The 56320-nt window shown below is 69.5% G+C and carries 49 protein-coding genes and 8 pseudogenes; 31 read left to right on the forward strand and 26 right to left on the reverse strand.

The annotated features are described in order from the left end of the window. Window positions 1–185: 185 nt before the first annotated feature. From ACIRQ9_RS31390 to ACIRQ9_RS31400, 3 genes are all read left to right on the forward strand, one after another. Window positions 186–977, forward strand: a complete 792-nt coding sequence (locus ACIRQ9_RS31390) for a class I SAM-dependent methyltransferase (RefSeq protein WP_404181016.1) — start codon at window positions 186–188, stop codon at window positions 975–977. A gap of 496 nt (window positions 978–1473) precedes the next feature. Further along, window positions 1474–2715 (forward strand): tyrosine-type recombinase/integrase, encoded by a 1242-nt coding sequence (locus ACIRQ9_RS31395; protein ID WP_404181336.1) that lies wholly within the window; start codon window positions 1474–1476, stop codon window positions 2713–2715. 129 nt (window positions 2716–2844) lie between these two features. Next, window positions 2845–3036 carry a hypothetical protein gene (locus tag ACIRQ9_RS31400; protein WP_404181019.1) on the forward strand — a complete coding sequence of 64 codons (192 nt, stop codon included), beginning with the start codon at window positions 2845–2847 and terminating at the stop codon, window positions 3034–3036. A gap of 347 nt (window positions 3037–3383) precedes the next feature. Here the strand turns inward: ACIRQ9_RS31400 and ACIRQ9_RS31405 are convergent, their stop codons facing one another. The 5 genes and pseudogenes from ACIRQ9_RS31405 to ACIRQ9_RS31425 all read right to left on the reverse strand — a co-directional run. Then, window positions 3384–5480, reverse strand: a complete 2097-nt coding sequence (locus ACIRQ9_RS31405) for a tyrosine-type recombinase/integrase (protein ID WP_404181022.1) — start codon at window positions 5478–5480, stop codon at window positions 3384–3386. Window positions 5481–5640: 160 nt separating this feature from the next. Next, window positions 5641–6993, reverse strand: coding sequence for a tyrosine-type recombinase/integrase (locus tag ACIRQ9_RS31410; RefSeq protein WP_404181025.1), 1353 nt, complete (start codon window positions 6991–6993; stop codon window positions 5641–5643). A gap of 481 nt (window positions 6994–7474) precedes the next feature. Then, a pseudogene (locus tag ACIRQ9_RS31415) lies at window positions 7475–8133 on the reverse strand (IS982 family transposase); the annotation flags it as partial. Between the two features lie 103 nt (window positions 8134–8236). Beyond that, window positions 8237–8785, reverse strand: coding sequence for a GNAT family N-acetyltransferase (locus tag ACIRQ9_RS31420; protein WP_404181028.1), 549 nt, complete (start codon window positions 8783–8785; stop codon window positions 8237–8239). Window positions 8786–8813: 28 nt separating this feature from the next. After that, a pseudogene (locus tag ACIRQ9_RS31425) lies at window positions 8814–9338 on the reverse strand (IS630 family transposase); the annotation flags it as partial. Between the two features lie 99 nt (window positions 9339–9437). On the opposite strand from ACIRQ9_RS31425, the gene ACIRQ9_RS31430 reads away from it, so the two are divergent. Further along, window positions 9438–11129, forward strand: a complete 1692-nt coding sequence (locus ACIRQ9_RS31430) for a DUF4157 domain-containing protein (RefSeq protein WP_404181031.1) — start codon at window positions 9438–9440, stop codon at window positions 11127–11129. Between the two features lie 239 nt (window positions 11130–11368). Here ACIRQ9_RS31430 and secF read toward each other — a convergent pair. Continuing rightward, a pseudogene (secF, locus tag ACIRQ9_RS31435) lies at window positions 11369–11913 on the reverse strand (protein translocase subunit SecF); the annotation flags it as partial. A 142-nt stretch (window positions 11914–12055) separates the two neighbouring features. Between secF and ACIRQ9_RS31440 the strand changes: the two are divergent. Then, on the forward strand, window positions 12056–12268 hold the full coding sequence (locus ACIRQ9_RS31440) for a hypothetical protein (protein ID WP_404181034.1): 213 nt from the start codon (window positions 12056–12058) through the stop codon (window positions 12266–12268). A 203-nt stretch (window positions 12269–12471) separates the two neighbouring features. On the opposite strand, the gene ACIRQ9_RS31445 is transcribed toward ACIRQ9_RS31440, so the two are convergent. Next, window positions 12472–13389 (reverse strand): endo-beta-N-acetylglucosaminidase H, encoded by a 918-nt coding sequence (locus ACIRQ9_RS31445; protein ID WP_404181037.1) that lies wholly within the window; start codon window positions 13387–13389, stop codon window positions 12472–12474. A gap of 251 nt (window positions 13390–13640) precedes the next feature. On the opposite strand from ACIRQ9_RS31445, the gene ACIRQ9_RS31450 reads away from it, so the two are divergent. Beyond that, window positions 13641–14117 carry an NUDIX hydrolase gene (locus tag ACIRQ9_RS31450; RefSeq protein WP_404181040.1) on the forward strand — a complete coding sequence of 159 codons (477 nt, stop codon included), beginning with the start codon at window positions 13641–13643 and terminating at the stop codon, window positions 14115–14117. A gap of 128 nt (window positions 14118–14245) precedes the next feature. On the opposite strand, the pseudogene ACIRQ9_RS31455 reads toward ACIRQ9_RS31450, so the two are convergent. Further along, a pseudogene (locus ACIRQ9_RS31455) lies at window positions 14246–14644 on the reverse strand (DUF6924 domain-containing protein); the annotation flags it as partial. Window positions 14645–14684: 40 nt separating this feature from the next. Next, complete coding sequence (locus ACIRQ9_RS31460) at window positions 14685–14999, reverse strand: DUF6980 family protein (protein WP_404181043.1); 315 nt, start codon at window positions 14997–14999, stop codon at window positions 14685–14687. 101 nt (window positions 15000–15100) lie between these two features. Between ACIRQ9_RS31460 and ACIRQ9_RS31465 the strand changes: the two genes are divergently transcribed. Continuing rightward, complete coding sequence (locus ACIRQ9_RS31465) at window positions 15101–15487, forward strand: hypothetical protein (RefSeq protein ID WP_404181045.1); 387 nt, start codon at window positions 15101–15103, stop codon at window positions 15485–15487. A gap of 264 nt (window positions 15488–15751) precedes the next feature. Further along, window positions 15752–16291: an AAA family ATPase gene (locus ACIRQ9_RS31470; RefSeq protein WP_404181048.1), complete on the forward strand. Its 540-nt coding sequence runs from the start codon at window positions 15752–15754 to the stop codon at window positions 16289–16291. On the opposite strand, the pseudogene ACIRQ9_RS31475 reads toward ACIRQ9_RS31470, so the two are convergent. Then, a pseudogene (locus tag ACIRQ9_RS31475) lies at window positions 16269–16743 on the reverse strand (IS5 family transposase); the annotation flags it as partial. The gene ACIRQ9_RS31470 and the pseudogene ACIRQ9_RS31475 overlap by 23 nt on opposite strands. 5 nt (window positions 16744–16748) lie before the next feature. Next, window positions 16749–17363 carry a TetR/AcrR family transcriptional regulator gene (locus tag ACIRQ9_RS31480; RefSeq protein ID WP_404181051.1) on the reverse strand — a complete coding sequence of 205 codons (615 nt, stop codon included), beginning with the start codon at window positions 17361–17363 and terminating at the stop codon, window positions 16749–16751. Window positions 17364–17516: 153 nt separating this feature from the next. Between ACIRQ9_RS31480 and ACIRQ9_RS31485 the strand changes: the two genes are divergently transcribed. Continuing rightward, a complete protein-coding gene (locus ACIRQ9_RS31485) occupies window positions 17517–18713 on the forward strand; it encodes an FAD-dependent monooxygenase (protein WP_404181054.1) in 1197 nt (398 codons plus the stop codon). Window positions 18714–19034: 321 nt separating this feature from the next. Here ACIRQ9_RS31485 and ACIRQ9_RS31490 read toward each other — a convergent pair whose 3' ends face one another. The 4 genes from ACIRQ9_RS31490 to ACIRQ9_RS31505 form a co-directional block, all read right to left on the reverse strand. Beyond that, a complete protein-coding gene (locus tag ACIRQ9_RS31490) occupies window positions 19035–19682 on the reverse strand; it encodes a class I SAM-dependent methyltransferase (RefSeq protein WP_404181057.1) in 648 nt (215 codons plus the stop codon). A gap of 117 nt (window positions 19683–19799) precedes the next feature. After that, the gene (locus tag ACIRQ9_RS31495) at window positions 19800–20543 is read right to left on the reverse strand and encodes a DUF2071 domain-containing protein (RefSeq protein ID WP_404181060.1); all 744 of its coding nucleotides are present in this window, start codon (window positions 20541–20543) and stop codon (window positions 19800–19802) included. Then, entirely contained in the window at window positions 20540–20875 is a 336-nt protein-coding gene (locus ACIRQ9_RS31500; RefSeq protein WP_404181063.1) for a metalloregulator ArsR/SmtB family transcription factor, read from the reverse strand. Before ACIRQ9_RS31500 ends, ACIRQ9_RS31495 begins: the two co-directional genes overlap by 4 nt. 354 nt (window positions 20876–21229) lie before the next feature. After that, window positions 21230–21799: a GNAT family N-acetyltransferase gene (locus tag ACIRQ9_RS31505; RefSeq protein ID WP_404181066.1), complete on the reverse strand. Its 570-nt coding sequence runs from the start codon at window positions 21797–21799 to the stop codon at window positions 21230–21232. A 339-nt stretch (window positions 21800–22138) separates the two neighbouring features. Between ACIRQ9_RS31505 and ACIRQ9_RS31510 the strand changes: the two genes are divergently transcribed. After that, entirely contained in the window at window positions 22139–22693 is a 555-nt protein-coding gene (locus ACIRQ9_RS31510; protein WP_404181069.1) for a CAP domain-containing protein, read from the forward strand. A 124-nt stretch (window positions 22694–22817) separates the two neighbouring features. Here the strand turns inward: ACIRQ9_RS31510 and ACIRQ9_RS31515 are convergent, their stop codons facing one another. Next, complete coding sequence (locus ACIRQ9_RS31515) at window positions 22818–23276, reverse strand: hypothetical protein (RefSeq protein ID WP_404181072.1); 459 nt, start codon at window positions 23274–23276, stop codon at window positions 22818–22820. A gap of 275 nt (window positions 23277–23551) precedes the next feature. On the opposite strand from ACIRQ9_RS31515, the gene ACIRQ9_RS31520 reads away from it, so the two are divergent. Further along, window positions 23552–23941 (forward strand): VOC family protein, encoded by a 390-nt coding sequence (locus ACIRQ9_RS31520; protein ID WP_404181075.1) that lies wholly within the window; start codon window positions 23552–23554, stop codon window positions 23939–23941. Between the two features lie 223 nt (window positions 23942–24164). Further along, entirely contained in the window at window positions 24165–25277 is a 1113-nt protein-coding gene (locus ACIRQ9_RS31525) for a PucR family transcriptional regulator (protein WP_404181078.1), read from the forward strand. A 152-nt stretch (window positions 25278–25429) separates the two neighbouring features. On the opposite strand, the gene ACIRQ9_RS31530 is transcribed toward ACIRQ9_RS31525, so the two are convergent. Then, window positions 25430–25981 carry an HdeD family acid-resistance protein gene (locus ACIRQ9_RS31530; protein WP_404181081.1) on the reverse strand — a complete coding sequence of 184 codons (552 nt, stop codon included), beginning with the start codon at window positions 25979–25981 and terminating at the stop codon, window positions 25430–25432. A gap of 301 nt (window positions 25982–26282) precedes the next feature. On the opposite strand from ACIRQ9_RS31530, the gene ACIRQ9_RS31535 reads away from it, so the two are divergent. The 5 genes from ACIRQ9_RS31535 to ACIRQ9_RS31555 all read left to right on the forward strand — a co-directional run bounded on the left by ACIRQ9_RS31535 (window position 26283) and on the right by ACIRQ9_RS31555 (window position 32218). Further along, a complete protein-coding gene (locus tag ACIRQ9_RS31535) occupies window positions 26283–26783 on the forward strand; it encodes a hypothetical protein (protein ID WP_404181084.1) in 501 nt (166 codons plus the stop codon). Between the two features lie 229 nt (window positions 26784–27012). Continuing rightward, window positions 27013–28206, forward strand: a complete 1194-nt coding sequence (locus tag ACIRQ9_RS31540) for a PucR family transcriptional regulator (protein WP_404181087.1) — start codon at window positions 27013–27015, stop codon at window positions 28204–28206. Window positions 28207–28537: 331 nt separating this feature from the next. Next, a complete protein-coding gene (locus ACIRQ9_RS31545; RefSeq protein ID WP_404181090.1) occupies window positions 28538–29380 on the forward strand; it encodes an alpha/beta hydrolase in 843 nt (280 codons plus the stop codon). A gap of 40 nt (window positions 29381–29420) precedes the next feature. Next, the gene (locus ACIRQ9_RS31550) at window positions 29421–31154 is read left to right on the forward strand and encodes a thiamine pyrophosphate-dependent enzyme (RefSeq protein ID WP_404181094.1); all 1734 of its coding nucleotides are present in this window, start codon (window positions 29421–29423) and stop codon (window positions 31152–31154) included. A gap of 32 nt (window positions 31155–31186) precedes the next feature. Next, window positions 31187–32218, forward strand: coding sequence for a hypothetical protein (locus ACIRQ9_RS31555; protein WP_404181097.1), 1032 nt, complete (start codon window positions 31187–31189; stop codon window positions 32216–32218). A 76-nt stretch (window positions 32219–32294) separates the two neighbouring features. Here the strand turns inward: ACIRQ9_RS31555 and ACIRQ9_RS31560 are convergent, their stop codons facing one another. Beyond that, window positions 32295–32987, reverse strand: coding sequence for an STAS domain-containing protein (locus tag ACIRQ9_RS31560; RefSeq protein WP_404181100.1), 693 nt, complete (start codon window positions 32985–32987; stop codon window positions 32295–32297). Window positions 32988–33203: 216 nt separating this feature from the next. On the opposite strand from ACIRQ9_RS31560, the gene ACIRQ9_RS31565 reads away from it, so the two are divergent. Next, entirely contained in the window at window positions 33204–33566 is a 363-nt protein-coding gene (locus tag ACIRQ9_RS31565) for a helix-turn-helix transcriptional regulator (RefSeq protein ID WP_404181103.1), read from the forward strand. A 200-nt stretch (window positions 33567–33766) separates the two neighbouring features. Here the strand turns inward: ACIRQ9_RS31565 and ACIRQ9_RS31570 are convergent, their stop codons facing one another. Both ACIRQ9_RS31570 and ACIRQ9_RS31575 read right to left on the reverse strand, forming a co-directional pair. After that, window positions 33767–35635, reverse strand: coding sequence for a hypothetical protein (locus ACIRQ9_RS31570; RefSeq protein WP_404181106.1), 1869 nt, complete (start codon window positions 35633–35635; stop codon window positions 33767–33769). A 153-nt stretch (window positions 35636–35788) separates the two neighbouring features. Beyond that, on the reverse strand, window positions 35789–37480 hold the full coding sequence (locus ACIRQ9_RS31575; RefSeq protein WP_404181109.1) for an acetolactate synthase large subunit: 1692 nt from the start codon (window positions 37478–37480) through the stop codon (window positions 35789–35791). Window positions 37481–37654: 174 nt separating this feature from the next. Between ACIRQ9_RS31575 and ACIRQ9_RS31580 the strand changes: the two genes are divergently transcribed. Beyond that, complete coding sequence (locus ACIRQ9_RS31580) at window positions 37655–38392, forward strand: flavodoxin family protein (RefSeq protein ID WP_404181112.1); 738 nt, start codon at window positions 37655–37657, stop codon at window positions 38390–38392. A gap of 83 nt (window positions 38393–38475) precedes the next feature. On the opposite strand, the gene ACIRQ9_RS31585 is transcribed toward ACIRQ9_RS31580, so the two are convergent. From ACIRQ9_RS31585 to ACIRQ9_RS31600, 4 genes are all read right to left on the reverse strand, one after another. Next, the gene (locus ACIRQ9_RS31585) at window positions 38476–39108 is read right to left on the reverse strand and encodes a DUF2461 family protein (protein ID WP_404181115.1); all 633 of its coding nucleotides are present in this window, start codon (window positions 39106–39108) and stop codon (window positions 38476–38478) included. A 39-nt stretch (window positions 39109–39147) separates the two neighbouring features. Continuing rightward, on the reverse strand, window positions 39148–39597 hold the full coding sequence (locus tag ACIRQ9_RS31590) for an SRPBCC family protein (RefSeq protein ID WP_404181118.1): 450 nt from the start codon (window positions 39595–39597) through the stop codon (window positions 39148–39150). A gap of 122 nt (window positions 39598–39719) precedes the next feature. Further along, window positions 39720–40271, reverse strand: coding sequence for a hypothetical protein (locus ACIRQ9_RS31595; RefSeq protein WP_404181339.1), 552 nt, complete (start codon window positions 40269–40271; stop codon window positions 39720–39722). A gap of 319 nt (window positions 40272–40590) precedes the next feature. Continuing rightward, a complete protein-coding gene (locus ACIRQ9_RS31600; RefSeq protein WP_404181121.1) occupies window positions 40591–40779 on the reverse strand; it encodes a DUF6381 family protein in 189 nt (62 codons plus the stop codon). Between the two features lie 456 nt (window positions 40780–41235). On the opposite strand from ACIRQ9_RS31600, the gene ACIRQ9_RS31605 reads away from it, so the two are divergent. The 8 genes and pseudogenes from ACIRQ9_RS31605 to ACIRQ9_RS31640 all read left to right on the forward strand — a co-directional run bounded on the left by ACIRQ9_RS31605 (window position 41236) and on the right by ACIRQ9_RS31640 (window position 48984). Further along, window positions 41236–42456 carry a PP2C family protein-serine/threonine phosphatase gene (locus ACIRQ9_RS31605; RefSeq protein WP_404181124.1) on the forward strand — a complete coding sequence of 407 codons (1221 nt, stop codon included), beginning with the start codon at window positions 41236–41238 and terminating at the stop codon, window positions 42454–42456. A gap of 690 nt (window positions 42457–43146) precedes the next feature. Continuing rightward, complete coding sequence (locus ACIRQ9_RS31610; RefSeq protein ID WP_404181127.1) at window positions 43147–43506, forward strand: hypothetical protein; 360 nt, start codon at window positions 43147–43149, stop codon at window positions 43504–43506. A 214-nt stretch (window positions 43507–43720) separates the two neighbouring features. Beyond that, window positions 43721–44104 (forward strand): ANTAR domain-containing protein, encoded by a 384-nt coding sequence (locus ACIRQ9_RS31615; RefSeq protein ID WP_404181129.1) that lies wholly within the window; start codon window positions 43721–43723, stop codon window positions 44102–44104. A gap of 194 nt (window positions 44105–44298) precedes the next feature. Next, entirely contained in the window at window positions 44299–45072 is a 774-nt protein-coding gene (locus ACIRQ9_RS31620; RefSeq protein ID WP_404181132.1) for an SDR family oxidoreductase, read from the forward strand. Window positions 45073–45263: 191 nt separating this feature from the next. After that, a pseudogene (locus ACIRQ9_RS31625) lies at window positions 45264–46654 on the forward strand (transposase). Between the two features lie 49 nt (window positions 46655–46703). Beyond that, window positions 46704–47072 carry a hypothetical protein gene (locus tag ACIRQ9_RS31630; RefSeq protein ID WP_404181134.1) on the forward strand — a complete coding sequence of 123 codons (369 nt, stop codon included), beginning with the start codon at window positions 46704–46706 and terminating at the stop codon, window positions 47070–47072. 266 nt (window positions 47073–47338) lie between these two features. Beyond that, the gene (locus ACIRQ9_RS31635; protein ID WP_404181137.1) at window positions 47339–47857 is read left to right on the forward strand and encodes a 2'-5' RNA ligase family protein; all 519 of its coding nucleotides are present in this window, start codon (window positions 47339–47341) and stop codon (window positions 47855–47857) included. Between the two features lie 98 nt (window positions 47858–47955). After that, window positions 47956–48984, forward strand: a complete 1029-nt coding sequence (locus ACIRQ9_RS31640) for a S66 peptidase family protein (RefSeq protein ID WP_404181140.1) — start codon at window positions 47956–47958, stop codon at window positions 48982–48984. Window positions 48985–49085: 101 nt separating this feature from the next. On the opposite strand, the gene ACIRQ9_RS31645 is transcribed toward ACIRQ9_RS31640, so the two are convergent. Further along, window positions 49086–49454 (reverse strand): transposase, encoded by a 369-nt coding sequence (locus ACIRQ9_RS31645; RefSeq protein WP_404181142.1) that lies wholly within the window; start codon window positions 49452–49454, stop codon window positions 49086–49088. Here ACIRQ9_RS31645 and ACIRQ9_RS31650 point away from each other — a divergent pair. From ACIRQ9_RS31650 to ACIRQ9_RS31665, 4 genes and pseudogenes are all read left to right on the forward strand, one after another. Next, the gene (locus tag ACIRQ9_RS31650; RefSeq protein WP_404181145.1) at window positions 49407–49604 is read left to right on the forward strand and encodes a hypothetical protein; all 198 of its coding nucleotides are present in this window, start codon (window positions 49407–49409) and stop codon (window positions 49602–49604) included. The two genes, ACIRQ9_RS31645 and ACIRQ9_RS31650, sit on opposite strands and share 48 nt — an antisense overlap. Window positions 49605–49608: 4 nt before the next feature. Continuing rightward, a pseudogene (locus tag ACIRQ9_RS31655) lies at window positions 49609–50518 on the forward strand (IS5 family transposase). A 122-nt stretch (window positions 50519–50640) separates the two neighbouring features. Further along, window positions 50641–51598: pseudogene (locus ACIRQ9_RS31660) on the forward strand (IS481 family transposase). A gap of 403 nt (window positions 51599–52001) precedes the next feature. Continuing rightward, window positions 52002–53621, forward strand: coding sequence for a hypothetical protein (locus ACIRQ9_RS31665; RefSeq protein WP_404181148.1), 1620 nt, complete (start codon window positions 52002–52004; stop codon window positions 53619–53621). A gap of 224 nt (window positions 53622–53845) precedes the next feature. Here the strand turns inward: ACIRQ9_RS31665 and tkt are convergent, their stop codons facing one another. Next, the gene (gene tkt, locus ACIRQ9_RS31670; RefSeq protein WP_404181151.1) at window positions 53846–56062 is read right to left on the reverse strand and encodes a transketolase; all 2217 of its coding nucleotides are present in this window, start codon (window positions 56060–56062) and stop codon (window positions 53846–53848) included. Window positions 56063–56320 lie beyond the last annotated feature (258 nt).

Below are 56320 nucleotides of genomic sequence, written 5' to 3' on the forward strand. Positions count from 1 at the left end.
ATTCGGGACCCTGGAAGAGCGACATCTATGGAAGAACGCGAGCACCTGACGGGGCGCGGCTGTCCGCAACCGCAGTTACGGGACAGCCCTTAGCCGGGACGAAAGTGCTGCTGACGCGCCGACGGAACGGGCCGCATCAGCAGCCGTGATCCAACTCTCCCCAGGGCACCGACTATTGTCGCCGGATGGCTGAGACTGCTGAGAAATTCAACACCGCCATGTCCACGTGGCAGGAATGGCAGGACGCGCCCTGGGGCCGTCTGCGCTACGCGATCGCCGAGGCGAACCTCGCCCGCCATCTCGACGATCTACTCGGTGGTCCCCTGCGGGTCCTCGATGTCGCCGGCGGCAATGGCGGAGACGCCATCCGTCTGGCCGCTCACGGGCACCACGTCACGATCGTTGACTACGCCGATGCCATGCTTGCCGCGGCTGCCGAACAGGCAGAGGCGCAGGGGCTGGCGGGCATGATCACCTGTGTTCAGGCCGGAGTGAACGCCCTGCCCGCCGAGCTCGTCTCCGGAGAGTTCGACGTAGTCCTCTGCTACAACCTTATTCAGTACATGGACGACGTCCGCCAGACGCTCGCTGCCACCCTGGCCCCGCTGCGTTCCGGCGGGCTGCTCTCCGTGATGTCGAGCAACCGGCACGCGGCACCCCTGACTGCCGCAGTCCGTGAGATGGACCTTGCCGCTGCGCTGGCCGCGCTGAACACCGACCAGGGACACACGCAGATGTTCGACTCGCAGCTGACGCTCAGTACGGCGGAGGAGATCATCCCGATGCTGGAGGACCTGGGCTGCCAGAATGTGCACCATTATGGCGTCCGCTGCGTCGGTGACTACATCGTCGATGACGCACGCAAGCACGACCCGGCGTTCTATGCAGATCTTGAGCGTCTAGAACTCGCCATGGCTGCCAGGCATCCATACAAGCACACCGCCCGCTTCTTTCATCTGATCACTCATAAGAGCTAAGCGACTTCAGTGAAGTCCTCTGCTGATTGTCGGATGCCAGCCTGTTGACGGGTCAGTGCCCGGCCGGGACCGACCTAGGGACCTGCCGGGCCAGCTGTCCAAAGCGCACATCGCTCAAACGGGCTGATCCTTCTGTTGTCACCCCGGTACGGAAGATGCTGAGGTCGTACCGATGCGGCCCGCGATCTGTGGGAAGGCCGGCAACCCGAGATGGATCGTCGTGCTGCGGCGAGCGGCCTCGGCGTCGATCTGGGCGAGCTTGTCGCGGGCGCCGGCCAGGCTGACCTGGAGGCCCTCGATCTCGCCGAGCCAGCCTTCGCGTTCGGCCTCGGAGATCCGGGCCTGCAGGTTGTCGCTGATCTCCGCCAGCCGTGGCCGCTGGGCGGGGTCCGGCCGAAGGAGCGCGCACCGGACGCCCCGTTGACTGAACGAACCAGGTTGATTGTGCAGTTCAGGGCACAGGTGGGGTTGTGGCCCAGTACGGTCTGCGGTCGTGATGAACGATCGTGTGCCCGAGCGGGATCTGTCGCGGTTGGCCGTTCCCCGGTGTGGTCGGCTGGTGGATACCAGCGACCGGTACGAGCCCTACCGGCTCGTCGACGCCGACGGCGCGGCCGCGGCGCCGGTCGCGGTGTTCTTCCAGGAGCTGCTCGCAGCCGGGAAGGCGGCGGCGACCGTCCGCTCCTACGGCATGGATCTGCTGCGGTGGTGGCGGTGCCTGCACGCGGTCGAGGTGCCCTGGGATCGAGCGACGCGCGTGGACGCTCGGGATTTCAGCTGCTGGGTCCAGCTGACGGTCAAGCCGCGCGCGACCGCGGCCAAGCGGCGGCCGACCCGCACCGTCGGCGCCCCGAACCCGGTGACTGGGAAAACCACCCTGGGGCCCGGCTATGCGCCGTCGACCGTCGCCCACAGCGAAACGGTGCTGCGTAGGTTCTACGACCTGCACCGTGATGCCGGATCCGGACCGCTGCTTAACCCGTTCCCGCTCGACCTGGCGCGTCGCTCCGGCCGCGCGCACGCACAGCACAACCCGATGGACGCCTGGACGCCGGAGCGAACGGGCCGCTACCGGCCCACGGTTCCGCGCAGGATTCCGCGCTCGATCCCGGACGAGTGGTTCAACACGCTGTTCGCGGTGCTGCGGTCGACTCGGGACCGGGCCATGATCGCGTTCTGGATCTCCAAGGGTGTCCGGGCCTCGGAGCTGATCGGTGTGCGGCAGTGCGACGTCGACCCGGGACAGCAGCTGATCAGCGTTGTGCGGAAGGGCTCCCGAGCCCGTCAGCAGGTGCCGGCCTCGGCGGACGCGTTCGTGTGGCTGCGGCTCTACCAGCAGGAGCTGCACGGGCTGGTGCCGCGGGGCCGTATGCAGCCGGTGTGGTGGACGCTGCGGCGTCCGTTTCAGCCGCTGACTTACCACGGCGCCCACCGCATGTTCGAGCGGGTAAACGCCACCTTCGGCGCGGACTGGACCCTTCACGACCTTCGTCATAGCGCCGCCGCCCGCATGGTGCGCGACCCGGCGCTGACGCTGGCCGACGTGCAGTGGGTCCTAGGGCACGCGCATCTGACCACGACCGAGATCTACCTCGCGCCCCGCCAGGACGAGGTCGTGGCCGGGGTGCTGGCCCACCACGCCCGGCGCGCGGACCGGCACGCCGAGTCGGTGCCGCCGCCTCCGGCACCCGGCTACGACCCGGAAGCCTTGGACGTGCTGTTCGGGCGGTCTTCATGACCATCACCACGAAGCACGCGACGCGCCGACAACTGCAGACCGCAAACGCAACGGTCAAGCCCTTGTGTTCATGAACACGCTTGTGTTCGTTGCTCGCTCCTCCGGCCGGACCCGGCCCAGCGCGGCCGGTTGGAGGAGATCCGCGACAACCTCGTCGCCCGCATCGCCGAGGCCGAGCGCGAGGGCTGGCTCGGCGAGGTCGAAGGACTCAAGGTCAGCCTCGCCGGCGCCGAGGATAAGCTCGCCCAGATCGACAGGCAGTCCCAGAAGGCCACCATCAGCCTCGGCATGCCTACGACCAGGAGTGGGGACCTTGAGTAGCGATGCACATCGAGACGAACCGGCCCGCGATATGAGCACGTGGACGCTCGACCAGCTGCAGACGTTCATCCATGACGCCCACGGCCAGCAACTCGAGACGGCACGCGTCGCCGCGCAGGGACATGCCTACAACTCCAGCCATCCCCTGGAAGCCCGTCGCCAGTGGGCGAAGCTGTCGCTGCTCGCGAACCGGCGCATGCTCGACAACGCCGAGGGGCGCTCTGCGCGGGTGGCCCAGCAGGACTTCATGCTCCGGACGTGGGTGATCGACCGACTGAGCCCCGACGACACGGACCCCGACTGGAGTCCCGAGGCGCTGGCGTCCGACACGCTCGACACACTGACCTTCACGCCCACACAGGCCGCCGGTCTCGCCGAGGGCTGGCGCGACCTTCCCATCGAGCGGATCCGCGAGCTGAGGCGGCACAAGAACCTGACAGCCCATCTGGAAAGCCTGGTCGGCCACCTGACTCCCGGCCCGGTCCGTGAGCGACTTGTCGCCTGGGCCGCGACCCGACCGCTCCTGCCTTGACCAGCCCCCAGCAATCAGGTCGCCTGAACTGACTGGCTTCCAAGCGAAGTTCAGAGAAGCACGCGTGCTCGTGGATGCAGGAGGTGCCGAAGGCGCGTGCGCAGATGCCGACGGACAGTTTGCGGCGTTCGAAGTGGCCCAGGAAGGCGTCCCACTCCGCGCTGGTGGGAGTGCGGTACTCCTCGGCGGGGCGCTGGCCCCGGCGGCGGGCGAGGAAGGCGCGGTGCGCCTCGATGGCCTGGGTGGGGTAGGCGGCTTTGTAGCCCATGGTGGTGGTGATGGTCTTGTGGCCGCAGATCACCTGGGCGATGTGCGGGGGCAGGCCGGAGAGAATGGCGTCGGTGACGAAGATCCTTCGGAAGTCGTGCGGCTGGTAGTTCAGCGGATCGCCTGCCGCGTCGGTGAGCCCGGAAGCGGCAAGCGTCTCACCGAGGGCCTTGCGGATGGTCTGGGCGGAGACGGGCCGGTTCTGTCCGGCGCTGCACCACTGGAAGAGCAGGGGCAGGGGCGGGTTCCACCGACGTTCGCCCTGGTCGTAGGCGGCGACGAGCGGGACTGTGCCGTCGGCGTCGCGCACGCGGGTGACCATGGCGGACAGGACATCGGCGAGTTCCGGGCTGACCAGCAGCAGGCGCTCTTCATCGGTCTTGGAGGGAGCGATCTGCAGCAACGGCACCACTTCGCCGGTGGTGGGCAAGGTGTAATGGACGATGCTGTGGTGGCTGATCTCCAGCATCTCCTCGATGCGGGCGCCGGTGTGCCGGAAGAATTCGATCGCCGCCCACACCCAGAACGCCCGGTTCTCGTCCGCCACCAGGTAACGGCGCCGCCCGCTCCCGTCGGTGGCCAGGGTCGGTTCCAGTCCGGAATTGCTGGCCCGGGGTTTGGTGAAGGCCTCTCCCTTGACCGTGAACCGGGCTCCCAGCGGGGCGTCCCGGAACGCCACCAGGCGTTCCCGCGCCTGACGCAGAAGGAGCTCGGCGGTGCGCAGCACGACGGGCAGGGTGGGCATGCGCTCGCGGGTGCGCTGGTCGGCGCGGGCCTTCACTCGCCTGTTGTGCTTGCGGGGAGTGATGTCGGAGTCCCTGACCGGGCAGGGGGCCACCCACGGACCCCAGCGGGCGGGCTCGGCCGCAGCCCAGGTGGCGAGGTCGAGGTAGAAGGCGCGTACGGCTGTGAGCAGGGTGCCGGGGTTGAGGCGGGGCGCGGTGCTTTCCACGATCTGGCCGTCCGCGGCCCGGCGGCGGACGGTCTTGGTGCGGATGCGCTCCTTCCAGGCCGCGGCCGTCTCCGGGCTCAGGCGCAGGGAGTCGATACCCGGGTGATGGTGCTCCAGGTCGGCCCAGAACCGAGCCACCAGCGTCCGGGAGAGATCCTCGAAGGTGTTGTAATCCAGTGCGGGACGTCGCTCGTTGAGATATTCGACGAACAGATCGCGTACCGGCCGGCACTGAACGTGGTAGCGGTCCACCAGTTCCTCGGCGCTGGACTGGCCCGCATACGTCGACACCGACCGAAGCGTCGCGGGCGCGTCCGGGGGGACGTTTCCCAGGTCCTTCAGGAGCGTGTAGAACAGCGTCCGCGAGGTCGGGGCCTTGCGCAGGACGCTGACCTCGATGTGGCGCAACTGCAGGCAGTCGCCGGTCGTGATGTCCCGCATGCCACCACCTTTGCCGATCACCATCAACGCGATCTGGTAGGCGGCCCTGCGCCACACCGGAGTGCCCCAGAGAGTCCCGGCCGCCGTCTTGAGCGCGGCGAAGCCGTCCGGATCGCGCCGCTGGGCCACGATGTCAGTCACGAACGGCGACCAGCGGGTGGCCAGCCACTCCAGCCGGGGCCGATAGACGTCCGCGACCGCCAGGAACACGCTGCCGCACTGGATCTCGTTGCGCCCCGTGCGCCTGCTCACCCCGCACTGGGCGGTGATCTCGTCCGCTGGACCGAGTCACTGAACGTCACCTGCACCAGCCGCTCGCAGGTCGCATCGAACGTCTCGGCACTGTGCTCCCAGGACACGGGCACATCCCTCGGAGGAAAGGCCGCCGTCAAAACCCGGTGGCTGCCGCCCATCAAAGACACCGTGCCGGGACGCGCCGGAGCCAGACTGCTGATGGTGGGCGGGCGCGGCGTGCCCACATCGGCCGCCGGAACAGCACGTCGAGACTGGCCGGGTTGTACCCGGAGGCCGGAGGCACCGGCGGCGCCAGACGGCGCTCGGCCTGCCGAGCATGGTGCGCCCGCACCTCGTGCAGGATCTCCTCCAGCCCGGCCGCGAGATAAATCTGTGTCGTGGACAGATGCGCATGGCCGAGAACCCACTGCACATGAGTGAGCGGGAGCTGCGGGTCACGCGCCATCCGGTATGCCGCCGTGTGCCGCACGTCGTGCAGTGACCAGTTCGACCCCAGCAACTCGTTGACCCGCAGCAGCATCGCTCTCGCCGCGTGGTACGTCAACGGACGCCACTGTCGGCGCAGTGTCCACCACAGCGGCAGCCGCGGCCCCCGAGGAACACCGCGCTCCCACGCCTCCTGCTGGTACAGCCGCAGCCACACGAACGCATCCGGCGCCGCCGGGAGCTCCTGGTACTCCCGCGAGCCCTTACGGATCACGCCGATCAGCTGCTGCCCCGGATCGGCATCTTCCTGGCGACATGTCAGCAGTTCGTCGGCCCGGGCCCCGGTCGACACCCACGCCGCCAGCAGCGCCCTGTCCCGGTTGTATCTCAACGCCGCGAACAACGCGTCGAACAGGGCATCAGGGATGCGGCGCGGGATCCTGCTCGGCACCCGCGGCCGATAGCGACCCTGCCGCTCGTGCGAGAACGCCTCCATCGGATTGTGATGGGCATGAGCCCTGCCGCCCCGCCTGGAACGGTCCAGGGGAAACGGGTTCAGCAGCGGCCCGGTTCCCTCCTCACAGTGGAAGTCGTAGAAGGTGCGCAACACCGTCTCGCAGTGCGCACGGGTCGACGCCGCGTACTTCAACCCCGGGGCAGGCTTGCCAGTCACCGGGTTCGGCGAACCGGGCGCCGGACTCACTCGCGGCTGAGGGAGTGCAACCGTCTCACCCGCGGCTTCCTTCGCACGGTGACGCCAGTGCATCCGGACCGGCTTGTCCGCCTCCTGCATCCACCCCACGAAGTCCCGCGCCTCAACCCGTGTCGCCCGCTCCCACACCACGTCGAACGCCCACAGGAACCGGAACCAGCGCAGCAGATCGTTGCCGTACGAGCGGAGTGTCGCCTCCGGCTTGCCCGCCGCCTGGAGCTCCGAGAACCACAGGGCCACCGGCGTCACCACAACACCCGTCTGGTCCAGGATTCGGTAGGGCCCGTACCGGTCGCCTGTCTCTTCCAGCCGCCCCGAATCGGGCAACACAAATCCTGCTAGATCCCTAGGAACTACCGGCCCGTTGAGCATGCCGGGAAGCTAGCAAAAGCAGGCCTGACCTGGGGAAATTTTCCCCGTAGTTCAGTCAACAGGGGGCCGATGCCGTGCAGGCCCTCCACCCGCAGCAGGGCGGCCCGGCCGGCGGCGCCCGAAGCGCATCCGGCCGACCCGAACCCTCCGTTGTCCGAAGCGGCCGTCGCGGGCCTGGCACGGCGGCACCGCGCCCACGCCGACGAGCCCCCGTCGCCGTCCTGATCGACGCCGCCATCGCCCACACCAAGGCGGACCTCGCACTGCTGGACAGCGCCGCCCAGCACCTGGGCCCAGTCGCCACGGCACGGAGCGCGCGGGCACGGGAGCGGTCTGCCGCACAGATGCGGGGCGACACGGGCGAGGTCCGGGGGAGGGCGGGACGAGGGGGACCGTACCGAGTCCCCCTAAAGCGTGCCACTTTGGTCGGTCGGTCAGTCGATCGGAGCTGTCCGTCCGCCTAGATGATCAATTCCAGGGGTCAGTGATCGTATGGGGTGAGCGAGCGGAAGGTGGCCTGCCCGGTGCGGTTGTTGTGCCGGATTGCGGCGGTCAGGGCGAGGACGCGTTTTATGACGCGGGCGATGCACCGGCGGGTGTGCGTCCCTGGTGCCGTTCGAGGCTGAACTGTCCCTTGAAGGTCTCGTTGACCGATTCGATGACCTGCCGGAGCGGCTTGAACAGGGATCCGCCGGGCCGCTGCCGCTCGCCTTTTCGCGTCGGCCGCAGCAGCCGGATCCCCTGCTGGGCGAGTTCCCGGCCGAAGTAGCTCTTGTCACCGATCGGTGTCTGTCCGGGCGGGGCCGCGATAAGGTGCGGCTCGGCCGCGAGCAGGTCCAGCAGGGTCTCGCGCTCGTCGGCTTTGGCTGCGGTCAGCGAGAGGCCGACGGGCAGTCCCTGGAGGGTGCACACCAGGTACAGGCGCAGGCCCCAGAAGAACCGGTTGTGGCTGGCGCAGTAGCCGTACTGGGCCCATCCAGCCTGTTCGGAGCGTTTCACCGTCTCCCGGGAACGGCAGCATTCCACGGGGGTGGAGTCCGCGATCCACACGTCGTCGTTCCAGATCGAGGTGCTCTCGGCCAGGATCCGGGTGACCCGGCGGAGCAGTCCGGTGACCTTGCGCAGGCGCTTGCTGTAGCCGGGTCTGCATCATTGCGAGGGTGTCCAGGTCGTTCGTCACACAATAATCTTGGGCGCCCTCGCCCACACGTCCGCAGGCAGTCCCCAGAGATCATCTGCGCCGTCACGCGGGGTTCGCCCATTCCTCGCGGAGCATCCCGAAGAGCACGCTGTCGTAGCGCTTCCCGTCCAACAGCACGGCCGACCGGCGGCGACCCTCCTCACGGAAACCCAGCCTGGTGAAGGCGCGCACGGCACGCTCGTTGCCGCTCCAGGTGTCCAGCTCCAGCCGGCTGAGGCAATACGCGCCGAACAGGTGGTCCACGAGCAGCCGCAGCGCGTCAGCGCCATGGCCGCGACCCCAGAACTCCCGCTCGCCGATGGTCACTCCCAGCGTGGCCATACCGGCGTACGGGTCCAGATCCCGGTAATCGGCCATGCCGATCACGCTTCCGTCCGCCAGGTCCTCGACCGTGAACACGGCCGACTCCCTCGGGTTCAGGCGCAGCATGGTCTCGAAGCCGAGATCGATCGCCTCCGCCGTGACTGGGCCGAAAGACGGGTCGCCGGCCGTAGCCCAGCGCACCACCTCCGGGTCGTTGCGCCACCGAAGATGATGCTCAGCATCCTCGGAGTGCAGCGCACGCAGCCTTACCAGCTTTCCTTCGAACATCGCGCCACTGTAATCGACCGCAGCACCGCTCTTCTGAGTCGGGAATTCTGTTCAGATAGCCGGCGAGGCGTTCGAGGATCTCGTCCGCGGTGTTCGTCCATATGTAGGGCTTGGGGTCGGTGGTCCAGGCGGCGATCCAGGTGCGGATGTCCTTCTCCAGGGCATGGACGGTTTTGTGGACGCCTCGTCGGGTCTGCTTGTCGGTCAGCTCGGCGAACCAGCGTTCCACCAGGTTGAGCCAGGACGATCCGGTGGGCGTGAAGTGCAGGTGGAAGCGCGAGTGGTCCAGCAGCCAGGTCTTGACGGCCGGAGTTTTGCGGGTGGCGTAGTTGTCCAGCACCGGATGGACGTCCGGGCCCGCCGGGATCTCCTGGTCGGGCTTGATCAGGAACCTCATGAACTCCTCGGCCCGGTGCAGGCGGTGCGGGTAGCCGATCACCTTGCCGGCGGCCACGTCCGGGGCGGCGAACAGCGTGGTGGTGCCGGTGCGTACGCGGTCGTGGGTGAGCCGCCGCGGGACATCCGGCATCATCGGCAGCACCGGCAGGGATGCCGAACGGGCAGACAAACCATGCCCGTTCGGCCGCTGCTCTGCGCAAGGTCTGCCCGGCAGACCCTTGTGGCGGAGCGACGTTCTGAGTAGAAAGCCCAGGTGTACTTCGATCACGGCAAAGACTCGGCAGGGGCCGAAGGCGCGAGTCGGCGTTCCGCCTCTGCGCCCGCGCCCGCGACCACCCCGCTCTCCTCCGTGGAGGCCCTGCAGGCGGCGGCGGGGAATGCCGCGGTCACCCAGGCGATCCAGCGTTCCACGGGGGTCCCGCAGGACACGGTGGGCAATGCGGAGCTGAGTCGGGCAATCCAACGGTCGCTGCACGAGCACGGCCCCGCCTGCGGGCATGACCAGCCCGTCGTCCAACGGCGCACCACCCTCTTCGACGCCCAGCGCACCCCCGGCCACCCGCTGGCGCCGCATATCCAGAAAAAGGCCGAGCAGGCCTACGGTATGCCGTTCAGCCATGTACGGGTGCACGACGACCCGGTGTCACAGCAGTCGGCGGAGCAGATGGGCGCCAGCGCCTACACCAGCGGCCCGGACATCTACATCGGCCCGAAACCCGTGAACGACGAGACGATGTACCACGAGCTCGACCACGTCCGCCAACAGTCCCTGGGACCGGTCGCGGGAACGGACGACGGAACGGGCGCGAAGGTCTCGAGCCCGCGCGACGCCTTCGAGGTCTCCTCCGCCGCGAACGGCAGGCGAGTCGCCCGTGGCGAGGCACCCGATCTCACGCTGCCCGGTTCGCACGGTCACGGCGGGACCGTGCAACGCGCCGCAGCGGAACCGGTCGTGCAGCGTATGGAAGACCCGCGCGGCCGCAGGGACAGCAGAGACTACGAAGCCGACGAATCGGGTCCCGAGCAGGGCAACGGCCGAGACTCCGACAGCTCCCCGGAGCGGCGAGAACTCCAGGAACAGATCCGGCGTCAGTTGGAGGGAGGCCCGGACCTGGACGAACTCGTCGACAGGGCAAACAGGTTCGCGGGAGATGGCTTGCCGTTCCGCCGTGTCAGGCGGGTGGTCCCGGAATCCGACTCCGATTCGCCGGAGAGAGTCGAGCAGCCCCCGGCGCGGCAGCGGCCGGCTCAGGTCCGAGAGCCGATTCCCACCCTGCCCGAGAACACCGCTCTGGCGCCCCTGCGTGAACTGTTGATGCACGACCTGCGGGACGAGAATCTCAACAAGAAGCTGAAGGTCACGTTCAACGTGAGCTCGGACCGCACCCTGGCCGGCGGTCACGCCTGGATGGAAGTAACCGGGTCCGAGGGGAAGCGTGTCACCTTCGGGTTCTTCCCGGTCGACCGGAACATCGCGGCCTTGGGCAACATGCCGGGCGGCGTGCGGTGTCCCGACCCTGTCGCGGTCGCGCATCCTCCCACCGACCACGAGTCGAAGAACGTGCCTCTGCGGGACATCATCAAGGGTTACCAGCTCGTCCATGACAGGTCCCGGGAGAACTACAACTTCACCCTGCACAACTGCACGACCTTCGCCAGCGACGTGTGGAAGACCATGACCGGCAAGGCCATCCCCGCGGACTTCTTCACCGCGGTAGGCCTGCTCAGCTTGGCCATCTCGACGCCCAAGGCCGCCGCCGAAGGGCTGGAGGGCCACCAGGAGCAGCGGACCAGTAACCGGAGGGAGCGTGTGCTCCCTCTCGCACAGGGGCCCGTACGCGGTCTGATGCCCGGCTCCGGCACCGCGGAGGAGGTTGCCGACCGGCTCGCCCGAGCACGGCAGTCCCAGAGCAGCTCGTCCGAATCCACCGAAGAGGTGGACTGACGAGCAAGGCCGGTGGGTGCCGCTTGCGGCCACTGCCGCGAGCTGGAACCTGGCCGACGTGAACCGTCGCGGTCTCCGGCCGGCGTCCTTGGACGAGCTCTCCGGCGCGAGGTGGGCTCAGGACCGGAGCCGCAGGCGGATCGCAGCGACAGTCACCGTGGCGTGAAGGCGTAAACCCCTTACGCCTGGTCACTGCCGAGGCCATCCGTCCGAGTGAGAGGACGCCCTCGGCCGGGCTCTTACGCCCGACCGTGCAGTTCCACCGCCAAAGGCGTCGCCGTGAACAGGGAAGAGCAGGTGCCGACCGCCAGGCCGATCAGGGGGCGAGGGCGAAGTCCGTCAGGGTTTCGCCGCCGAGGACGGCCAGCGCCGTGAGGATGTACGCGGCGCCCAGGCCCGTGTTGACGGTACGGGGCAGGGTCTGGAGCAGCGCCCGGTCGGCGACGCGGGCGAAGGGCGCTGGGCGCTCGCGGCGGACGAGTTCCCTGATCCGGTCGAAGAGGACGACGGAGTCGTTGACCGAGTAGCCGATGACGGTCAGGAGCGCGGCGAGGAAGACGCCGTCGATGGGTTTGCCGAGCCAGGCGAAGACTCCGACGAGGATCACGGCGTCGTGGACGAGGGCGGCCACCGCCGAGGTTCCCAGCAACCAGCGGAAGCGTCCCGCGAGACAGCGGAGCTGGGCGACGAGGGCGAAGGTCAGGGCGATGAGCGCGCCCTGGCGCAACTCCTTGCCGAGGCTCGGGCCGATGGTCTCGTCGCGGAGCAGGTCCGCCTTGCCCGTGAAGGTGTCGACGGTTTCGCACGAGGCGGAGAAGGCCAGGTATCCGGTCACCGTGCGCTTCACCGACCCTCACGAACGTTCCCGCACCGCGCGGGCCTACGTTCGACCCTCGCTGCCCGCGGCCAGCACCGTCCGTGTCTGAGTGGACACCGCCGGAGAGATCACCGCCCCGCCCCGCCCCGCGGAGCAGGTCCGCGCCCACTCCCTGGGCTGGGCCCTCGTCGCCGCCCTCACCGTCCCCCTGGTCGGCGCCACGGCATACGGTCACGCCAACCACCGGCTGGAGCGGCACAACCTCGCACCATGGGACCGGGCCTGGGCCCGTACCGCCCCGCGCTGGACCATCTCTCCCTGACCTGCCGGTCCGGCACAGCACGCCCGTGTCGACGAACCGTGCGGAATCGAAGGGGCTGTTGGCACTGCGGGTCGGCGCAGGGCTTGGGCCCGCGGCGACCGCGCCTTCGACATCGTTGTCGAAGACGCGGTCTGCCCGAGGGGTGGACCTACGGGACGGGGTGCGTCCCGAGGGGACGTCGGATGCCGGGAAGCATGGTCGACTTACGGCGTGTAGCGGGCGTCACTGCCGTACAACTCCCTGGTGAAGGCCGAGACGTCTGCGCTGCGATCGGCGCCGTCGAGGTTGTACGTCAGGTAGACGCCGTACCCCTCGCTGACGGTGCGACGGGCCAGTGTGGCGACCGTGCTCTGCGAAGTCCCGCCGATCTCGACGGCCGCGGGCGACAGCTTCGACTTGGGCAGTGCGATGCCAGGGACCTGCCAGGTGCCGTAGTACGGGTTCCAGGCGTAGTCGAACTTGGACGAGATGTTGACGCCGCCGTAGGACAGGCGCGAAGCGGCCGGGCCGATGTTGTAGAGGCTGATGATCTTGTTCGGCATGTTGGCGCGCAGTGCCGACACCAGGTACACGAACGAACTGGCGTTGGGCTGGCCGGTGCCGTTGTTGCCGTACTCGGCGTACTCGTCGTCGAAGTCGATGCCGTCGAGGCCGTATGTGGCCACGGCGTCCGACAGCTGCTTCGCGAACGCCGAGGCCGCCTGCTGGGAAGGGAAGTTGGCGAAGCCCGCGCCCTGGTGGTTGCCGAGCACCGAGAGGACGACCTTGATGCCCTTCTGCTGCAACGGCCGTATCTGCGTGGCCGCGTTGTCGAGGACGCGTTGCACGTTCTCGTTGAAGTACAAGGTCGCCGACTTCGTGCTCGTGTTGTAGTTGATGTTCGCCGCGAAGATCACGGCGACGTCGAAGACGTTGCCGCCGCCGTTCGCGAGGGTGTACTTGCCGACGTTCAGCATGCTGTTGTTGTTCACCTCGACGTAGGCCACCGAGGTGGGTCCCTGTTTCGCGGCCGCGGGGGCCGCCGCCGCGCCGGTCGTGGCGGTCGCGCCCAGGGCGAGGGCCGTCATGGCCGAGAGCGCGAGCACGGCCGTCCGTATTCTGTTCCGTACTGGACTGGACATCGTTGATCGGTCTCCGATCGTACGGCGGCGCCCGACTCTTCGCGGGCGCCGGGTAAACCCCCCGGATCATTCAGTTCCCACAGTCAATTCCAAGGAATCATGCGGGAGTTACTCGTAGTTCTAATCCTCGTCCGGAAGGCGTGCGCCTGGGGGTGACGACCGTCGTGCGCCCAACTGGGGCGTGCTTGGGGTGTTGGTCGATGCGGCCCAGGTCTGGATGGGAGTTTCGGACGTCCCGTAGCGTCAGCGTGGTGAACACGACGCACCGGCCCGCTGCCAGAGTCATCTGTCTGGATGCCGCTCATCGCCTGCTTCTTCTGCGCTGGCGTGACCCGTTCGACGGGGCGCGTCTTTGGGAGCCGCCCGGTGGCGGTATCGAGGCGGGCGAGACGCCCTTGGCCGCGGCACGAAGGGAATTGGCGGAGGAGACCGGCCTGGATCCGGCTGCGGTGCGCGACGGGTCCGTGCCGGTCGACCGCGACGTTCGGTGGAACGGGAAGCGGTACATCGGGACGGAGCACTTCTTCGTCGCGCAGTTCGCCGACGAAAGGCCGTCGCTCGTGCGGACCGGCCTGCTTCCCGATGAGCAGGCCAACCTGGACACGCATCTCTGGATCGCATGGTCGGATCTGAGCACGCTGTCGGACCCGGTTGAGCCGCCCCAGTTGCTGGCGGTGCTCGGCACCCTGGTGCCCGACGGCCCGTGGCGCGGTCTGGATCGTGCATGACGGGAGGCCACGGCACCCGCCGTGCAAGGGGGAGTTGGGTGGCTGGTCGCGAGAACCTCCGTGGCGTGCGCGGCGCCCCGCCCCGCCTGCCGGCGGAACGCCCCGGGAAGGAAGGCGCGGGCGGGGCTCTAGAAGGATCGGTAGATCCCTGAAGCATCGGTTCGGGCGGCTTCTGCGAAGTCGGCGAAGTCCAGGTTGGCGATAGACAAGTTCGCGTGTATGTCGTGGATGCCGGCGGGGACGGTGCGTACCGATCCGCCGTATGCCTCGAACTCTTCGTCGCTCTCGCACTCTTCCCTGGTCAGGACCGCCACGGCCAGCAGTGACTGGTCGCGGTCTCGCATGGTGACGGAGTCGGCGAGGAAGACGACGCTCAGATCCTCGTCCGCTGATACGGCGGCGATCACGTTGTCTGGTGCGGCACCGGCCCAGACCGAATCGTCGACGATGTGGACGTGGGGCCCGTAGCCACCGGTGCCCCACGGCGCCGACGGGGCGGCACGCACTCCTCGCCAGGCCGTCTCGTCGCTGAAGTCGGTTCAAGGAGGCGGCGGAGGTTCCAGTGCGTTACTCCTGGTGCAAAGAGGCGAGCCAGCGGTCGTCCTGGAACTCGGCAGGCACCTCGTTCGCCCACGGATCGATCCCGCGGCGCTCCAGTTCGGCAAACCATCGGTCCCGCTGCGACTCGGGGAGGCGTCGTCCGCACCAGGGGCAGAAGTCGATCGTGATGCTCGACGTGCCGCCGTCGTGGATGATCAGCCCGTACTCTTGAAACTTGGCACTGAAGTCAATTAGCGCGTCCGGGCAGGCGAAAGGGTCGTCGTGCTGGTCGCAGCGCACGTTCACGCGGCTGGTCATCACCTCGCAGCAGTGATTGGTCATAACCTCGGCTTCTCGTTGATCGGCATCCTGGCCAGAAGTAGATCACGGTCTGTGGTGATCAGCGGACGGCACGTGGAGATCTGACGGACACGCAATGGGCGGTGCTGGAATGGCTGTTGCCGAAGGGTAAGAAGCCTGGCAGGCCACCGGCATGGAGCCGACGGCAGCTGATCAACGGCATACGCTTCCAGGTCCGCACCGGGACCCCGTGGGGACATGCCCGCAGAGTACGGTCCCTGGGGCCGGGTGTAGGACCTATTTCGTCGCTGGCAGCGGGACGGCACCTGGTATCGGATCTTCACTGTCCTGCAGGCACAGGCAGACACGGAGGACCTGATCACCTGGGATCTCAACATCGGCTCCACCGTCTGCCGGGCCCACCAGCACGCCGCCGATGCGCGGGAAGGGGGACCTGCAGAAGGAGCCGCCTGGTGGGGTCGCCACGGAGCCGGACGACCACGGGCTTGGACGTTCACGCGGCGGCCTGACCACCAAGCTGCACCTGGCGGTCGAACAGGGGCAGAAGCCCATGTCGATCGTGATCATGGCTGGGCAGCGGGGCGATTCCCCGCAGTTTGAGGTCCTCCTGAGCCGTGTGCGGGTGCCGCCGCTCGGGCCGAGCACGCCCTGTACCCGTCCCGACCGCGTGCGCGCTGATAGGAGGTCATCTCGATTGGGATTTCACTTCCCGTCGGCGACGCTCGGCGTGAGTGCGCATCCGAGGCTCGCGCCCGTCGACATACGATGCCGGCATGCACGCAGACGGCGCGCTGGGCGCCCAGGCTCTCCTGATCAACGGCACCGTCGGTGTAGGCAAGACCACCGTTGCCGAGGCAGTGGGTGACCTGCTCGCCGACGCCGGGCTTCCTCATGCCGTACTCGACCTTGACTGGTTGAGACGGTCGTGGCCCGCTCCCTCCGGTGACCGTTTCAACTTCGAGATGCTTCTGCGGAACTTGCAGAGCATCGCCGGTAACTACCTCAAGGCAGGAGCGAGGCGCCTCGTACTCGCAGGCGTGGTCGAGCACCGAAACGAGCGGAAGCGGCTGGCCGATGCCGTAGGTGTTGGTCTCACGGTGTGCTGGCTGCGGGCCGAGCTGCCGGTCGTCCACCAACGCCTGACCCGCCGCCACGACGGCGAGCCTGAAGCATTGCGGTGGCACCTGGACCGTTCCGCTCAACTGGACGGAATCCTCAGCCGAGCCGCGGTCGACGACTTCACCATCGATACCACCTCTCGCTCCGTCCTCGACGCCGCCGTCTCCGTGATCAAGGCGGCCAACTGGCGTTAACCGCGGGAATGCTGGTCCGCTCCACCGCTGGCCAGGTCACCAGCCTGCGGTAACAGATCAAGGTGGCGGCGATGTCGGCAAAGGCGACGAAGTGTCCGGCCTTGCGCTCGTAGCGGCGGTGCAGTCGGCGACACCCGGCAAGCCAGGCCACCGTCCTCTCGACGGTCCAACGGAATCGGCCCAGCCGCTGGGCGGACTCGACGCCTCTGCGGGCGATGCGTGGTGATTTTCCGAGAGCGCAGCCACCGGCGCAGGTGGTGGTAGTCGTATCCCTTGTCGCGATGCAGCTTGGCGTGCCGCCGGCTCCACGGTCCGCGGCGGGAGCGGATCGGCGGTACGCCCTTCACCAGCGGGATGAGTGCCTGGCTGTCGTGCGGGTTCGCCCCGGAGATCCCGGCGGACAGGGGCAGACCGGTCCGTTCGGTGACCAGGTGGATCTTCGAGCCGTACTTGTGCCCTAAACGCTGCTGTCGCCGCCGATGGTCGAGGTGCGGGTTCTGCGGTGGGTGAGGACGGCGATGAGGTTGTCGACGAGGCGTTCGGCGTCGCTGTCCGAGGGGAGGGGGCTGTCGAGGAGGGCGTGGGTGTAGGCGGGCGCGAGGATGAGTTCGAGTACGTCCTGGAAGTCCAGTTCGGTGGTGCCACTGGCGGCGAGCATCGCCTGGATCTGGTGAAGGCGGGGTTCGACGAACGGACGTAGTTCCTCGAATCCGAGGCCGCCGGTGCGCATGGCGGCGGCGAGGGTTCTGGCGAGGAGCAGGTTGTGGTCGGCGCGCAGGTCCGCGAGCAACTGGCGGGTGTAGGCGAGTGCGTCGGCGCGGAGGTCGCCGGTGACGGGTAGCGGAGCGCGCCGGCTCAGCTCCTCGAAGAGCGTGTCGAGAACCAGCCCCTCGGGCGTGCGCCAGCGCCGGTAGAGGGTTGCGGGGTGCACCCCGGACCGCTCCGCCACCTCGGCCACGGTGATCGTGCCGTCGCGGGAGGCGTCGAGCAGTGACCGGACCGCCGCGTGCACCGCGTCGCGTGTCCTGGCGGATCTGCCTCCGGGCCGGACGGTCCCTGATGCCTGCGTCATGAACCCCAGCCTACCGCGACACTCTCGCGTTAGTCGCCAGAGGATCCCGCTCCCGTGACCGAATCCGCACCCCTCTAATGCGATCCATTCGCGTTAGAGGGGTGTCGCGGTCTACGCTTCAAGCGACAGATTCGCATTAAGGAAGGTGGGGTCATGCCTAGGGTGCTTGTGGTGGGTGGCGGGATCGCGGGAGACACGGTCGCCCTCATGCTGGGACGTGCCGGATGGGAGGTCACCGTCGCGGAGATCGCTCCTGCGCTGCGCGGCGGCGGTCAGGCCGTCGACCTGCGAGGTGACTGCCGTGAGGTGGTCGCCCGACTGGGTCTGCTCGACGAGGTCCTCGACCATCTCCTCGACCAGCGTGGCGCGGCCTGGGTGGACGGCGACGGACGACGGCTGGCCGCGATGCCGGTGGAGGCGTTCGACGGCAACGGCTACGTGTCGAAGGAGGAGCTGCTGCGCTCGGACCTCGCCCGCGTTCTGCACGGCGCGGCGGGCGCGCAGGTCACCCATCTGTTCGGCGAGACGGTGGAGGCCCTGGAGGACGTCGCCAACGGTGTGTCCGTACGGTTCCGCCACGCACCGCCTGCCGAGTTCGACCTGGTGATCGGCGCGGACGGCGCGCACTCGCGGGTACGGCGGCTGCGCTTCGGGCCGGAGGAGGTCTTCCGGCGTCCTCTGGGCCTGGCGCACGCCTGGTTCACCATGGACGAGACGCCCAAGACCCCGTCGGTCGATGGGTGGTTCATCACCCACAACGCACCGGGCAGCCGTGCCGTCGAGGCGCGTCCGGGCCACCCCGGCCAGCAGGAGATCGGGTTCACCTTCGCGGCGACCGCACTACCCCCGCGGCACGACCGCGAGGCCCAGTTCGCCCTGCTCGACCGGGAGTTCGCGGACATGGGCTGGCGCACCCGGGAACTGCTTGCAGCCGCCCGGCACGCACCCGACTTCGCGCTCGACACCTTCGACCAGATCCGGGTGCCGGCGTGGTCCGACGGTCGGGTGGTGCTGCTCGGAGACAGTGCCTGGTGCGCGAGCCCTCTCAGCGGTCTCGGTACGGCCCTCGCCCTGCGCGGAGCGGCGGAGATGGCCGACGCCTTGGCCGCGGCCGACGTCCTGCGCCTGCCGCACCGCCTCTCGGACGCGCTCACCGCGTACGAGTCCGCCATGCGGCCGCGAGTCGATGACGCACAGCGGCTCTTCCCCGGCCGGGTCCGGCAGGCGGCACCCCGCACCGAACTCGGCATTCACGTCGTTGCGTGGCTGATCCGCGGCATTCAGAGGCCCCCACTGGTCAGGACGTTCTCCCGTCTCGCGGCCGGGCACGGACAAGGCGGCGTGGCCTGACGTCGACCCGTGACGGGGCGGAGGAGGCCGCAGGCGTAGCGACGGGCGCGACGCCCGCCCCCCCCCGAGATCGGGGAGCCACGTGCGGGGCGCGGCATCGCCGCCGGGCCGGCTGGGAACACGGCTCGTGGCACGCGGAGGCGGTTCGCAGGAAGCCGGCAGGGGTGTGCCTGTGACTGCGCCGTGGGCAGTCGGCGGATGTCGGCAGCGGGTGGGGCCGGCGGGTGTGCGACGGGGAGTCGGTGGGTAGTCCGGTGAGCGCCGCCGAGCGGCTGCGGCAAGATGGGACGGCGGTCCGTTACCGGCGGAATGCTGTGTCCGTCACCGCTTGCGAGCCAGTAACTGCACCGCTGTGGACCGGTGGCCGTTCATCGTGGCGACTTCGATCGTGCGTTCCCTCACCAGGTCGAAGCCTGACAGCAGCGAGTGCAGGTGGGCGAGGTCGTGATGCCGGAGCACCGCACCGTCGTCCGTGGCGAAAACGCCGTACGGGGTGTGGAACTGCTGGGTGTGGGCGGCGTAGCGGTCGCGGTTTCGCCGGTCGCCCTGCAGGACGAGATCGCTGACATACAGCAGCCCGCCAGGGGGCAGGACGCGCCTCAGTTCGGCGACGACCGCCTGCTGAGCTTCGTCGTCGGGGATGCACGTCAGCACCGCGAACAGCAGGACGGCATCGAAGGCCGCTGAGGCGCAGGCCAGGTCGGGTGGGGATTCGAGGACGCTGAGACGCAGGTCGGGCCTCAGCTTGCGGCCTCGCTCGATCAGCGCCGGAGACGGGTCCACGCCGGCCACGTCGGAGAAACCGCGATCGTTCAACTCCGCCACGACGCGGCCGTATCCGCAACCGTAGTCAAGAATCCGGGCGTGAGTGCTCACCTCCTCCAGCCAGCCGTGATGCACCGGATGGGTGAATGTCTTCACTGCGCCGACACCGCCCCAGTAGGCGGTCTGACCCCCGAAGTCCTTCATGCGCGTGCAGCATACGACCGCCACCGACACAGCCTCGCCCCGTGCCTGGGGGGCACCCCCAGGAACCCCAGATCAGGCAGTGGCCGATCGTGGGATCGGCCTCGTGGAGCGTGTGTGTCAGCCGACGGGTGTGGTGCTGAGTCCGGGAGTGGTGTCGGGCAGGGACCGCCAGTGCGCGGGAACGTCGCGCATGATCAGGGCGCTGTCCAAGGTGGCGGTTCCGGGTGGGAAGCGTTCGGGGTCGTCGAAGTAGGACGACTGGGCGCTGTGGATGCGGCAGGCTTCCATGTGCCAGGTGCCGGTGTGCAGTTCGATGCCGTCGAGGCGGTCGCCGTCGGCGGGCGAGAAGCCCTTCGCCCCGCTTCGGAAGAACCGGGATGCCTCGGCGAGGTCGGCGAACAGACGGCTGCCGTGCAACTCGCCCGCCGGTTCGGCGGTGACGGCCACGCGGGTGTCGCCGTCGCGTGTCGCCAGTGCGACGTGTATCCGGCCGGGTGTCTCGTGGACGTGGAAGTCGGCGCGGCCGTGTGCGCCGGGGAACAACCGGCCACCAGCCCACGCGTTGAGGCGTGAGGCGCTGTCGCGGCGCGGGATGTAGACGCCCGTCTGGACGCCGTCGGGTCCGTCCCATTCGACGGCGATACGGTGGGCCGCGTTCTCGCTGCGCAGTCCGGACGCCGCCGGTGCCCACGCGGGCCGGAGGTGTCCCAAGCGCAGGAGGCAGATCCCGGCCACGGCGTGGCCGTGCACCAGGTGCGGGCGCAGCGGCTGGGGGAGCAGAGGGCCCACGGCGTCCGGGACGATCCGGTAGTTCACCAGGAGCCGTCGTTCGATGAGGCTGGCCAGGCGCGGCTGTCTCATGCCTCCTCGCCCCGGGTGGCGGGCCGACGCCATGCGGTGTGACGGAGCAGGATCTGTTCGGGGCACACGGCGCTGAGGAAGCGGCCGATACCGGCGGCAAGGCGGTCCTCGGCCAGTGTGTAGAGGATCCGGTTTCCTTCGCGTCGTTCGGTCACGAGCCCAGCCGTCTTGAGCACGCCGAGGTGCCGTGAGACGGAGGGTGCGCTGATCGAGAACCGGGCGGCGATCGCGCCGGCCGCGAGCTCACCGTCTCTGAGGTCCTCGAGGATCTGACGCCTGGTCGGATCTGCGAGGGCGCGGAAGACCCCTGTCTCGTCCTGAGCTTCTGCCATGACCCCTGTTTAGCATCTTCGCTAAATACCTAACAAGGGGTCGTGCGGCCTCGTGGCGTGGGAGCGACGGGAATCTGCACAGGCTCGGCTGAGCACTTCGCGTGGGCTCAGCAGGACGTCCGGTGGACACCAGCGGCGAGAACGAGGTCTTCGGTCGGCCCGAGGCGCACGGCCCGGCGGCTGACCGGTCGGACACGAGTCCGGCTTGTCGCAGGCGGACACCGCCGAGGTGTCCACTCCGAACAGGACAGCCAGGGCCGAGTGCGGAAGACCGCGTCGCAAGTGCGCCGGCGTGACCGGCACCCGATCGGCGACCACGGACGATGCTTCGGAGCGGCACCGGCCTCGCGCCGCCTACGCCTGCCGCCGCTCCCACTGCTCCTTCGTGATCTCGTACCGCACGCCCCCGTGCTCGGCCCCCTCGACCGCCATCATGTCCTCCGGGGTGTCCATGGTCTCCGTGAGCGTCATCCCGAGCTTCTCCATAACGTTGCGCGAAGGGCGGTTCACGGTCATCGTCTCGGCCCAGACCATGCGTATCCCAAGTTCGGCGAACCCCTTCGCCAGCAGCGCCTGCGAGACCTCCGTGGCGTAGCCCCGGCCCCAGGCCGCCCGGCGCAGGCGGTAGCCGAGTTCAGCCTCCTCGCGCGGGCCGCTGCGGAGCGGACGCAGGCAGAACCAGCCGACGAACGCGCCGCCGTCCTTCTCGTACGCGGCGAACAGGCCGAGGTCGTGATCCCAACGCTCGTAGCCGGCGAGGATGCTGGGGATGGCGAGGTCGCGGATCTCCTCCGCCGGAGTCGGAGCGCCTCCGCTCAGATAGCGCATCACCGCCGGGTCGCTGTCCAGCTCGATCAGCAGGTCGGCGTCGGCGGCGGCGAAGGGGCGCAGGGTCAGGCGCTCGGACTCGAGGTAGGTGGTCACCTGAGGATCATGGTCGAGGCGGTTCCGACGGTCCAGGCGTTTTCCGACCGCGTCTCCCGGAGCGTCCGAGCGCGTGAGAAGGACGGCACCCGGGCTCTGGTTTCTCCCAACCACCGCTGAAGCCGCTGCTCGACTCTGGCGTCATCTCCTGAGGCCGGTGCGAGGCGTCGGCCAAATGGGAGGGGGAAGGTCGCTGCCCGGCCGGGGGGCATACGGGTGCCGCGCGAAGTCCGCGCGGGTGATCTGCCTGCGTGGCTGTGGACAGCCGGGGCCGGGCGGCTGGCACCGTGGCGGCTGCCGGCGGTGGGCCGGCCTGGTCGTGTCCCGGGAGGAACCCTCGTGAAGCGCACAAGCGGTGCGGCGGCTGTCGCCGTTGCGGCGGCCGTCGTCGCCCTGCTCACCCCCCATCCCGCGGCTGCGCGGACAGCGGCGGTGTCCGTCGCCCCGGCAGCGGCACGTCAGTACTACCCGGACGTCGACCACATCACCTGCGAGATCAACAAGGAGCGGACGCGCCTGAACCTGCCGCCCCTCCTCGTCTCCGACCGCGCCGACGACGTGGGCCGCAGCCACGCCCGGGACATGGCGAGCATGGAGAGGCTGACCTCGGTCGGCAGCGACGGCCGGAACCTGCGCACCCGGCTGAGCAACGCGGGCGTCTTCTCGGAGCGCATCTACGAATTCATGTTCTCCGGCTACGACAACGACGACTACTTCATGCACATGGCCACCGACCCCAGCCCGGACAACAGCTTCTACAAGGCCATGACGAGCCGGGACTTCGTCGCCTGGGGGCTGGGCTACGACCGTACGTACTGGGACGTCAACCTGCTGGGTCCGCATCGCAGGCTCGGCGCCCGTACCGCGGTCTGTGCTGCGGGATCGTCCTCGTGACAGGGCGGGACACGGCCGACGGCCGTGTCCCGCCCGCAACACGCGGAGGCCGCCGGCACCTTGTCCCAAGAAAGGTCTTTGCCTGGGGCCTCACGTGAAAGGCGTGCGCCGGCGGCCTAGCTGGTCAGGTCTGGCACTGGGAGGTCGCGGCACCGGTCCAGTTGCTCCAGGCGCCACCGGCGGGTTTGACGTGGACGCGGATTTCGACCTTGGCGTTGACGACGAAGCAGACGCGGGTCGTGCTGCCGACCTCGGTGGGGCCCGTAGTGGCCCGGCGAGGGACGAGAGTGCGTCCGTTGCCGATTTTCACCCAGTGGCCGCCGGAGACGACGCGGAAGAAGGCTTCGTAGTCGACGTAGGCGGCGTGCCGGCTGGTGTTGGTCAGGACGACGTGGGCCTTGATGTCGCGGGTGTAGACGCGTCCTTCCTTGCCCTTTTCGGCGCTGATGCAGCCGTTGGCGGCGATGCCTCCGGTGGAGACGGAGCCACCGCAAGCCACGCCCGCAGCATTGGCGTTGGTGGTGGGAAGGAGCAGGGCGAGCGCGGTGGCGGTGGCGGCGGCTGCGGTGCGCTTCAGGCGCATGAGTGGGATCCTTCCGTGGGGGGAGATCACACCTTCTCGTGAAATGTCGTCTCTGGGAAATCGAGTCGTCGAACGGGAAGGTGCCAACAGCGGCGCGCCGCATGACGGTACGAAGGGGGGAGTGAAAGGCGGCAAATCGTTCGACGTCGTGCTTCGGGGTGGTCCACGAGGCCGGCGGGTGGCTTGGCGGGGCCTTTCCCTTCACGTCGACCTGGGCGACCTTTTGTGTTCGCAGGTTCACGAACGACTTTGAGCCTGTTTGAGAGGATCGGGGCATGACGGACTCACCTCTGCAGATCAACGCCCTCATCGTCGATGCCGCAGACCCTGAGCGGCTCGCGACGTTCTGGTCCGAACTGCTGGGTAGGCCGGTCGTAGCCCGGATGGGTCCATACGTCTGGTTGCGGCGGGACGGCGGCCTCGGGCTCGGCTTCCAGCAAACCGCCGAGCCCAAGTCGAGCAAGAACCGGATGCACTTCGACATCACCTCTCCCGATCCCGCCGCCGAGCAACAGCGGGTCGAGACGCTCGGCGGTCGCAGGCTGGAGCAGTACGCCGACGGCGGGTTCCTGGTGATGGCGGACCCCGAGGGCAATGAGTTCTGCATCATCCCTGAGGGTTCCTTCGAACTCGACGACCAGGGACGCGCGAACTACCTCGTCTGAGGGACGGATCCCAAGTCTCGGGACGGTCGGCTGACAGCTCGGCCCGTCGGCGGTCGGCCGTCGGCGGTCCGCCCGAGACGGGACATGACGCTCGTTCGGCAGGACGCACGGATGTGGCAGGATCTCGCCTGTGAATGGGGATCTCCCGCCTGACGCGGCTCCGGCAGGCAGTGATCTGCGGTCTGTTCTGGAGCGCCTCGACGTCGGGGTGGTGGTCCGTCGCATGGCCACCGGGTTCGACCAACTGACGGCCTATACGAGCTTCGAGTGGCCGGTGGACCGGACGGCTGTCGTGCGGTGGAACGTCGAGTTGCTGCTGCGATGGATGATCAACGGTTCGCCGCCCGACGACTACGTCCGGGCGGAGTTGCACGAGTTCCTGCGCGCTCGTGCCGTCGCCGGCCAACCGATCGAGGACAGCATCCTCGTCTACCGGCGTGGTGCACGGATGTTCTGGGAGGCGCTGCTCGACCTGGCCGCCGACGAGGACCGGGCGGTGCTCCTCACCGAGTGGGACACGGTGTGGAGCTGCGCGGAGGACTACCTCGACCTGGTGGTGGACGTGTTCGCGCAGGCCTACGCCGACCAGCAGGACGCGCCCTCGACGGCAGGCGACCGGCGTGCTCGTGCCCTCTTCGACAGGCTCTGCGCACGGCTGCCGGTCACGATCGAGGACCGCGACCGTGCCGCACGGCTCGGGTTCGACCTGGTGGGCCCGTATCGCCCGTTCACCGCGCGGTTGGTGGGTGCCTCCATCGGCAGTCACGCCGACCTTGCCGCACGGTTGCGCGCGACCGGGGTTCTCGCGTTCACCGAAGGGCTGCGGGTGACCGGTCTGACACCGGAAGGGTTCGGCTGGGCGCCGTTCCTGGAGGACGCGCGGCTGATCCTGGCGCAGGACCCACCCGTCACCCGCGGCCTGCTCGGCGCGGCGGTCGACGGCTTGCGGGCGCTGGTCGCCATCGCGGCCCGGTCCGGACGACGGGGCCGCGTGCACGCCGACGAATACCTGCCCGAACTGCTCCTCGCCGATTCCCCGGGCGTCTCCGACCGCATGGTCAGACGGGTCTTCGGCCCACTGGAGCGGGCCGAAGCCGTGGATCTCGCGGACACGCTGCGAAGTCTCGCGCTTCACGGCTTCGACAGCACGGCCGCCGCGGCCGCACTGCCGGTGCACCGCAACACCCTCCTCTACCGGCTGGGCCGGATCGAGAAGATCACCGGTCTGTCGCTCAGGGACCAGCGCGACCGGACCCTCGTCCTGCTAGCGGTGACCTGGGAGAAACTTGCCGCGGACGTACAGTCGGCGACGAGGCGTCCGGACCCCTTCGAGTAGGCCGGGGTGCGCCGGGACCGACACGAGTCGCCGGCACCGCGGTGGTGGTGGAACGGCTCGCGGCCCCCGAGGCGTGGCCGCGACGCGGGCCGTGACCGAGCCCGGAGGCCGGGCGGGGCCAAGAGGTCTGCGGGAAGGGTGTACGGGACCGGTCAGGCCGCTCTGACCGTGTACCGGATTCGTCGCGCCAGCCCTAGCTGCATGGCGCCGAGCATGATCAGCCACAGCCCGGCGAGGAAGGACAGGGTCAGCAGCGACAGCTCCGGCCAGACCAGCAGGGTCAGGCCGGCGAGGACACTGAGGAGCCCGATGAAGGCGATCCATCCTCGCCCGGGCAGGCCGGGGTGGTCGACGGCCGCGAACGCCGCGGTGAAGCCGTCCACGATCCAGTAGACCCCGATCAGCAGGCCCAGCGCGAGCACGGTGAGGAGAAGGTGCCGGACGGCGTACAGCCCGAGCACCAGACTCACCACACCGAGCACCGCCGTGAGAGTGCGGGCGGTGCCTGTCTCTCCCAGGCTTGCTGCTCCCACCAGGCGGAAGAGCCCGGTGGCGATGAGTTGTGCGCCGAGGAGCACGGCGAGCACGACGAGGGTGGGGCCGGGCCATGACACGGCGGTGATGCCTGCGCCGATCGAGACCAGCCCGTAAAGCAGGTGCCAGATCCAGGAACTGCCCAGGCGGGCGACGGGACTCTTGTTCATGCCGCGAAGCTATCGACGGCTCTCGTGGGCGAACTCCCAAAATCAGGCGCCGTCTTCGTGCCCCCGCACAAGAGCGAAGGGCTTTCAATGGCCAGGCCGGAAGCGCTTTTCGGCGGTGGGCCGGTGGGCCGGTGCGCCGGTGCGCCGGTGCGGCCTCGCGCGACGCGCCGACCGGGGTTCCGGCAGGTGCGGGTGGGGGCCAGGAGGGGCCGGACGAGTGTGCTGGGAAAGATGCGCCGACGGCTTCGTCGCGGCTGTGCCGACGACGTCGTGGCGGTCATGAAAGGGAGAGTGCGAGGACATGGCTGGTCTGGTCGACTGGGAGAGCTTCGGCGTGATGACCGGTGGGGCCAGTGGTGCGCTCACCGGCCTGTTGTTCGTCGCGGTGTCCCTGAACGCGGACCGGATCGCCAGACATCCTGGCCTGCGGGCGATCGCGGCGCAGACCCTCGTGCTGTTCATGGCGCCGCTGGCCATGGCGACGCTTCTGCTGACGCCTCGCCAGCCCGGCTGGGCGCTGGGCACCGAGCTGATGACCGCGGGGCTGTGCGGCGGGCTCGGTCTGCTGGTCATCGGGCGGCGAAAGCGCGGGCCCGGTCCCGCGGACGCGCGGCTGGCCGGCCTGTTCGACCGCCGGGACACCGGCATCGTCGTCATGGTGCTGATGGTGGTCGGTGGAGCCGTCCTGGCGTCCGGCACACCCGAGGGACTGTACGCGCTGCTGCCCGCGTCGCTCGTGGCGTTCGTCAGCGGTGTGCTGAGCGCGTGGAACTTCCTGCTCCCTCCACCGGCCATGCTGTGACGGCGAGTTGCCGAGCGCCCCTCTCCGTCCCGCGCCGAACGGCGTCAGGCCCGGGGACGACCACGGCACCGGCCGCGTCCCGCCCCGGCTGCCGCCGGCCATACCGCCCTGCCGGAAGCCATCTTCGAACTCCGGGCGCGGGCCGCCGCCTGCCGCCCGTGTTCCCGATCCTGCTCCGCCACGCGTCGTCCGACGACGCACGGCACCGGGCCGCCGGAAGGTAACGCTCATGCACGCCATGCCACGGGTCGGCATCGGCCCCGCGGCGGTCGGGCCGCTGCGCGCCATCCTCCGCTCTCTGGACAGCGAGTCGCTCGTGCGGCAAGTGGCCTGTGACCTGCGCGGCACTCCGGCGGGCCGGATATCCGGGCGCGGCTGCCGGACGGGAGTCGTGGGGGACGTCATCCGCCGGAGCCTCGAACTGGTGAGGAGCTGGTTGCTGGACGGGCAGGGACCCGACGACGACCTGCTCTCCGAGCTGTACGAGACGGCGCGGGAGGCCGCACGGCAGGGAGTGGGTGCCGAGGCCGTGATACGTGCCTGCTGCGGGACCGCGCGGGCGGTGCGCGGCAGCCTGGTCGAGGCGGTCCCGCCCGAAGGCGGGACGTACCTCCTGCCGCACCTGGACGTGCCGTGGGCGTTCCTCGACGTTGCCCTGACGACGGTCACGCGCGCGTTCGCCGACCAGCGCGACCTTCCGTCCGCGGGCGGGAACTCCCGCGCGGCGACCCTGTTCGCGCGGGTCTGCGCCCGGGCGGCGACGACCATCGAGGATCTGGACAGGGCCGAGCGCCTGGGATTCGACCTGGCCGGGCCGCATGGTCCTTTCGTCGCGGCCATCGACGGCGGCTCGGCCGCGGCACACGCGGGCCTGGCGGCGCGCATCCGGTCCGCGGGTGCTCTCGCCTACGCGGAGGGGCACCGCGTCGCGGGCCTGACGAGGCCGGACTTCGACTGGACCGGATTCCTCGCCGACAGGACGCTGATCCTCGCCGCTGAGCCGGTCACCGGTGACGGCGCGCTCGCGGAGGCCGTCGGCACCATGCATGATCTCGTCACTCTCGCGGCCCGTGCCGGGCGCCGCGGACGGGTCCGCGTGGACGACTACCTGACGGAACTCATGCTCGCCAACTCGCCCCGCCTGGCGGAGGACATCGTACGGAGGGTCCTGGGCCCGCTGGACACCGAGGACCCCTCCGGGACGTTGTCGCAGACGCTGCGAAGTCTCTCCGCGCACGGTTTCAACCGGACGGCGACAGCCGCGGCGCTCCCGGCCCACCGCAACACCCTGCTCTACCGCATCAACCGGATAGAGAGGCTGTCGGGCCTGGACCTGGACCGGCACGCGCATCGCGAACTCGCCCGGCTGGCCGTGGTGTGGGAGAACACGGCCGGGGCGGTTCTTCCGGCTCGACCGGAGTGAACACGACGACCCGCGGGCCAACGGCACGACGACCCGCGGGCCAACGCTGCGACGATCGCCGTCCTCCAGACCGGCTCGTTCGAGGACCGGACGGCCCCGGAGGGTTCCGGACGGCACCAGCCGCCGAGGTCGCCGGGTCCGCGGGTCTCGCCGGTCGTTGAATCCGCCGGCATCACCGTTCGTCGAGTCGGCCGCCGGTCGTCGTCACGCACGACGGCGCGCCCGATCGTTGGGCCCGTGCACAGCGGGCGCGGAGACATGCTGACCGCGGCAGGACCGAACCGCCGGGAGACGCCCCGGTCGGCTGCCGCACCGACGGAAGGACGCCGGCATGAATTCGGCACCGCGGACGATCGTCCTGATCCATGGCCTGTGGATGACCCCGCTCGCCTGGGAGCACTGGGTGACCAGGTACGAGGAGCGGGGCTTCACCGTGCTCACGCCCGGCTACCCCGGGATAGAACCCGGCGAGGCCGGCGTGTCGGCGCTGCGTGAGGACGCGTCCGCCCTCGCCGGCGTCGGCGTGCGGGAGGTGATGGATCACCTCACCCGGGTCGTCGCAGAACTCGACACCCCGCCGATCATCATGGGGCACTCCTTCGGCGGGACGTTCGCGCAGCTCCTGGTGGGCGCCGGGCTCGGCGCGGCGGGAGTGTCGATCGACGGCGCCGCGGTCAAGGGCGTCAACGCGATGCCCCTCTCCGAGCTCCGCTCCGTCCTGCCCGTCCTCAAGAACCCGGCCAACGTGCACCGGGCCGTTCCCCTGACGGCCGAGCAGTTCCACTACGCCTTCACCAACACGCTGCCGGAGGAGGACTCCCGGCGGGCCTACGAGCGCTACGCGGTTCCGACACCGGCCCGCATCCTCTTCCAGGGCGGCCTCGCGACGCTCACCCCGCACGCGGCCACGACCTTCGACTTCTCCGACGACGACCGCGCCCCGCTGCTGTTCGTCTCCGGTGGCAGCGACCACATCCTGCCTCCCGCCGTCCAGCGACAGAACTACGAGAAGAACGTGAAGCACTCGACGGCCGTCACCGCCCACACCGTCTTCGGGGGCCGCGATCACTTCACCTGCGGCGAATCCGGATGGGAGGAGGTCGCCGACCACGTCCTCGACTGGGCGCTGAACCCGCGTGCCGGAGTCCTCGACGCACCGACCGGCCAACGCTGAGCGAATCCGACGAGACGGGACGAGAAAGGAGGCATCCGCCATGTCGCGGACGGTGGCAGACGGTCTGTGGGAGATGCTGGTCAGCGCGGGTGTGCGGCGCTGCTACGGAATCGTGGGTGATGCGCTCAACCCGGTGGTCGACGCGATGCGCCGCAACGGGCAGGTCGACTTCGTGCACGTACGCAACGAGGAGTTCGGCGTCTTCGCCGCGGTCGCCGAGGCGAAGCTGACCGGGCAGCCCGTCGCCGTGTGCGGGACGGCCGGTCCCGGGGTGGCACACCTGATCAACGGCATGCTGGACGCCCTCAAGGAAAGGGTGCCCGTCATCGTCCTGGCCGGCGACACCGAAACCGTGCTGATGGACACGGAGACCGTAGAGGAGCTGAACCCGTACCGCTTCTTCGCACCCGCGGCGGTCTACGTCGGCCGCCTGGTCAGCCCCGGTCAGCTCCGCGCCGTCGTGACCTCGGCGGTGACGGCCGCCGTGACCCGGGGCGGACCCGCCGTCGTGGCACTGCCCGGCGACATCGCGGCCGCGGCCGCCCGGAAGGACGACTACGCGATCCGGCTGCCGCGACCGGCGCGTGTCCCCGCCGGTACGGAGGACCTCTCCGCCATGGCTGAGATGATCAACCAGGCGCGCACGGTCGCGGTCTTCGGCGGACAGGGCTGCGCCGGAGCGCACGCCGAGGTGACGGCCCTCGCGGCGAAGCTGAGCGCCCCCGTCGGATACTCGCTCAAAGGCAAACAGTTCCTCGAACACGACAACGCCAACGCGGTCGGGATGACCGGACTCCTCGGCTACGGCGGCTGCCACCACGCGCTGCACCATGCCGACGTGCTGCTGATGCTCGGCACGGACTTCCCCTTCAGCGACTTCCTGCCGCACCACGGCACCAAGATCATCCAGGTCGACCGGAGTCCTGAACGGCTCGGCCGACGCGTCCCGGTCGCGCTGGGGGTCGCGGGCGACGTACAGGAGACCGTGTCCGCGCTGCTGCCGATGGTCGAGCCGAAGCCCGACACCGGGTTCCTCACCCACTGTGTGGAGGAGACCGAGCGATTCCATCGCAGAGCACGGCACTACACGGACAAGGGCTCCCGCATCAAACCGATCAGACCCGAATACCTCGCGGCCACCCTCAGTGACCTGGCCGACGACGACGCGCTGTTCTTCGCCGACACCGGGACTCCCGTCATATGGGCCGCCCGGCACATCAAGTACGGCCCGGAACGCCGGCTGTTCGGATCGTTCTCCTGGGCTTCCATGGCCACCGCCTCACCCGGTGCTTTCGGTGCCCAGCTCGCCTTCCCCGGCCGGCAGACGATCGCGCTGTGCGGCGACGGCGGATTCACCATGCTGGCGCTCGGTGACCTGCTCACCGAGGTGCAGCGTCGGCTGCCCGTGGTCCACGTCGTCTTCAACAACAGCGGCCTGGACTTCGTCAAGATCGAGCAACAGGAAGCCGGCTTGGTGCCGTTCGGAACCGACTTCGCCACACCTGACTTCGCCGCCGTGGCCGAGGCGATGGGCGCCAAAGGCATCCGCGTCGAAGACCCCGACGACGTCGAGGACGCCCTGAGGGCCGCACTGGCACACACCGGAGGCCCCGTCGTCGTCGACGTCCTCGTCGACCCCTACGCGCTCACCGTCCCGGCCCACGTACCCGCCAGGACCGCCGCCGGATTCACCCTGAGCGCGGCACGACAGGTCCTCGCCGGACGGCTCGACGACGTCATCGGCACCGCCGCCCACAATGCCCGGCTCATCTGAACGACCACGCCACCGGAAGAGGAAGACGCACGATGAACGACCGTCACGACAGTCCGCCTGCTGCTCCGGGGGCGTCGCCCGGGTGGCGTGAGATCCACCTCCACGGCTCGCCCGAGGCCGAGGAGGCCCACTTCCGCGACCTGGCGGACATCGTCGTCGGCCTCCAGCGGGCCAACAAACGGGAGTCCGGCTCCACGGTGTCCCGCCGGACCTTCCACGCCAAGATCGTCGTCGGAGTGTCCGACGCCGAACTCGCTTTTCGCACCGACCTTCCCGACGACCTGGCCGCCAGCGACTTCACCGCCGGTGCGCGGCTGCGGGCTACCGTCCGGCTGTCCAACGCCAGCGGCGTCATCAGCCCCGACGGCCGTCCCGATCTCCGGGGCGCCGCACTGAAGATCAGCCTTCCGGGCGGCGGCGACCACGACCTTCTCATGACCAGCTACCCGGTCTCCCACGCTCGCGACGCGACCCAGTTCGTGGAGATCGCCGAGATCGGAGCCGGACCCAAGGACCAGATCCAGGCGCGCATGCTGGCGAGGTTCGGACCCTCGGAGACCGCGCGCATCCTCGACAACCTCCGCCGGGCCAACCGTCCGACGGCGAGTCTCGCCCTGGAGTCCTACTGGAGCCGCGGGGCCGTCCTGTGGGGGGAGACCGGACCCGTCAGGTTTCGCCTCAGCCCAGCCGGAACACCCGGCCCCGCGGCCCTCCCGCAGGTGCAGTCACCCGACGGACTCCTGGCCGACTTCGCCGACCGGCTGAGCACCGCACCGGTGCGTTTCGCCCTCCACGTCCAGAGGTACGTCAGCGAGCAGCTGACCCCGATCGAGGACGGGGCGGTCGAATGGAAGGAGGACGACTCGCCCTGGCTCCACGTCGCCACCCTGACGATTCCCGCGCAGAACATCCTCGACCGGAACGGCCGGGCGACCCGCGACCACATCGACACACTCGCGTTCAGCCCCTGGCACGCCCCCGCTCACTTCCGTCCGCTCGGCAATCTCAACCGAGCCCGCCGAACGGTGTACAGGGCCAGCGCGGAGGAATGGCACGCCCGGTAGGGAGAAGCGCCACCGTCGGGCCGCCGCTACGGCGCCCGAACTGCCGGTCGACGCGCGGTCGCGCAAGCCGTCCTCATCACGTAGGCGTCTGGTCGACGTGACGTGTGCCGTCCGGTCGTGCCGCGGAGATGCCGTGCGTCTGGTCCGCCGTGACCAGGCGGTCGGCGGGTGGCCCGGGGATGGTCCGGCGCTCGGACCTCCACACCTCTGGGCCGGCGATCCGATGCACCGTCGAGTCCCTCCGCCCGGACGCCTTCAGGAAGACCTGCCTCGACTGGCTGGAGGCGAGCCGCGACGAGGACGTGAGCACGCCACGGGCCATGGCCGTGTCCGTGCGAACAGCGGGCGCCTTCGGGTGTCCGGCAGGGTCGGCGTGTCCGGTCCCGTCCGGTCCGCTCTCACGTGCGTCGTGTACTGCCACCGCGTTCACACGTCCGGGTGGGGGTTCGCAGGATCCCGCCGTATCGGTGCGGAACAGCGCGAGGGTGCCGGTGAGGGAGAGGACCCTCTCCACGGCCGGCCCGGCGGCGCGCAGGACGAGGTCCTTCCCTCGCTCCCGGGCCCGATGGCGCGCGTGCAGCAGGACGTTGAGCCCCGAGCAGTCGCAGAAGTCGACGCCCGCGAGGTCCAGCTCCAACCTGCCGGACGAACTCGCCAAAGCATCGCTCAGCACCTGTCGCAGCAGCGGTGCGCTGTCCAGGTCCAGCTGACCGACGACGGACACGACCCCGCGCGCCGTGGTCACGGCGACCTGCGGGCCCACGGGCACCGGAGGAGGCGACGGCTCGGACGGACTGTCGTCCTCGCCATGGACCCACCCGCCAGAAGAAGGGGACACGTCATGGGACATGCTCGGCTCCCGCGCACACGTCTTCTCGTCACTGCGTTACGACAAGACTCACCTCACTCGCCCTTCACGTCAACCTGTACACGAATGAGAATTCGCCTCTTTGAAGACGTGAAACCAACTTGTACCGTTGAGGGTATGGAGCGAGCGCAAGAGTCACATGCGGGCTGGACCTTCCTGACCAACCACGCTCGGGTACTGGCCGCCATCGCGGCGGACAACACGACTCGTGTCCGCGACATCGCCGCTCGCTGCCGGCTCACCGAACGAGCGGTTCAGAAGATCATCGCGGACCTGGAGGCAGGCGGCTACCTCACCCATGTGCGGGAGGGCCGCTCGAACGTCTACCGCATCGCCCGCGGTACTTTCCTGCGCCACCCCGCCGACGCCCCGGCCACCGTGGAGGACCTGCTGACGCTCCTGGACCACCACCACTCCGCGCGTCCCACCGAGCCGGCGCCCGACGCGAACGCAGAGCCCGACGCGAACGTGGAACCCTGAACCGGCACACCGCGATTCGCCGCGTCCGAGACCGCGGACGACACGGCGGAGTCGTGTTTCAGACCTGACGCGCCGACCGGACGAGGCTCGGGACCCCGGCCGGACCGCGGCGGTGCTCGCGACGACGAGCTGAGGACGGTGTCGTCCGGGTGTGCCCACCCCCTGGTCACACAAGTGTCACCGGATCGAGGCAGCCCCCCTCACTGACCGACTGCCAGCAGTGACCGGGCGAGGGTGCGGAGTTCCTCGTCCGGATGGTCCTGTCCCGGGAGGGACGAGTCATGGATCAGGCGGAGCGGTGAGAAGGCGAAGGAGCGAAGTGTGGGACGGAGCTCTTCCGGGACCTGACCAATGGCGGCCAGAGCGCCGAGGGCACGCAGCCCGACCGGCGTGGCGCCGACCAGATCGACGAGGACGGGGACGGAGCGCTCCGGGGATCCGGTGATCCGGTGGAAACTCTCGGCGGCGGCCAATCGAGTCCACTCGTACCGTGCTTCGAGCAGGGGCTCGATCAACGGCAGCAGGGGAGCGGCGGCGCTGCCCAGCGGCTCCAGAGCGCCCAGGTGCCAGTGGGTCTGACCCGCCTGTGAGAGCAACCCCTCGAAGGTGCGAAGGGCCGGGCCGGCATCCCCGCTCAGCTGGTGGTGAGCAGCGGCCGCGGCGGAGCGCAGCGTGAGATCGGCGCTCTGCGTGGCGTCGAGAAGGAGGTCGGTGATCTCCGTCGTCGCCACGCCGTTCGCTCCGAGCCGACGGGCGGCAACGATGGCCGCGCGGCGGGTCCGGAGGCACGCCACCAGTTCCGGCTGCGCCTGGCGGGCGGCGGCACCGAGCGGCGCGAGAGCACCGACCAGGGCGATGCCTTCGTTCCCCGTGGCGCCTGCCGCCAGCGCCTGTCGGATCACGGGTATCAGCTGATCGGCCGCCCCCGGGAAGCACCGTGCAGCCGCGGCGAGAAGCCGAGCGCCGGGTCGGCGCAGGACCAGTTCCAGGGCTCGGTGGTCGCGGCAGTGCACCAGAGCGAGAAGTGCCGGCTCCGCGGTCTCGTCCTCGGCCGTCGCGTACCTGTGCAGGGTGTCGCGGACACCGGCGTCGGCCTCGGGCAGCACCTCGACCTGGTGAGCGATGGCGCGCATGCGGGCGGCGAGGGCGCGGGCTCCCCTCTGATGAGGCAGGGCTGACAACAGCAGGTCCACCACCGCGGGTTCCCGGTCCCGCCAGGTCGCGGCGATCTCCTCCACCAGCCAGGAACCACGCGAGCCCACGTCTCCGGCCGCGATCCAGCGGGCGGCCACGGTGAAGCCGGCGTCCGGGTCCTCGGTGAGCAGGTTCCTCAGCCGCTCGTCCTGGGTCACGCTGCCCGACCATGGGAAGTCGTCGTCCCCCGGATCGGGTTCGGCACCGTCCTCGGCGATCACATCCGCCAGCTGAGCCGCGTACGGCGGGCCGGATCGGGCGGCGGCGAGCGTGGCCGCCGCCAGTCTCACCTCGGACAGCGGGCTGTCGAGCGCCGCCGTCTCCCGTCCGAGCCGGTCCAGGACGACCACGGCGTCCGCCCGCACCGACGGCACGGGGTCGGTGGCGTACGCCGCGTCGAGCTGCGCCACGACGACGTCCCGCTGCTCCGCCGGAAGCGAGTCGGCCACGGCCGCTACCACTCGCAGCGCTGCCCGGCGTACCCCGCGCTCGGTGTCCTGGAGACAGAACAGCAACTCCGGTAGCTCCCGGCCGAGTTCGGCGCAGACGGCGGCGACCGAACTGCCGGGCCACTGCGGCAGGTCGGCGTCCGCTGGATCATGGTCGGCCAGTACGGCGAGGAGCATCAGCAACTCGGCGCGCCTGGCCGGGGCGTGCCGCACGGCGTGCGCGAGAAAGGGAACGGCGGGCGCCGACGCCGAGTAGACGGTGCCTTGGTGGTGGATGTTGCCGTACAGCTCGTACAGCGCTTCGTCGACCGTCTCCTCGTCGCTCTCGTAGAGCGCTCTGATCAGCTCGGGCACGTCCTCGGCGGGACCGTAGGCGTGGGTCAGGGCGCGCCACGGGACGAGGTCCACCTCGGCCGGAGGTCTCATGGTCTGTGCTCCTCAGCTGATCAGGTGCGCAGACCTTATCGATCACCGCTGACAGAGCCGCGTCCGCACCGGTGCGGGGACGCACACCACGGGCGCTCGCGTCGTCCACCCAGCCCACAGCAGGAGTTCGCACCAGCCGGCCTCCCCCGCAGGTCAGAACGGACCGCTGAGTGCGCCGAGCCGGTCGGTCAGACGCAGGTTCTCGGAGTAGTCGACGGGGCAGGCGATCACGGAGACGCCGCCGTCGTCGAGGGCACGGGTCAGCGTGGGCAGAAGGTGCTCGGCCGACTCGATCCGATAGCCGTGCGCGCCGAAGCTCCGCGCGTACCCGACCAGGTCCGGATTGGTGAACCGGGTGTGGCCGTGGCGGCCCAGTTCGAGTTCCATCTTCCAGGTGATCAGGCCGTACTCCTCGTCCACGAGGACGAGGACGACCAGCGGGATGTCCTCGCGGACAGCGGTCTCCAACTCCTGGGAGTTCATCAGGAAGGCGCCGTCGCCCATCATGGCCAGGACGCGTCGATCGGGCCGGGCCAGCTTGGCGGCGATGGCCCCCGGCAACGCGAAGCCCATGGTGGACAGTCCGTTGGAGACCAGGCAGGTGTCCGGTTCGTAGGTCGGGTAGAGGCGGGACATCCACATCTTCCCGGCGCCGGTGTCGGCGAGCACGATGTCGTGGCGGTCCAGCGCCGTGCGGACGTCCGCGACCACCCGCTGCGGCACCAGGGGGAAGGCGTCGTTGTCCCGTCCGTACCGCAGCTCCTCGTCGAGCAGGGTGCGGATCCTCGCGCTGCCGGCCCGGTCGTAGGTGAGACCGTCGGGCAGTGCTGCCGAGAGCGCGTCCAGAGCCTGCGAGGGATCACCCTTGACGCCCACCGCCACCGGGTAGTGGGCGTCCACCTCGGCGGCGAAGCGATGCAGGTGCAGGATCCGCTTGTCGCCGTTCGGGTTGATCTTGACAGGGTCGAACTCCTGGATCTCGTAGCCCACGCAGATCAGCACGTCGGCGGTGTCGAAGCCGAAGTTGACGTAGTCGTGGCGCATGAAGCCCACCGCGCCGAGGGCGCCCGGATGGTCGTCGGGGAACACGCCCTTGCCGTGGAAAGTGGTCGCGACCGGGATGTTCAGCCGTTCGGCGAACCGCAGCAGCGCGGCCGACGCGCCGGCCCTGGCGGCGCCGTGGCCCGCCAGCACGACCGGGTGCCGGGCGGTGGTGAGCACCTCGACGGCCCGCGCGACCTGAGAGGGGGACGGAGCGTCGGCACGCACCGTGTCGATCTGGAGAGGTGCCAGCGGCTCAGTGGGATACGCCGCCTCGATGTCCTCCGGCACGGCCAGGAACACGGCACCGGGGCGCTCGCTCTGCGCCGTCTTGAACGCCTTGCGGGTCATCTCCGGCACCCCGTCCGGACACGAGATCTGAGCCGCCCACTGGGTGACGGGGGCGAACATCGACACGAGATCGATGACCTGGTGCGACTCCTTGTGGAGGCGGCGCAGGGAGCCCTGCGCGGCCAGGGCCACCAGCGGCGCGCTGTTGGTCGTGGCGTCCGCGACACCGAGGAGCAGATTGATCGCGCCGGGCCCCAGGGTCGCCGAACACACGCCGGCCCGGCCGGTCAGCCGTCCGTAGATCTCCGCCATGAACGAGGCGGCCTGCTCGTGCCGCACCAGGACGTACCGTATACCGGAGCCGTTCAGCGCGTCGACGAAGCGGATGTTCTCCTCACCCGGGATCCCGAAGACGTACTCCACGCCCTCGGCCCGCAGACAGCGCACCAGGAGATGCGCGACGTCCTCCGTCGCTGCCGTGTTCCGCGCCCCGGTCGCGCCCTCGGTGCCCATACGACGAACGTAGGCACGCCCTGCTGTCCGGGCCACTCCTCGGCCGCCGACCGGGGTGTGGAGCGAGGGGACCATTCGGAGGCGGTGTGGTGGCGGCTGCCGGCGCGGCCCCGCACCCTGGCGAAGTGGACGAACGCCGTGCGCAGGCCGGCGGCTGAGCTTCGGGAGGACCGTGTGACCGCTTCGCCGCCCGCTACGGACGCACCACCGGCGCGGTACGACGACCTGCGCGCCCTGGTGATCAACTGCACTCTCAAGCGCTCCCCGGAGACCAGCAACACGCAGGGGCTGGTCGACCGAAGCACCACCATCATGAAGGCGCAGGGAGTGCACGTCGATGTCGTCCGCGCCGTGGACCTGGACATCGCCACCGGCGTGTGGCCCGACATGACCGAGCACGGCTGGGCGACGGACGCCTGGCCGGACCTCTACCAGCAGGTGCTCGCCGCCGACATCCTGGTGCTGGCCGGACCGATCTGGCTGGGTGACAACAGCTCCGTGATGAAACGTGTGATCGAGCGTCTCTACGCCTGCTCCAGCCAGCTCAACGAGGCGGGCCAGTACGCCTATTACGGCCGTGTCGGCGGCTGCCTGATCACCGGCAACGAAGACGGTGTCAAACACTGTGCCATGAACGTCCTCTACAGCCTGCAGCACCTGGGATACACCATCCCGCCGCAGGCCGACGCCGGGTGGATCGGCGAGGCCGGCCCCGGACCGTCCTACCTGGACCCCGGCTCGGGCGGCCCGGAGAACGACTTCACCAACCGCAACACCACCTTCATGACCTGGAACCTGCTGCACCTGGCCCGCGCGCTGAAGGACCTCGGCGGCATCCCCGCCTACGGCAACCAGCGCAGCGCCTGGGACGCGGGCTGCCACCGCGACCAGGAGAACCCCGAACACCGCTAGCGGTGCCACGCCGCTTCCTCCGTGACTCGCCCGGTTCGGCATCGGGTGCGCCTCCATCAGCTCCGGGCGGCACTCCTGTCACGTCAGCCGGCGCGTTTCACATGGCGGACCAGCCACATGAGCAGGGCGTCCAGATCAGTGGCGGCCGCCAGCACCCGGTCGACAGCCTCGCGAGTGTGCAGCCACTCCGCGCAGCCGAGGGGGCGGGCGGCGATCAGCGAGCGGTGGCGCAGGAGGTCCGTGCGGGAATGGTTCGTCGGGTAGCCGCGCGGAGGTCGTTTCATCACGTCGCCGGAGATGTCGTAGCCCTTGCTCCGTAGGTCCTCGATCACGACGGAGAGTTCGCGGCCGCTCGCCTCGGAGGCTACGGCCTTGCGGAACGAGTCCACCTGACCGGGATCCGGGTACCACCAGGCGCCCTGGATCCGCAGGCCGTCCAGGTCGAAGCGGAGACCGATCTCGACCTTGCGGCCCAGCCGGATCACCGCGCTCTGGTGCTGCCACCACCAGGAGCCGGTGCGGTAGTGCCAGACGGAGAAGTCCTCGTACCGCGAGTCGGTGTCCGCGACCTCGTTGAGCAGAGCGATCATCGGCTGCCTGACAAGGCGTTCGCGGTCCGCGCGGAAGCGTTCGCGGGTCGCGTGGGTCGGTTCGCCCTGGAGCTGCCACAACACGTCCATGGCCTGCTCCGGCCAGCCGGTGAACTGTCCCCGCATGCAGGCAGGTTAACCCACCCCCGGTCCGCGGACGGCGGGTCAGAGGGGAGGTGCACCCAGAGCGTGGTCGACCGACTTCGGCAGCCGATCGGCCACGCCGTCACCGAGCCGCTCGAACTCCTGCTTCAACAGGGGAGCGGCCAGCCGAGCCAGACCGTGGAACTCGATACGCGCCCGGTAGGTCAGCCGGGTCCGCCCGCCCACCTCCTCGAAACGCATGTCGTCGGTGGAGGTGGCCGTCTTGTTGTGCCCCACGAACGTCAGACGGTCTGCGTCGAAGCGGTCCAGCCGATAACGCAATGAGGTGCGACGCCCGCGGAACTCCGAGAGGTTGTCCCACTCGGCACCCACCGCGAGGGCCCCGTCGTCCACCCGGGCACAGGAAACGGTGCCGGGATCCCACATCTCGGTCCTCGAGAAGTCCGCGAGAAACGGCACGACGTCCGCCAGGGCATGATCCAAAGTCATGACCCGCTCGACCTCTATCACAACTGCCTCCGCACCCGTCACACACCTTCTGCCAGCTCCTGCACACCCTCTTCTTGCCAGGCGAGGCCTACGGATGCACGCAACCGCGAGACGGCTCCGGCGTCCCCGGAGCGGTCGGGAAATCACGAGGCGTCGGTCAGTCGGTTCAAGGGGGTGCCGTGCGCCCAACTCCTCAGCCGTGGGCCGTCGATGAGCTGGATGTCGCCCTGGCGCCGTGCCCATTGGACGTCGCGGTGACTGAAGGTCCCTCGGTGCACCACGAGCCGCAGAGAGGTGCCCTTCCGGCGCGCGGACCGCGCGGGCTCTTCGTCGGGCAGCGGCTCGGCCACCGGGCGGAAGGCCACTTCTATGCGGTGACCCTGACCGTTCCTCGCACGCACCCGTGGCCGGTCCTGCCCGGTGAGCGGCGGGAGAACCTTCCAGCCGTCCCGGCGCAGCATCCGGGACACCGCCAGGACGAGCCCGTCCGTGTCCAGGTCCGCGAGCTCCTCGGGTGTGTAGTGGCCCAGACGACGCCGGGCCAGCGGACGGTGGCGCCGGACCGCGACCGGGGCGGCGACGGCGAGAAGCACCAGCGCCGCCACGGGCACACCGGCCCCCAACGCGCGGTAGGCCTCCGCGACCCCCGCCACCACCCCGCACACCACCACCGCGACGCCCGCGAACGCGGGCATCACCTCGCGCAGGCTGGGGCCGTAACGGCCTTCGTCGCGCAGTGCACGGATCGCGAGTCGCCGCCGGCTACGGCGTGACGGTTCCCTCTCGGCCTCTGGTCCCCTCCATGCCACCCGGGTCGGCTCCTCCCACCCCGCGTGCACCGACGTACCTGCCGGAGAGATACCCAGCTGGGACGTGCCGGTCGTCCGGCAGGCGGGATCCGGCCATGAATCCGGCCGAAGTCTTTCGGCCCACGTCACCGGTGGGTCGCGACGGACCGATGAGTCCTCCGAGCGCGGCCCCACGCCCGGGATCGGACACGCGACAGCGGTCGGTCTACTCCAGGGGATAGATGTCCCCGCTCCGCATGGCGCTCTCCTGTTCGGACCGGGATTCCAGCCTGCGGGACTTCTCCTGGAGCCTCTGCCGCTCTTGGGGATCACTCGTGTGCTCCGCTGCGTCAGCCAGCTGCCGGGCCTTCTCGCGCATCTGCTGGAGCCGCGCGTGCGTCTCTTCAGTGCTCACGGCTGGGCCTCGCCTTCATGGAGGAAGCTGTGAATACCAGCGAATCAGGCCGGCGCCGCCTTGGCACCTTGGCGTGCGGCAGACACCCCGCCGGGCCGCCGTGAGTACCGCGTCACCGTCCTGCCCGGCACTCGGCCGCGGTCGTCGCGGACCGGATGCTCGCCGAGATCAGCGGGGGGGGGGGCCCGGAGGAGGCGGTCGCGGAGAGTCCGTCCGGTGGTGGTCACTTCGCCGTGTCCCCGGTACCAAGACATTGAAGTACCTTGCCGACAACGCCGGAGGAGCGGACCTGGAGCTGTCCGCCGCCGCTCTCGCCGCTCTGGACGCCGTCCCCGCCCCCGTCGGCGCCCGGTACTGACCGCTTCCCTTCCGCCTTGCGGCGTGGACCTGGTGCCTGCCCACGGTGATGCCCGGACTGACGTGATGCCCGGGACTGTTGGGGGAAGCCGGAAGGGGATGGAGCAAAGGGAGGCTGTCGTGGCGGATGAACGGTTCGGGTTGGCGCAGGTGCTGGCAGCGGCGGAGAACGCTGCGCCGGTGGCCTCCTTGGACGTGGTGGCGCGGAGCCTGCGGGAGCGGTTCGGGGCGCGATCCGTGTCGTTCCTGTTCATGGACGTGGTCGGCCGCAAGCTGGTGCGGGTCACGGAGAAGGCGGACACGCAACAGGGGCGCGGCGCCGAGCAGATTCCGCTGGTGGGCACCGTCTACGACGAGGTTCTGCGTACCCAGCGCCTGATCGCGACGGCGGACGGCGGGCGCGGGCACCGGGTGCTGGCACCGGTCACCAACCGCGGGGACACGCTCGGTGTGCTGGAGCTGTACATGTCCCGGGCGGACAAGGAGGTGCTGGGCGAGGTGGAGGAGGCCGCGCACGCGCTGGCCTACATCGTCGTCACCGATCGGCGCTTCACCGACCTCTACCAGTGGGGGCAGCGCACCACGCCGGTCAGCCTCGCCGCGGAGATCCAACGCCAGTTGCTGCCCACCGCCGCGTCCTGCGAGGCCGCGCAGTTCACGCTGGCCGCCGCGCTGGTACCCGCGGACAGCATCGCGGGCGACACCTACGACTACAGCCTCGACCACGACACCCTGCATCTGTCCGTCACCGACGCCATGGGCCACGACGTCGACGCCTCCCTCATGGCCACCCTCCTGGTCAACGCCTCCCGCGGCGCCCGTCGCGCCCAGGCCGACCTGGCCGAGCAGGCCCGCCACATCCACCAGGCCCTCCTCCATCACGGCCGCGGCTCGTTCGCCACCGGCCTGCTGCTGCGCATTCCGCTCGACGGCGGCCAGGCGCGGCTGGTCAACGCCGGACACCCGTGGCCGCTGCGGCTGCGCGCTGGACGCGTCCAGGAGGTGCCCCTGCAGGTCAGCCTGCCCTTCGGAGTCCCCTCCGAGAAGCCCCACCCGGTCCAGGACCTCGCGCTGCGCAGCGGCGACCGGCTGATCCTCTACACGGACGGGATGCGGGAGCGGCAGGCGTCAGCCGTCGACCTGCCGGGACTGGTGGCCGCCAGCGCCGGCGAACACCCTCGCGAGGTGGTTCGCATCCTGACCGCTGCCGTCACCGACGCCTGCAACGGGCCCCTGAGCGACGACGCCACCGTGGTCTGCCTCGACTGGCACGGCCCCTACCGCGGCGAGCGCCAGTCCCGGGCAGGCGCCGACGCCTAGGAACTCCTGGCGCGGTTCCGCGTACGGCGTCGAGTGCTGCCACGCGCGCGTGAGTCGAGTGCTGCCACGCGCGGGTGAGGGGAGCAAGCGGTGACGGGCAAGGTCAGCAAGGGGGATCTGCCCCGCGTGGCCGACGGCGAGGATGGTGTCGGGTCGGGCAGGCCGGGGCAGGCGGGTACCGCTTCGACGGTGAGGCGGCGGCGGGCGTCGCCCTGGCTGGTCGGCATTCACGTGTTCGATTAAATGTTCGATAAAGAAGACCCGTCGCCTCGCGGAGCCGTCCGGACACGAGGACAACGTGTGCCGGCTGACCTACCAGCTCATGGACACCGCAGGACCGCACCGCGGCCGCCTGACCGCTCTCGCGCTGCGCGCAGGGGATCTCGTCGACGGAGCCCGGGCTGCCGAACAACTCAGCCTCGATACCGCCCGGCAGACACGCCTGGCCGCGGAAACGGCGGCCGACCGGATCCGGGAGAAGTTCGGGCAGGGGCGATCGGCCCGGCTGCCACCGACCGGCCGGCTTCCTGACCACGAACCGCTTCCCAGGTCGCGCGGCGGGGAGCGCGGACGGATGGAGCCCGCTCCATTGGCCGGGCAGGCAGACAAGCTGCCCGGCGCGTCCCCGGGAAGAGTGATCTTGAGGGTGCGTGCGTGACCGGTCCGGTCTGACGGGGAGTTGGACCGCGTATGCACCTGATCCGACGTCTGCTCACCATGGCCGCAGCCGCTGCCGTCGTCATCGCCACCCTCGTGTCCGCCGCCCCGTCCGCACCCGCCGCATCGGCGGCGCCGAGAGCAGCGCTGTGCCGGTCGACGTGGACAGCGGTCCAGCGGGCGGCGGTGCGAAAGCCCGCCTGGAACGAGGGCCCGGTGGCGAGCACGCGTGCACCGATCGTGCGCTACCTGCGCAAAGGCGAGCGGGTGACATCGTGCGTGATCGCGGGCGGCCGGGGCGGCTGGTCCCAGTACCCCGAGTGCGGCGGCGGCACCCTGTGGCGAGTCGTGCCTGGAGGCCAGGTGCCCTCCAGATGCCTGCGCCGCACCTGACCGCGCGGACACCCCGCCCAACCGGGCCAGAGCGTCGCCGGCCGCCGCTTTCGTGCCGCGCCGCGCCTCGGACTCATGGTCCGATCATCGCCGCCGATGGTGTGCTGTCGGCCGCGCACAAGGGTTGTACGGCCAGGACAGGGCTGTGTACGGCGTCGCGGTCAGGGCACTTGGTGTCTCGACCGGTGACACTCGCTTCCTGCCGAGGGGACTCATGGCCTTCTTCGCGATCTCGGCGTCACAGCCTCTGGTGCTGCGGTCCAGCACCGACCTGACGCGGGAGAACGAGCGGCTTGCCGTCGAGTGCGGCCAGCTGCACCAGGCGGTCACCTCCCACGCTCTTGTCGACCAGGCCATCGGCGCGATCGTGGCCATGGGACGCATGCCTCCCGAGGAAGCCTGGCGTGCACTGCGCGACGTATCCCAGCGCACGAACACCAAGATGCGCACGGTTGCCGAGAACATCCTGGCCTTCGCCCAGGGCACGGAACTCCCGGAAGCCGAACGCGACGAACTGCGGCGCGCGATCAACCGGTACGGCACCGCCCCGGCACGCGACGACACGCGACGACACACAAGACTGAAAGCGAAGCGCTGAGCCCGGCGCCGACCGTGCCGGCCGCCCCCGCCCCCGCCGTCTGCGGTCCGAGCGGGTGGTCCTGGTGGCCCCGTCGCGGCCCGGTCGGTACGGCGCCACGCGCGAACGGCGACCCGGTGGTCTGCTGGGGACCGGAAAGCGGCCCTGAGCCCCGATTCCGCCCCAGCTCCGTCACCCCTGGAAGGCCCGTCACCATGTCCACTGCCCCAGTACAGCCTCTCGACGGCCGCGTCGCGGTGGTCACCGGCGCCTCCAGCGGTATCGGCGAGGCATCCGCCGAACACCTGGCGTCCCTGGGGGCGAAGGTCGTCGTCCTCGCGCGGCGGGCGGGCCGCCTGGAGGACCTGGTCGCCCGGATCGAGGGGAACGGCGGGACCGCGCTGGCGATCGGCGCCGATGTCACCGACGCCGCGGCCGTGCAGGCTGCCGCGGACCGGGTGGAGTCCGACTTCGGCGGCGCGGATCTGTTGTTCAACAACGCGGGCGTGATGCTTCCGGCCCCGGTGGAGGAACGGGCCACCGACCAATGGCAGCGTCAGATCGACCTGAACGTGACCGGACTGATGAATGTGATCGGCTCGTTCGTCCCGCAGCTGGTCAGGACCGCGGGCGAGCGCGGGGTGGCCGACCTGATCAACACCTCTTCGATCGCCGCGCAAAACATCTTCCCCAACTTCGCGGTCTACTCGGGAACCAAGGCCTACGTCACCCACCTGTCGCGTACCCTGCGAACCGAGCTGGGCCCGAAGAAGGTCCGGGTCTCCGCGATCGAGCCGGGCATCGTCGGCACGGAGCTGCAGAGCCACGTCACCGACGACGGCGCCCTCCAATGGCTCGAAGGCTCGAAGGAGACGGTGGACTGGCTCACCCCGCAGGACATCGCCGAGATCGTCGGCTTCCTCGCCTCGCTGCCCCCGCGCGTGAATCTCCAGCAGGTCACCATCATGCCTACCGGTCAGGCAAGTTGACTGACACCCCGCTACTGGACCTCGGTTCGGGCTCGCCGCCACCCACACCACCAGAGGACCCGGTCGACCTGGGCGGTGCAGTCGCTGTCGGCCCACCCGACCGGGTCCTCGTGCCCGACGTACTGCATCTGTGATCTGCGGCCCGGTGAATTGGGGCCTACGGCGGTGACGGCGTAGGTCAACGGTCACCTTTGGTGCGTCAGGGTGTCCTGCGGGATGCGTTCGCGGAAGTGTCACACTTCCGGTGGGAGCTGTACGCGTGTCTGACCGCGCGAGGTGACGCGTTGTTCGAGCTATGCGACGCCTTGTTGTGCACGGACGGGCCGGTACGGACGCTGGTCGATCTCGCGCTCGCGCCTGAACACCGCCGCGGGCACGGAGCTCTATATGCCGGGCTCAACCGGGGACAGATCGATGTCGCCCGACTGCGTCATGGCCTTGGCCTGGATGCCGCTGCCGAGGGCGGCGGACGGTCGGCTCGTGCTGGCAATGGATGTCTCGCCGTGGCTGCGGCCTGACGCCAACGCCTTTGCTGAGCGGTCTTTTTGGCTCCGTCCTCCTGGACGGTGGTGGTGGACGCGCTCCGTTTGGAGCCCGGCGCCGACGTCGCTTCGGTCACCACCGTCCAGATCCGTGAGGTCGTGGAGTGGCTCATTGCCGCTGGCCAGTGGCAGGAAGGCGACCCGGCGCTCCTGGTCGTGCTCGACGCCGGATACGACGCACCGCGCATCGCTCACCTGCTGGCCGGGCTTCCTGCCGAGATCCTCGGCCGTCTCCGCTCGGACCGCGTGATGCGCTGACCCACATCGCCGCGGGTCTATGACCCCAAGGGCGGCCGTCCGCCCAAGCAAGGCGGAGGGTTCGTCTTTGGGGACCCCAGCACCTGGGACGTCGAGCAGGCCGTGACGATGACGGACACCCGCCTCTATGGGAAGGCGACCGCGCAGGCGTGGGACCGGCTGCACCCGCGGCTGACCCGCCGGGCGGCCTGGATCTACCACGACGGACCGCTGCCCGTCATCGAGGGGCACCGTCCTCCGGCTGGTCGTGGAGAAATTGCCCAGCGGCGGGGTGAACAAGCCGGTCTGGCTGTGGTGGTCGGGCACCGGCGCCACCGAGGCGGACGTAGACCGCTGCTGGCAGTCCTTCCTCCGACGCTTCGACCTGGAGCACGTTTCGCCTGTTCAAGCAGACACTCGGCTGGACGAAAGCCCGGCTCCGTAAGTCGGAGGCGGCCGATCGGTGGACATGGCTGGTGGTCGCGGCTTATGCCCAGCTCCGGCTGGCCCGCCCGCTTACCAGCGACCTGAGGCGGCCCTGGGAGAAGCCGGCCCCACCGAACAGGCTGACGCCGGCCCGGGTTCGGCGGGGGTTCAGAAACCTCCGCGCGAAGGTTGGCTCTCCAGCCTGTGCACCGAAACCGTCCAAGGCCGGGCCCGGTCGGCCGCCGGGCTCGAAGAACCGCCGCCCGGCTCTCCGCCATGACGTGGGCCGAGTCCTTGCGGCCGGCGAAACATACAGCCGCCCCGCTCACCACAAGGTCGGCACCAAACCTCGACGTGTCACCCGGACTGCGGTCTGATGGAAGGCCACCCCTGTCCAATGACGGAGCCGTCAAGCAGGATGGCACGGTGGATGCGACCGGACGCCAACCCCTTGAAGGCCTCGTGCACTGGAACGGTGAGCTCTCCGAACTCATCGAAGCCGCCCGGCACGGCGACCCGACAGCGACCGTCACCCTCCGTCGTGATCACACCGCCGCCTTGGAGAAGGTCGCCACTGGACTCGCCAGTCCCAGCGAGCTCATCGACTGGGCCCAAGCGGTGCACTTCGAGGAACGAGTGGACATCGACGAAGGACATCGGGACCTGCTGACCCAGTTCCTCGTCGAAGTCTCGACACCCGAGCTGTTCGAACCCGTCACCCTTGCCGTTTGCCAGCGATGGTTGGACACCCTGCGAGCAGCGCCGGAACCCCGCACCAAAGCGGAAGGACGTTAAACGACAAGCTGAGTGCCTGTTTTCGAAACCTGATCATCGGCACGCCAGGTTTGGGAATCGAGCGGGGTTGACTCCGATGACGCTCTGAATCGATGCGTCGGGACGGAAATCTATAGCCTGCGGAGCTGCGTGAGTTACGACCGACCGCAGGTCATCGGCTTCCAGGGCGGGAAGCTTCCGGACGGGACCGCCAGGCCCCAGGGGCAGGTCCGCGTCCCCAGAAAAGCCTTCGTCACCGCCAGAGTCCCCTGGCATGGTTGGGCTCCATGGCTCAAGCACTGGTGATGTTCCTCGATGCCGCCGCAAACGTTGCGATCGACGAACTGCGCGACCAACTGGCTCATCACGGACTGGCAGGTAAAGCCACCTCCACCTCTCCCAGGCATCGGCCGCATATCTCCCTCGCAGTCGCCGAGGCCATCACTTTGAGTGACTCCTCTCTTACCAGGCGGATTGCTCGACAACGTCTTGACCTCCGCATGGAATTGGTCGGCGCCTTCGCAGGGCCACAAGGAATCCTGTTCCTCGGTGTCACGGTCACACAGCCGCTGCTGGAGGCACACGCCGCCGTCCACTCGTCGATGACCGCTGACGGCGGCGGTCCTTGGGGCCACTTCCGCCCTGGGGTTTGGGTTCCTCACTGCACACTGGTATCGGGGCTGGGCGGTCACGCTCTGGGTAAGGCAGTCAGTCTTCTGCACCCGTTCCCCGAGCTGGCCGCGCACGTGTCCACTATCGAGATCGTGGACACACAAACCGGAGCAGCCGTCGCGCCATCACTCTGATTAGGTGTTTTCGAAGCTGGTGAACTGGCTTCCTGGTCGTTTGGAGCACATCAGAACTCGCTGTCATCTGGGTACGACGCTGTGCCAAAATTCGGCGCATGTCAGTTCGATACCCGCGCCCTCTGCGCCCCGGTGACCGTGTCGGTGTTACCGCTCCGTCGAGCGGAGTCAGGAAGGAACTGCGCGAGAGGCTGAACGTCGCCGTCCGTGACGTACAAGCCCGGGGATACGAGGTCGTCGTCGGGCAGTGCATGGACGGCTCCGGGCATGTCAGTGCTTCGGCTGCCGACCGCGCGAGTGAACTGATGTCGATGCTGACCGACCCCACCATCAGGGCCATCGTGCCGCCGTGGGGCGGAGAGACCGCGATCGACCTGATCCCCTTGCTCGACTGGGACCAACTGCGTCAAACAGAGCCGACCTGGCTCGTCGGGTTCTCTGACATCTCGACCCTCATCACACCACTGACTCTTCTCACAGGAATGGCGACCGTCCACGGCAACAACCTCATGGACACGCCCTACCGAGTGTCCGAGGGACTGCTGTCATGGCTCGACATAGTCGCCGCGCCCCTGGGCCACCGGTTCACGCAGACCCCGCCTGGTCGCCACCGGACGACGGGCTTCGACGACTTCGCCGCGTTCCCCGAAGTACGCGAATACACCCTCGATTCCCCGGGCACGTGGACCCGGCTCGACGGCAGCGCCGACGTCGAGGCCGAGGGACGGCTGATCGGCGGCTGCATCGAGACACTGTGCAATCTCGCGGGATCGTCCTACCTCGACGTCTCGGCCTTTGCCCGCAACGATTCCCCCGACGGGCTGCTGGTGTATGTGGAAGCAGCCGGTGACGACGCCTTCACCATCTGCCGGAACCTGCACGGTATGAGGCTCACTGGCTTCTTTGACCGCGCGAACGCCGTTCTCGTCGGCCGTACCGGCGCGCCGAAGAACAGTTCCCTCAGCCAGCACGAAGCCGTCCTCGATGCTCTGGGCTGTCTGAACGTGCCGATCATCGCCGACATCGAATGCGGTCACGTCCCGCCCTACATGCCGATCGTCAACGGAGCGCACGGCCGCCTCATTCACTCACCAAGCCGGAGCGAGCTGACGCAGATCTTGGACTGACGCGCCAGACCGGGCATCCGTTCAACTGGACGTCCTTCCGTCGGTGGTGTGCTTCTTCGTCAATTGGCTGGTTCGCGGGTTCTTGCGGGTGAGGCGCCTGGTCATCGTGGTGATGAGTGCTCAGTTCGGGTGCGCTTCGGAGGGTGCTGCGGGAGGCGTTCGTGGTCGCGTGCGTTGCGGCGGGCGTTCATGCACCAGCTGATCGTGCGCTCGACTTTCCAACGGCGGGGCAGGACGACTAGGAGCTGTCTGACAAAGATCAACGTCGTGTTGATCTTGGGTGGCGGGTGATGGTCTTGCCGCGATGGCGGAGGTCCAGCAATGCTGGGCCGATGCCAGGACAGCGGAAGAGAAAGCGCCAGCAACAAGGCGAAATGCGGCGCGCTGCTGCTCGTTTCGCGTCTGACGCAGGCTGCTGGGAAGTGCTCTTCGAGACCCAGGACGAGTCGGAGTGGCGCGCTCACATCCACCGTCTCCGAGCGACGGACCGGCAGATCGACTGGACGGCGGTTCGGATGGACACCCTCTGTGGGCGCCTGATCCAGCCGACCACCTACCGGCTGAGCCTTTTCGTGCCGAACCCGGTGTCCGATCCGTATCCGGTCTCCTCCGATAATTGATCTTGTGACTGGCCGAGGTGAGCTGACGGATGCGGCGTGGGTGCGGATAGCCCCGCTGCTGCCTGGTGTTGACGGGCGGGGGCGTCCGTGGCGTGATCACCTGCAGGTGGTCAACGGAGTGCTGTGGCGGCTGCGGACGGGGGCGCCGTGGCGGGATCTGCCCGAGCGGTATGGGCCCTGGCAGACCGTCTACGAGCGTTTCGCCCGCTGGAAGACTGACGAGCCCTGGGCAAAGTTGCTAGAGCACGTTCAGGTCCGCGACGACGCGGTGGGCGCGGTGGAGTGGACGGGGTCGGTGGACTCCACCGTCAACCGTGCCCACCAGCACGCCGCGGGGGCCCGCAAAAGGGGGATGCGGGCGGGGACGAACTGGAAGATCCGGAACGCTCGGCGGCGCAGCAAGCCCTCGGTCGGTCCAGGGGCGGACTGACCACGAAGGTCCACCTGGCGGTTGACGGCCGTGGCCTGCCGCTGTCGATCGTGCTCACCGCGGGCAACGTCAACGACTCCACCATGTTCGAGGCGGTGCTGGACGCCATCCGTGTCCCCCGCACCGGCCACGGCCGGCCACGCACCCGACCCGATCGCGTCCTGGCGGACAAGACATCCCACGCGGATAAGCGTCATATTCCTCCCGTGCGATCCGGGCCTGGTGCCGGCGCCGCCGTGTCGCCGCCATAATCCCCGAGCGCACCGACCAGGTCGCCAACCGGCTCCGTCGGGGCTCCCAAGGCGGCCGCCCGCCCGGCTTCGACAAGCAGGCATACAAGGGCCGAAACGTCGTCGAGCGTTGCTTCAACCGGCTCAGGCAGTTCCGCGCGGTCGCCACCCGATTCGACAAGCTCGCCACCCGCTACCGCGCGGGACTGCACCTTGCCTCACTCATTCTCTGGCTCCGCCAGTCAGCGACATGATCTTTGTCAGACAGGCCCTAGTTGTATTGATCACGAGCGTTGTTGACACTTGCGGGTCTTGAACATGGCGAAGACCTCCGATGTGGTGGAGCTGTCTAGGAACACACCGCACGGAGGTCTTCGTGTCCCACCGTAATGCCCGGCTGACCGTTCACGGCAGGCGCCTGCTCGTCGAGCGTGTCTGCGCAGGCCGTCCCGTCGCTCATGTGGCCGCCGAGGTGGGGATCTCCCGTGCCACGGCCCACAAGTGGGTCCGCCGCTGGCGGGACGAGGGCGAGGCGGGCCTGGCCGACCGATCCAGCCGCCCCCGCACGACACCGCACCGCACCCCGGCGGCCGTGGAGGCCCGCGTCTGCCGGCTGCGGCAGGAACGCAAACTCGGCCCGGCACGCATCGGCCCCGTCCTGGGCCTGCCCGCCTCCACCGTCCACCGCATCCTCACCCGGCACGGCCTGAACCGCCTGGCCCACCTGGACCGGCCCACCGGCCAGGTCATCCGCCGCTACGAACGCGACCGCCCCGGCGAACTGGTCCACGTGGACGTCAAGAAGCTCGGCCGGATCCCGGACGGCGGCGGCCACAAGGTCCTGGGCCGCCAGGCCGGCCGCGCCACCCGCAGCGGCGTGGGCTTCGACTACGTCCACTCCGCCGTCGACGACCACACCCGCCGCGCCTACAGCGAGATCCACGGCGACGAGAAGGCTGCCACCTGCGCCGGCTTCCTGCGCCGGGCCGCAGCCTTCTTCGCAGCCTCGGGCATCGACCGCATCGAACGGGTCCTGACCGACAACGCCTGGCCCTACCGCAAAAGCTTTGCCTGGCGGCAGGCACTGGCCGACCTCGGCGCGGCCGGCAAGCTCACCCGCGCCTACCGGCCCCAGACCAACGGCAAGGTCGAACGCTTCAACCGCACCCTGCTCGGCGAGTGGGCCTACCTGCGGCCCTACATGAGCAACGACGAGCGGACCGCGGCCCTGGCAGACTTTTCTGCACACCTACAACCACCACCGCTGCCACACCGCACTCGGCGGCCACCCACCGATCAGCCGTGTGAGCAACGCTTCGGGTCAATACACCTAGTGACTGCCCCGAAATCCCCGACGGGGAGCGCCGGCCGGGCTCAGAGCGTGCTGTGGCCTGCCGCTGCGGCCCAGCGACGGATGTGCTGCTCGGCGTAGGCCCGCCCGGCTCCCGCTCGCTCAGTGTCCGTGCCGAGCCGTAGACGGTCGACCAGCGTGGCCATCACACGGCGGCGTCCCAAACGCGTAGACCGTCGGCTCGACGAACCAGAGGCAGAAGCTGGGATCCGGGTCGAAGACCGCTGCGGCCATAGCGAAACGACCACGCTGCAGCAGGCGGCCGTAGACCTGACCAAACGTCAACTCAACCCTGGGCAGCGTTAATTCAGGCGGCCCCGAGCGACCCGCGCTGTTAGCCTCCCTCCGCTCAGCAAGATTTTTCCGTCCAGGGAGGGGCTCTCGTCGTGAAGGTCAGGAAGAGACCGTGGAGATCCGGACTGCTCGCCGCCGCCGTGGGAGGGATGCTGCTCGGAACGCTGGTGGCCGGACCGGCGCAGGCGGAGGACGGGCAGCAGGCGGTCGGGCTCAAGCTGACGGCGCTGTCCGTCGAGTCGAGCACCGTCGACGCCTCCTCCGGCGACGGCACGGTCACGATCGACTGGACGGTCCAGGACGGCGACACGGCGGCCACCGACGTGCTCGGGTCCCTCACCGTCCAGCAGGTCGGGACCGACGGACGTCTTGTCGGCGCGCCGCAGGCCCTGACGTTCTCGTTCCAGCCGGAGTGGCCCTACCAGGCGAACCCGGTCGACGGCACCATGGCGTCCGCGCACTACAGCTACGCCTTCCCCGTACCGCAGTACGCCGCGCAGCCCAGTGCCCAGTGGGCCGTGGTGAAGGCCGCGGCCAGGGACGACCAGGGCGGCACGCTGGCCGTGGGGCGGCAGGGACTGGCCCGGTACGGGGCGGCGTTCACCGCCACGCACCTTGTCGACTCGACCGGGCCGGCGTACGACCAGCTCGGACAGGTACTGGACCAGCCCGAGTACCTGTACAACGCCGATGCCTCCGTCACCGCCCGCTACCGGCTGAACATCACCGACGACCAGTCAGGGTTCTTCCGCGGGCGGCTTGTCCTCGCCGGCCCGCAGGGCGCTACGGCGAGCGGAACGTTCCGGCTGGTGCCGAACACCGACGGCTCGCTGCAGTGCGGGGACTACCCCGGTTACGACAGCCACGACGTCTGGTGCACCGTCGACGTCACCATCCCCGCCGGCGCCCCCGCCGGCTCCTGGTCCATCTCGCGGCTCAGCCTGACCGACGCCTCGGGAACCGTCAGCGTGTCCCGGCGCCTGTCCCAGGACCCGGTGCACGTCACGCAGAACGGCACGGTACGGGCGAGTGACTTCGCCATCAGCCCCGGGCAGTACAACAACTGGAACGGCGTCGCGCGGCTCGCGGTCACCATGAAACCGTCCGGCTTCCGTGACGGGATCGCCTCCGTGACGGTGCTGCTGGACGGGTGCGGCGGGTCGATCACGGAGAACCCCGAGATCGCGGCCGACGGCTCGATCTCGGTGGCGGGCACTGCGCCGCCGGTCTACACCCGGAAGTGCGCGGTCACGGGGATCGGCATCACCGACGGTGCCGGTGACACCGCGGCGTACGGTACGGACTTCCACGGGCCGCCGCTGGACCTGGTCGCCACCCAGATCCCGGACACGGCGGCACCGGTGGTGAACTCGGCCTCGCTCGACGTCACGTCCGTCCCCGCCAGTACCCTGCGGCGCAACGCCGTACTGACCCTGGACGTGACGTCGTTCGTAGGCGTCAACCGCTTCAGCCTCACCGTGTACGACGCGAACGGGGAGTCGGTCGGCGGCATGTCCGGCGGCGTCAGCTCCGTCCCCGACGGTTCGCTCAAGCTATTGGTGCCCCTGTACGAAGGCCTCAGGCCCGGCGTCTACACGGTCGGTTTCACGCTCACGGACGCGGGTGACCTGCACAGCCAGTACGGCTACCCCAGCGGCCTCGGCCTGCCTGTGCCCGGCGGACCCCTGCACATCACGGTGACCGACGACTGACGACGCTGGGGGCCGGTCTCCGCCGGGCTGCCCACCGTCCCGGTGAGCAGCCCGGCGGAGAGCCGACAGCGGCGAACCGCGTGCTCGCAGCAGGGGGGGGCGCCGCCGCAGCCGCCCTGCGCGCTGTTCGCCCCGTCCCCGCGGTCAGGCCGCTGAGGACGGGAGGCTGAATGCGGATGTGTTCGCGCCGGCCGGTCCTGTGTCACCGCTGCCGGGACGAAGGGCTATCGGCGGTCGCCGGTGCCTCCTTCGGCGGGTGCCGAGGTGTGCTGGTGTCCGCCCGGGCGGACACCGCGCCGAGCGTCGGCGATGCTGTCGAGGGCGGCCGCGGTGACCGCCTCGGGCGTGATGCCGAACTCGTCGTAGAGGCGCTGGTAGTCGGCGGAGGCGCCGTAGTGTTCGAGGCTGACGACCCGCCCCGCGTCGCCGACGATCTCGCGCCACCCCTGTGCCACCGCGGCTTCGACACTGACGCGGGCCCGGACGGACGGAGGCAGCACGGAGTCCTGGTAGCTCTGCGGCTGGGCGGCGAACCACTCTCGGCACGGCATCGACACCACCCGCACTGCGACGTTCTGCCCGGCCAGCAGCGCGCGGGCCTCCAGGGCGATGTGGACCTCGGAGCCGGTGGCCACGAGGATCACCTCGGGAGTCGTTCCGTCGGCCGTGTCCGCGAGGACGTAACCGCCGCGGGCCGCTCCCCGGGCGGGGGCGTATTCGCCGCTGTCGCGGTCCAGGACCGGTAGATTCTGCCGGCTCAGGACCAGGCCGGCGGGCCGGTCGGTGTGCTCCAGGACGGTCTGCCAGCAGGTGGTCGTCTCGTTGGCGTCGGCGGGCCGGATCACGTCCAGACCGGGGATGGCGCGCAGTGCGGCCAGGTGTTCGACGGGCTGGTGGGTGGGGCCGTCCTCGCCCAGGCCGATGGAGTCATGGGTCCAGACGTAGGTCGCGGGCAGCCGCATGAGGGCGGCCAGGCGTACGGCAGGTCGCATGTAGTCGGAGAAGGTCAGGAAGGTGCCGCCGTAGGGGCGGGTGAGGCTCTGCAGGGCGATGCCGTTGAGGATCGCGCCCATGGCGTGTTCCCTGATGCCGAAGTGCAACGTCCGTCCGTAGGGGCCGCCCTTCCAGTCCTTGGTCTGACGGTCGGCGGGGACGAACGACGGCTCGCCGTCCATGGTGGTGTTGTTGCTTCCCGCCAGGTCGGCCGATCCGCCCCACAGCTCCGGCAGGACGGGCGCGAGCGCACTGAGGATCTTGCCCGAGGCGGCCCGGGTGGCCATTCCCTTGGCGTCGGCGGGAAAGGAGGGCAGCGCGTCGGTCCAGCCGTCGGGCAGCTCCTGCTTCTGCAGCCGGGCCAGCAGCTCGGCGCGCCGCGGATTGGCCCTCTGCCATGCCGCGAACGTCTCGTCCCATTCCGCGTGCGCCTGGCGGCCACGCTCGGCCGCCTGCCGGGTGCGGGCCAGGACGTCGTCCTCGACGGTGAAGTGCGCCGCGGGGTCAAAGCCCAGCAGCTTCTTCGTGGCGGCCACTTCGTCCTCGCCCAGCGCGGAACCATGGGCCTTGCCGGTGTTCTGCTTGTTCGGGGCGGGCCAGCCGATCAGCGTACGGAGCATGATCAGCGAAGGCCGGTCGGTCTCCTCCCGGGCCGCCCGCGTCGCGGCGAGCAGGGCGTCGACGTCTTCGACGTACTCGCCGGTGCTGGTCCAGTCCACGGTCTGCACGTGCCAGCCGTAGGCGGCGAAGCGGGCGGGCACGTCCTCGCTGAAGGCGATGTTGGTGTCGTCCTCGATGGAGATGTGGTTGGAGTCGTAGAACACGGTCAGATCGCCGAGTTTCTGGTGGCCGGCCAGGGAGGCGGCCTCGGCGGTGACGCCCTCCATCAGGTCGCCGTCGGAGGCGATGACGTAGACGTGGTGGTCGAAGGGGCTGGTGCCCGGCTCCGCGTCCGGATCCAGCAGGCCGCGCTCGCGGCGGGCCGACATGGCCATGCCGACCGCGCCGGCCAGGCCCTGGCCCAGCGGCCCGGTGGTGATCTCCACTCCGCGGGTGTGGCGGTGCTCGGGATGGCCGGGGGTGGCCGAGTTCCAGGTCCGGTACGCCTCCAGGTCGGAGAGCTCCAGGCCGTAGCCGGCCAGGTACAGCTGGATGTACAGGGTCAGGCTGGAGTGCCCGCAGGACAGCACGAACCGGTCCCGGCCCAGCCACTGGTCGTCGTGCGGGTCGTGCCGCATCACGTTCTGGAACAGCAGGTGAGCCAGGGGCGCGAGGCTCATCGCGGTGCCCGGATGACCGTTGCCGACCTTCTGCACCGCGTCGGCCGCCAGCAGCCGTACGGTGTCCACGGCCCGCACGTCGACCTCGTCCCATCCGGCCCGCTCCGCCACCGGGAGGGCCAGGGATCCGTCGCGTCCCGCTGTGCCGTAGGACTGTTCACTCGCCATGCCGTTGCTCCTTCGTCAAGCCGGTGATGCGGAAATCAGCAAGCTGCTGTCTGCATGGGGCGGCCTCTCGGCGGCGGTCCGCGTGAGGGGCGCCCTTCGGTGAGCCGCGACGATCTCGCGCCTGCGCCACGGCGCGGGGGAGACCTTCGCGGAGTTGATCAGCTGGTGCCCGTGGTGCCCGTGGTGCCCGTGGTGCCCGTGGTGCCCGTGGTGCCCGTGGTGCCCGTGGTGCGCGGGGCGAGCGCGCGGGTGACTGCC

The organism is Streptomyces sp. NPDC101237, from assembly GCF_044767465.1.
In the GTDB taxonomy this organism is placed as follows: Bacteria; Actinomycetota; Actinomycetes; order Streptomycetales; family Streptomycetaceae; genus Streptomyces; species Streptomyces gramineus.

Excerpts from the sequence above, each read along its gene's own strand:
- ACIRQ9_RS31615 (WP_404181129.1), top strand. The coding sequence starts at position 43,721 with ATGGCCTTCTTCGCGATCTCGGCGTCACAGCCTCTGGTGCTGCGGTCC.
- ACIRQ9_RS31640 (WP_404181140.1), top strand. The coding sequence starts at position 47,956 with ATGTCAGTTCGATACCCGCGCCCTCTGCGCCCCGGTGACCGTGTCGGT.
- ACIRQ9_RS31555 (WP_404181097.1), top strand. The coding sequence starts at position 31,187 with ATGAACGACCGTCACGACAGTCCGCCTGCTGCTCCGGGGGCGTCGCCC.
- ACIRQ9_RS31610 (WP_404181127.1), top strand. The coding sequence starts at position 43,147 with ATGCACCTGATCCGACGTCTGCTCACCATGGCCGCAGCCGCTGCCGTC.
- ACIRQ9_RS31445 (WP_404181037.1), bottom strand. The coding sequence starts at position 13,389 with ATGTCCAGTCCAGTACGGAACAGAATACGGACGGCCGTGCTCGCGCTC.
- ACIRQ9_RS31540 (WP_404181087.1), top strand. The coding sequence starts at position 27,013 with ATGCACGCCATGCCACGGGTCGGCATCGGCCCCGCGGCGGTCGGGCCG.
- tkt (WP_404181151.1), bottom strand. The coding sequence starts at position 56,062 with ATGGCGAGTGAACAGTCCTACGGCACAGCGGGACGCGACGGATCCCTG.
- ACIRQ9_RS31470 (WP_404181048.1), top strand. The coding sequence starts at position 15,752 with ATGCACGCAGACGGCGCGCTGGGCGCCCAGGCTCTCCTGATCAACGGC.
- ACIRQ9_RS31550 (WP_404181094.1), top strand. The coding sequence starts at position 29,421 with ATGTCGCGGACGGTGGCAGACGGTCTGTGGGAGATGCTGGTCAGCGCG.
- ACIRQ9_RS31570 (WP_404181106.1), bottom strand. The coding sequence starts at position 35,635 with ATGAGACCTCCGGCCGAGGTGGACCTCGTCCCGTGGCGCGCCCTGACC.
- ACIRQ9_RS31595 (WP_404181339.1), bottom strand. The coding sequence starts at position 40,271 with ATGCCCGCGTTCGCGGGCGTCGCGGTGGTGGTGTGCGGGGTGGTGGCG.
- ACIRQ9_RS31420 (WP_404181028.1), bottom strand. The coding sequence starts at position 8,785 with ATGTTCGAAGGAAAGCTGGTAAGGCTGCGTGCGCTGCACTCCGAGGAT.
- ACIRQ9_RS31575 (WP_404181109.1), bottom strand. The coding sequence starts at position 37,480 with ATGGGCACCGAGGGCGCGACCGGGGCGCGGAACACGGCAGCGACGGAG.
- ACIRQ9_RS31585 (WP_404181115.1), bottom strand. The coding sequence starts at position 39,108 with ATGCGGGGACAGTTCACCGGCTGGCCGGAGCAGGCCATGGACGTGTTG.
- ACIRQ9_RS31495 (WP_404181060.1), bottom strand. The coding sequence starts at position 20,543 with ATGAGACAGCCGCGCCTGGCCAGCCTCATCGAACGACGGCTCCTGGTG.
- ACIRQ9_RS31605 (WP_404181124.1), top strand. The coding sequence starts at position 41,236 with ATGGAGCAAAGGGAGGCTGTCGTGGCGGATGAACGGTTCGGGTTGGCG.
- ACIRQ9_RS31535 (WP_404181084.1), top strand. The coding sequence starts at position 26,283 with ATGGCTGGTCTGGTCGACTGGGAGAGCTTCGGCGTGATGACCGGTGGG.
- ACIRQ9_RS31545 (WP_404181090.1), top strand. The coding sequence starts at position 28,538 with ATGAATTCGGCACCGCGGACGATCGTCCTGATCCATGGCCTGTGGATG.
- ACIRQ9_RS31530 (WP_404181081.1), bottom strand. The coding sequence starts at position 25,981 with ATGAACAAGAGTCCCGTCGCCCGCCTGGGCAGTTCCTGGATCTGGCAC.
- ACIRQ9_RS31500 (WP_404181063.1), bottom strand. The coding sequence starts at position 20,875 with ATGGCAGAAGCTCAGGACGAGACAGGGGTCTTCCGCGCCCTCGCAGAT.
- ACIRQ9_RS31390 (WP_404181016.1), top strand. The coding sequence starts at position 186 with ATGGCTGAGACTGCTGAGAAATTCAACACCGCCATGTCCACGTGGCAG.
- ACIRQ9_RS31515 (WP_404181072.1), bottom strand. The coding sequence starts at position 23,276 with ATGCGCCTGAAGCGCACCGCAGCCGCCGCCACCGCCACCGCGCTCGCC.
- ACIRQ9_RS31395 (WP_404181336.1), top strand. The coding sequence starts at position 1,474 with ATGAACGATCGTGTGCCCGAGCGGGATCTGTCGCGGTTGGCCGTTCCC.
- ACIRQ9_RS31485 (WP_404181054.1), top strand. The coding sequence starts at position 17,517 with ATGCCTAGGGTGCTTGTGGTGGGTGGCGGGATCGCGGGAGACACGGTC.
- ACIRQ9_RS31480 (WP_404181051.1), bottom strand. The coding sequence starts at position 17,363 with ATGACGCAGGCATCAGGGACCGTCCGGCCCGGAGGCAGATCCGCCAGG.
- ACIRQ9_RS31490 (WP_404181057.1), bottom strand. The coding sequence starts at position 19,682 with ATGAAGGACTTCGGGGGTCAGACCGCCTACTGGGGCGGTGTCGGCGCA.
- ACIRQ9_RS31565 (WP_404181103.1), top strand. The coding sequence starts at position 33,204 with ATGGAGCGAGCGCAAGAGTCACATGCGGGCTGGACCTTCCTGACCAAC.
- ACIRQ9_RS31620 (WP_404181132.1), top strand. The coding sequence starts at position 44,299 with ATGTCCACTGCCCCAGTACAGCCTCTCGACGGCCGCGTCGCGGTGGTC.
- ACIRQ9_RS31525 (WP_404181078.1), top strand. The coding sequence starts at position 24,165 with ATGGCCACCGGGTTCGACCAACTGACGGCCTATACGAGCTTCGAGTGG.
- ACIRQ9_RS31410 (WP_404181025.1), bottom strand. The coding sequence starts at position 6,993 with ATGCTCAACGGGCCGGTAGTTCCTAGGGATCTAGCAGGATTTGTGTTG.
- ACIRQ9_RS31635 (WP_404181137.1), top strand. The coding sequence starts at position 47,339 with ATGGCTCAAGCACTGGTGATGTTCCTCGATGCCGCCGCAAACGTTGCG.
- ACIRQ9_RS31520 (WP_404181075.1), top strand. The coding sequence starts at position 23,552 with ATGACGGACTCACCTCTGCAGATCAACGCCCTCATCGTCGATGCCGCA.
- ACIRQ9_RS31460 (WP_404181043.1), bottom strand. The coding sequence starts at position 14,999 with ATGACCAATCACTGCTGCGAGGTGATGACCAGCCGCGTGAACGTGCGC.